The sequence below is a fragment of the Niveispirillum sp. CC-CTL257 genome (assembly GCF_059489915.1).
In genome coordinates this window covers 959,297-1,016,670 of record NZ_JCAJXE010000001.1, presented here as the reverse complement: position 1 = coordinate 1,016,670, position 57,374 = coordinate 959,297, and the positions used below count along the sequence as shown (strand labels likewise).

The window sequence follows — 57,374 nt, the reverse complement described above, 5'->3', positions numbered from 1 at the left end:
GCGATAGGATTGCCGATACCAGGTCAGCGATCGTCCGCCCAGCTGATATCCCCGCGTCCACATGAAGGGCCGGTCCTCGGGATAGGAGAAGGGATAGGTCCTCGTATCGGCAAAGAATTGCAGGTGCTGCATCTTATAGATCCAGTCACCCTTATCCTTCATATACTGCCAGCCCTTGTCGGGCCAATCCTCCGGCACCAGATTGCGGAACTCCACCTCCCACGGCGCTTCCATATCGGTATAGTCGGGGCCGCCATGTTCGATCTGCCGACCGCGCTCGATAACCAGGGTTTTCAACCCCTTCTCACACAGTTCCTTAGCCGCCCAGCCGCCGGTGATGCCGGAGCCGACGACGATGGCGTCCCATTCCATCAGCGCGCCCCCATCACCAGCTGTTTCATCTCCCCCCGCGTCAGGTCGCCCCGATATTGGCCGGGAACGGCGACGTAGTCGGGGTCGGCCCCTTCCGACGTGAAATAGGCGTACCAGATCAGTTGCTTCAGGCGGCGGTAGGCCTGATCGGCAGGACCCTGCCCCTGAAAGGCCGCGATATCGATGCCCGTCAGCAGGGCGGCGCGTTCGGCGGGCGGGCGGTCCATGAAGCCATGGGGGGCCGCCTTGGCATCAATATCGGCCAGGGCCTGACGGAACTGCATCCGCGTCGCCGGTACCGCCCAATCCAGCATCAGCCCATCGATCACCCCCGGCACATTGGCGGCAGTGGCACCCGGCGTGTCGGTGGCGGGGATCATGATCTCCGCCACATCGGTCAGCAGCGCCATTTCGCGGGCGTTGAAGAACCGGCCCGGCTGTCCCCTGGCCGCCCTTGTTCCCTCATAAGCCCAAACGGGCGGCGGGCCGTCCAGTACGATACCGCCCAAAAGCGTGATGGCGGCCAGCAGGGCCTGTCGCCGGTTCATGATCAGCAGTCCTTACAAGGGGCGGATGCGAAGTGAGCGGAATTCCAGTCGGCCCTGACCGGGGCGCAGCAGGATAGGGCCTGAGGACGGAAGACCCAGGGCCGCCCGGCTGCCCGCCAGCAGTTTCGATCCATTCAGCCAATGTTCGAGCCGGTCCCCCTGTGCCAGGATACGGACACGGTTCCAATGGCCGGCAGGCTTCATCGATGGCTTATCGGGGTTGGGGTCGGTCAGGTTGCGGGCCGGCACCTTGCCGGTCAGCGTGCCGCTGGCCGCGTCCCCCTGCCCTTGCGGTCCCTGCGCCAGACGATAATCGGCACTGCCCAGATAGGTGACGGCGCCTTCGGCGCCTTCGCCCGCGCGCACGTCCAGTTCCAGATCGAAATCGGTGAACCGGTCGGCGGCAATCAGGGGGGCCGTGGCACCGTCGCGGATAATCACCCCCCGTTCGATGCGCCAGCCGGCAGCCGACAGGCCGGACCATCCCGCCCCATCCTGTCCGTTCCACAGCAGACGCCAGCCCAGGGCGGCGCGTTCGGCGCTGATATGGTTGGCAATGAAATCCTGTTCATCCGTTACGTCCAGTGGCTTACGCCTGTAACGGCCGGGATCGTCGGTGATGATGCGCAGGTTGCGAAACCGCACCTCCAGCCCGGCATTGGCGGGGTCTGGCCCGACGTCATGCACCTGCAACCCGATAAAGCCGCGCGGCGTCATGTCATCGACCATGACAATGGCCGGCAGACCGTTCAGCCAGGTGCGAAAGCGCGTGCCCATCGCCTCCACCCGCAGATGGTTCCAATCACCGGATTTGAAGCTGGCCTGGGTTTCCGGGCGGTGGGCTGGTGTCGCCAGCCACAGTCGGCGCTGTTCGTCATACAGCCCACCCGTCCACCGGCGGGCCGCGTGGTCGATCTCCACCTGATAGCCATGAACGACGCCGTCGCGGTATTCAGGCTTGGATTCCGCGCGGATCATTACGCCGGTATTCAGGCGCGGATCGGTCTTCACCTCAAATTCCAGGATGAAATCGCCGAACAGTTCCTCGGTACACAGGAAGGTATTGGGCGATTTCTCCGCAGATGTCCCGATAATCTCCCCCGCCTCCAGCCGGTAGGTGGCGCGGCCACCCAGGGAACGCCAGCCGGGAATGGAACCGCCCAGCGCAGCGGCAGGCGGGATGAGGGAATGCCAGGGGGGCGGGCTGGACGCCCAGGAAGGGGCCAGGGGGGCGGATGCAGCCGCAGCCAGCATCCCCAATGCCGAACGACGCGTAGGGGTCATTGTCGATCCTCCCTGTTTCACCGCTGGGTCATTCTATCGTCCAGCTATGTGACAACCTTGTCATAGCGGATTGCCCGCTGTGGGAAAAGCCTCATATTGTTTGCAATATGCAAAAGCCACTATTCTGAATAATGCAATGCCAATGCCCTCGGATTTGCACATCCATTGCATAATGCATTATCGCGACGGCATTCCTGGGGTTACCTAACCTGGAATCAGACTTGCTTTAGGATAGGAACGACCAGCATCAGCCGGCATTGCAAGGCCTGAAGGCCAGGAACCGAGGTTATCACATGGTCCGCAAAGACCACGCATGCGCGGCATTGGCCGCCACCCTGCTTTTGGCCGCCAGCGCCCTTCCGGCACTGGCGCAGTCCAATGGCAGCATCGGCCTGCGTGGCACCATGGAAACCATCTGCTTCGTGCAGATCAATCAGACAAACACCAACAGCGTCGATCTGGTCAAAGGCACCAGCAACCTGACCATCGGCACCGTGGGTGAAAAGTGCAACCGTGGCAACGGCTTTACCGTCACCATCTCGTCCGCCAATGCCGGTGCCCTGGTGAACGCCACCGGTGCCCGCGCCGCTTACACGGTGCAGTATGATAATTCCGGCGTGAAATCGCTGGCCAACCCCGTCGTCCTGACCCGGACCAGTGCCAAGAAGACGGTCTCCACCAAAAGCTTCAAGGTCAATATCCCCGCCAGCCCGCAGGCCATCGCTGGCACTTATTCCGACACGATCACGGTGGCGATTGCGGCGCGGTGAGATGGAACTATCCGCCCCCGGCGCTGTTCACTCTCCATGACCCCAATGGTCAAAGGAGAAAGAACATGCGCGGCATCCTGCTATGGGCGCTCGGTATCCCCATCCCGATCATCATTATTCTTTATCTCATCGGCGTGTTCTAACCGCCGGGATTGAGTGGCCGCCCGGTCAGGCCGCCACCGTCGTCACGCTCTTGTTCTGCTCACGCGTCTTCAGGAAGCGCAGGGCCGGGAAATCCTCCTGCGCGCGGTTCAACTGCCAGCCATTGCGGGCCAGATAGACCAGCGCGCCATCATGATCTTCGGCAAGATCGGCGCGGCGGCTGTCGATGAAGTTCTTCAACGCAATGGGATCGTCGCTTTCCACCCAGCGGGCCGCGTCATAGCCGGCGGTTTCAAACCGCGCCTTCATGCCATATTCGGCCTCAATCCGGGCCGCCAGCACCTCGAACTGCAACTGACCAACCACGCCCACGACCCAGTCGGCACCCACGATGGGCTTGAACACCTGCGACGCCCCTTCTTCGGCGAAATGCTCCAGTGCTTTGCGCAGATGCTTCACCTTCATCGGGTCGTCCAGACGCACACGCTGCAACAGTTCAGGCGCGAAGCTGGGCACGCCGGTGTAGCGCAGTTCTTCCCCCTCGGTCAGCGTGTCGCCGATGCGCAGGGTGCCGTGATTGGGGATGCCGATAATATCGCCGGGGAACGCATCCTCCGCCAGCTCGCGGTCGCGCGCCAGGAACAGCACGGCATTATTGACGGCCAGGATCTTGCCGCTGCGCATATGTTTCAGCTTGGTTCCGCGCTTGAAATGGCCGGAACAGAGGCGGAAAAAGGCGATACGGTCGCGGTGGTTTGGGTCCATGTTGGCCTGGACCTTGAACACAAAGCCCGTCACCTTGCCCTCGTCCGGCTCCACCATGCGGCCATCGGCCTTCTGATGGCGCGGCGGGGGGGCATATTCGGCCAGACCCAGCAACAATTCGCGCACGCCGAAATTATTGATGGCAGAGCCGAAGAACACGGGCGTCTGGTGGCCTTCGCGATAGGTTTCCAGGTTGAAGGGCGGGCACAGTTCCCGCACCATGGCCACGTCCTCACGCAGCTTGGCGGCCTGGTCGGCGGGCAGCATCTGGTCGATCTTGGGATCGTCGATGCCATTGCATTCCACGCCATCGGTCGCCACATCGCCCGACCGACGATCCATCAGGATCAACCGGTCACGGATCAGGTCATAACAACCCCGGAAATCCGACCCCGACCCGATGGGCCAGGAGGCGGGCGTCACCTCAAGCTGCAGGTCACGCTCCACCTCGTCCATCAACTCAAACGGGTCACGCGCCTCGCGGTCCATCTTGTTCACAAACGTGATGATGGGCACGTCGCGCATGCGGCAAACTTCAAACAGTTTGCGCGTCTGGCTTTCAATACCCTTCGCCCCATCGATGACCATGACGGCGCTGTCGACGGCGGTCAGGGTGCGGTAAGTATCTTCGGAAAAGTCCTCGTGGCCTGGTGTGTCGACCAGGTTGAAGGTGCGGTCGGCATAATCAAAATTCATCACCGACGCGGTGACCGAAATCCCGCGCTCCCGCTCCACCTTCATCCAGTCCGACCGCGCACGCCGCTGCTCGCCCCGCGCCTTCACGGCCCCCGCCATCTGAATGGCCCCACCGAACAGCAGCAGCTTTTCCGTCAACGTCGTCTTACCCGCGTCCGGGTGCGCGATGATGGCAAAGGTACGACGCTTGGCGACTTCGGTTTCAAGGATATTGTCGGGCATGGGGCACTTCTGACGGCTGGACGCGGATCAAGCGGGTTCAATAGCCGATTTGAGACCCGCACAGGGGGGAAAGTTTTGCAGGGGGCCTGTGAAAGGGCGCGGATGCACCCCAAAACTTCCAATCCCGGCAACATCTTCCGGTCATGATGGGCCGCTACCTTACCCCCCACGTAGCTCCTGAATGGCCGCCAGCACATACCCAACCACGCTGGGTACATTGGACGCGCGGGCAAAACCCTCCGCCTCCACAAGTGCTGCATCCCGCCTTGCCTTTTCCTCAGTCCCTGACAGGCAGCGTGCCAGATCCGCCAATGAATAGGCGAGGCCCGTTGGATTCCGTTCGATCCGATATAGGGCAATGGCCTGACTATAATACCCCCTCGCCGCATCAACCTGCCCCAACTGACGTTCCAGATCACCAAGGCTCTGAAGCGTATTCGCCTCGCCAAGCCCGTCCTGCACCTGCCGATAAAGCACCAGGGCGGCGTCATAGCGTTGGCGCGCCGCATCAAACTGGTCCAACTGACCTTCCAGATCACCAAGGCTCCGAAGCGTATTCGCCTCGCCAAGCCCGTCCTTCTCCTGCCGATAAAGCACCAGGGCGGCGGCAAAGCGTTGGCGCGCCGCATCAACCTGCCCAAGCCGCCTTTCCAGATCACCAAGGCTCTGAAGCGTATTCGCCTCGCCAAGCCCGTCCTGCTCCTGCCGATAAAGCACCAGGGCGTCGTCATAGCACTGGCGCGCCGCATCAAACCGATCCAGTCGCCTTTCCAGATCACCAAGGCTCTTCAGCGTATTCGCCTCGCCAAGCCCGGCCTTCTCCTGCCGATAAAGCACCAGGGCGGCGTCATAGCGTTGGCGCGCCGCATCAACCTGCCCAAGCCGCCTTTCCAGATCACCAAGGCTCTTCAGCGTATTCGCCTCGCCAAGCCCGTCCTTCTCCTGCCGATAAAGCACCAGGGCGGCGTCATAGCGTTGGCGCGCCGCATCAACCTGCCCAAGCCGACTTTCCAGATCACCAAGGCTCTTCAGCGTAATCGCCCCACCCAGCCCGGCATCACGTAACTTACACAGAAGAGGGTGGCTCAGGGCAATGCGGAATTGGTATAAATTGTATAAACGCCGGTTTATCTGTCGTAGCCAATCATTGTCCCTTGTTGGTGCATTCATCTCTTGCGTCATCAGGTTGGCCAAAGTCGCAAAATGCGAAAGCAGCCACTCCCTTGCGCCCAAATTTTCTGCGTTCGATATTGTCGCGCTTGCCTGTTCTGCCATCGCCTTGAACAGGTCATGGGCTGGTTTGCGTGCCAGGGGCCAGGAAAAACCGTCCTGGTCTTTCTGTGCCGCGCGCAGAGCGTAACGGGCCAGTGGCGGCAGGACATGCCAACGCCCGTTACGTTGGAACAGCACATGATGATCCGCTAAACGCGTGCGAGCAGTACTGGTCCACCCCCCGCGCGTTTCCAACCTCTCCAGGTCAGATTCCAACACACCATCATCAAACAGAGCCACCAGGGTCCAGAGATGCAGGGCACCAGGGATGCTGGCCAGGGCGTTTGCGGTCAGGCGAAGGCTGACATTCAGGCTCCCCTGCCGATCATCGGCGTCCAAACCATCATCAACAATATCGGTGCCCAGCACTTCCCAATCCCGGACCAGGGCCACAAAAGATCGGCTATTTCCCAATCGGGCCATCAATGTAATGCTCAGGGCATGTGCCCCCAGTTTGCCGATCACGAAATCGGCCAACTCCTGATCATCGGGAAGCTGGGCGCCCTCTCCCCCCATAATTCCCGGAACAGGCGCAGGGCGCTGTCCGCTGGCAATTGATCAATTTTAATCGGCGTCCCGAAAATATTGTTCAACATGGTGCGGGAGGATGCCAGCAACCGCACCCCATCCTTATTACGCATGGCCCTCAACAGGTCACGCGCCGCCCCGTCATCGGCAATCCCTTCCAGATTGTCCAAATACCACAGGCCCGATGGCATTATGGTCAGAAGCTCTTGCGGCGTGGCGCAATCGGGTTTGCCGATGGCCAGGCCAATCTGTGCGATAAACACACCCAGCCCCGCCCCGTCGGGAACCCCCACATAAAAGGCCCTGGCACCCGACTGCTCGGCCAACCAGCTTTTCAGTGCGGCCTTACAAACCTCCGTCTTGCCAGCCCCACCAACCCCGCCGACAAGCGTGCTGACCATACGCGCTGATTCTGTCCCCCGCAGGAATGCCAGAACCTGTTTCACCTCCTCATCACGGCCATAAAACCGGCCGTCGCGTGGTTGCAGCAGGTTGTCGCCTGGACCGCTCAATTGACCGGGATACCGTTGTAATTCAACGACTTCTGTAGGCGGCACACGGGGCCGCTCGACGGGTGTCGCTGCGATTTCCTTCACAAACTTACAGACGGACGCATGTATCTGTGCTTTTCTATCTTTCGGCTTACAAATACTGAAATGATCTTCAGGCAGTTTGATCGGGTGACAATCCGAGACACCAGGATTGGCACTGCCGCGATCCACCACCAGAACCGACGGACCACGAAACCAGCGGAACCAGCGACGCTTTGACGTTACACCATGCGTTTCCGCAAAAATAAGGACCTTGACCCCCCATTCACCGACGCTATTTAAAAATCGCCTATTGAGGCCTTCCAGATGATGATCATGCTTCGAAAGATCACCGACTTGTGGATTAGCTCTTGATACAATTTTGATTGCTTCAAACAGACTGGCTAACTGCGCCCCACCATGGGGGGTGGCAATAAATACAATCCCCTGTATGCGCTTTGCCAGCCCCTTAAAGCGATTATCCTCGTATAATCCGTAGGTTAGCATCGTCTTGATGACGAGGCCACCCATACTATGGCCAACGAGAATTAATCTCTTATTGTGCAGTTCACGGACAGTGGAAAGCCTGTCCATGATGTGAGAACCCTGGTCGGGCAACGGCATTGCCTCTTCCGTCCATGCTGACGGCTTTGCGTCATATTTCAGTGTCCAGACATCGCATCCTGTATCGCGCCCCACCCAATGCAGCCAGAAATCATCCGACCGACATTTTTCATACCGCCAGCTATCTTTGGGGTGGCCACCCAAACCATGGACGAATATCAGGGCGGGTGCATCTTCCCTTCCCACATACAATCGTTCCAACTCTGCCACGTCGTACCCCATCATCGGCACCGATAGGACAGTAACACACGTTAATATCGAAGTGGATCAGGGAGTAGCTTGACTTTACAGGCACCCGCCCCCCTCTACCGCCGCAACATAGCGGTCAAGGATGATGGTGTGCTGAAAATGAAGAAGGGCTTGGAAATCATTCGCCCGTGACACGCCACCACCCATAGAAAAAGCCCCGGACAATTGTCCGGGGCTTTTCTCACTCACAAAGCAATGTCAGCCGAAAATTTACGCCTGACGGAACGGACGGCGCGTCGGTGCGGCACCGCCCTCGGCGCGGGCCTCAGTCTGGCGTTCACCACGGAATTCGCGGCGCTTTTCACCGCCCTGGCCGGCATCGCGGAAATCGGCGCGGCCTTCGCCGCCATGGCCGTGGGGACGGCCCTTGCCGGCGTGGGGCTTGTAGGGGTTGGCCTTATGCGGGTGGGGGCCACGGCCCTCACCGGCGACGGGGGTGGCGTCCGGGGACCAAGCGCGCTGGGGACGGTCGCCGCCCTGATGCTGGCCTTCGCCCTGGAAGTCGCGGCGTTCACGGCGCTCACCCTGGAAACCGCCCTCGCGACGTTCGCCCTGCCAGCCGCCCAGACGCTCGCTCTGCGAACGCTGCTCGCCGCCCTGGTAACCGCCGTCACGACGTTCGGCGCGGAAGCCGCCTTCACGGCGTTCGCCACCCTGGGCACCGCCGCCCTGGAAGCCCTCGCGGCGCTCGCCGCCCTGATAGCCACCCTCGCGGCGCTCACCGGCCCAGCCGCCTTCGCGGCGCTGGCCGCCGAAGCCGCCCTTGTTGCCATAGGGCTTGCCGGCCTGATTGCTGCGCGCACCGTAGGGCTTGGGGCCACCGGGACGGAACTTGCTACGCTCCGGCTCAGGCATCGGCTCCAGGCCCGGCAGGGTGCTTTGCACATGCGGCTGACCGGTATACTGCTCAATCGCGCGGACCAGATTGCGGTCATGGCGGGTAAACAGGCTGTAGGAGATGCCCGTGGCACCGGCGCGGCCGGTACGGCCGATACGGTGAACGTAATCTTCGGCCACGCGCGGCAGATCGAAATTGATGACGTGGGACAGGTCGGAAATGTCGATGCCGCGGGCGGCAACGTCGGTGGCGACCAGCACATTGATGCGGCCATCGCGCAGCCACTGCACCACGCGGTTACGCTCGCGCTGCTGCATGTCGCCATGCAGCGGCATGGCGCGGTGGCCCTGTTCGGACAGGCTGTCGGCCATCACGTCGCAATCGGCCTTGGTGGCCATGAAGATGATGCCCTTGCCGAAGGCTTCATCTTCCAGCAGGCGGCCCAGCAGCTTGTGCTTGTGGTCCAGCCCGTCGGCACGCAGCCAGCGCTGCTCGATGGAGGTATTGGTGACGGCCTTGCCGGCCACATCGACGCGGACCGGATCCTTGGTCAGGGCCGAGGCCAGCTTTTCGGCGGTACGGTCCAGCGTGGCGGTGAACAGCAGCGTCTGGCGGCCTTCGGGGCAGGCACCGGAAATCTGTTCCACGGCATCGCGGAAGCCCATGTCCAGCATGCGGTCGGCCTCGTCCAGGACCAGCATCTCAACGCAGGACAGATCGACCTTGCCATTTTCCAGATGGTCGATCAGGCGGCCCGGCGTGGCGACGATCAGGTCGGCGCGACGGCGCAGCATCTCGATCTGGGCGCGATAGGGCATGCCGCCCAGAACCGTACCGGTCTGGATGCGGCCAAACTTCGACAGCAGGCGGACCTGATCCAGCACCTGGCTGGCCAGTTCGCGCGTCGGGGTCAGAACCAGGACGCGGGGGCCCCAGGAACCGGCCTGACGCTCCGATGCAGCGATACGGGCCAGGGCGGGCAGCACGAAGGCCGCCGTCTTGCCGGTGCCGGTATTGGCAGACGCCACGACATCCTTGCCCTCCAGCGCGGCGGGAATGGCCTGCGCCTGGATCGGGGTCGGGTTGACATAGCCCAGTTCGGCAACAGCCTGCATCAGCGAGGCGGGAAGGGCGAGTTCTGAAAAGGTAATGGTCAAGGAACGAGCTTTCTTCGGACAAAGCCAAACGCTCCGCACCGCCGGCCCTACTTGGGGGTCGGACGCGGCTGGAGCGCAAGGGATGCCAAACGTCGGGATCATCCCGGCGCTGGCGGTTGCGCTTCGGAGCGGCTTCTGCTGGTTCGGAAAGCGAAGGGCGGCACCATCAAGGCGATGGGCAGCGACACGACCCGACTCTCATCATTCGGGGCATATCTTGATGGTGGCATGGTTGGCCACCGGGGGCCCCACAGCCACTCGGTTACGGGACGGACCATGCCGGAAACCATCCTGTTGCACCAGCGAAATCGCAGACACCCTCCGTCAAGGCTGGGCAGCGCGGGGCGCAGGGCGGATGCAAAGGGAGAAACATTGCACGAACCGAACTTTCCCCGCTTGAGCGGAGATGTAAAGCATCGTAAGTTACATTCAGCTTTTTACTTGACATTTCCAGGAGGTTGCATGTTTGCAACGAAATTGATCCCCGTCGCGGCATGCGCGCTATTGCTGGCCGGTCCAGTACAGGCGGCAACAAGCTGGCAGGAGGCCAACAAGGCTTCTGTGGCTTTGATGGTGGAGGGCAAGTTGCAGCCGGCCTTCGACTTGGCGTGGCAGGCCGCAGAACTGTATGAGAAGGCCCCCAACTACAAACCCAGCAATCATGAGCGGCTGCTGCTGAATGCCGCCGATATCTTCCTGCAGATCCAGAATCCGGCCAAGACACCCGACATGCTGCAAAAGGCGCTGACGGCCATTGGCCGGCACGTGCCCGACGGCGCGCCGGAAACCATCGCGCTCAATGAGCAGCTGGCAAAGTCCTACCTGGCCCTGGGCGACAAGGCCAAGGCCAAGATGATCTATGAGCGTGTGGCCACGCTTTATGAAAAGAACTATGGCGCCGACAGCGTGGGCAGCGTGAATGCGCAGCTGGAACTGGTCCGCACCGCCAAAGCCGCCCGCGACGCCGCCACGGCCCAGCGGTACCTGGACCGGATCGACGGTCTCACCAAGGGCCTGCCCGCCGATCACCCGATCCGTCTGCAGGTGGAGTTCGAGCAGGCCATGGGCGCCATTGATGCCGGCCGCGACAGCGCCGCCGGCGCGCAGCTGCGTTCCATCGTGAAGCAGGCCCGCGCATCAGAAAGTGTTGCCATGCGCAGCCTGGCCCGCGACGCCTACGGCATGTTGGCCTTCATCGCGCAGCGTCAGGGCGACCCGCAGACCGAGGACCGGATGGTTGAGGCCACGCGCGGCCTGCCCGCTCATGCCGGCGGTCCGCAGCCGCTGTTCCGTTCCATCCCGGAAAGCATTGAAACTGGCCTGACCGGTTCCGCCACCATGGAACTGCGCGTTTCCACGGCCGATGGCAAGGTGAAGGAAGTTCGCGTTCTGGAAAGCTCCGGCGATCCGAAATATGTGGCGGTGATGAGCAAGTCCATCCTGAACTGGCGGTTCCAGCCCACCGCCACGGAAGGGTCAGCGGGATCAATGGTCACAGTGCGGCAGAGCGTCAGCAACGCCGCCAGCTGACCCATCGGCACAGCATCATACGGTTGCATGTCGTTGCGATCGCGCAATCTCCCGCGTTGAATACAAGCCCCCGGAAAGATATCGTGCGATCCGCGATGTTTCTCCGGGGGTTTCCATGCGTGTTGCCGGTTTGGCTATCTGTGCCCTGCTGCTGTCATCCTTGCCGGCATCAGCCATGACATGGCAGGAGGCGAACAAGGCCTCCGTCGCCATGATGAATGAAGGCAAACTGACGGAGGCCTTCGATCTGGCTTGGCAGGCGGCAGAACTTTACGAACAATCCCCCACCTACAAACCAGCCAGCCATGAACGGTTGCTGTTGAACGCCATCGACATTTTCCTGCGCACGGGCAAGGATCGCGCCGCGCCCAGCACCATCCGCAAGGCCATCGTGGCGCTGAAACGCCATGTCGGGCCAGAGGATGGGACCCTGATCGCGGTTCATGAGCAGCTGTCGCTGGCCCTGATCAATGCCGGCGACTTCGAGGCGGCGCGTGACGCGCAGGATCAGGTTATTAATCTCTACGCTAAGAATTTCGGCGTGGAATCGGTTGGCCATGTCAACGCCCTGCTGACCCAGGCTCGGCAGTTGAAGGGCGCCATGGATATCGTCGACGTCCGCAAGTATCTGGACCGCGCCTCAACCGTGGCGCAGGCCGTGCCCGCCAACCATGTCGTCCGCCTGATGGTGGATTATGAACATGCCTTGCTGACCATGGAAAGCGGTCGCAAGGATGAGGCCGAGCCTATGTTCATCTCCATCGCCGACCGTGGCGAAGGCCAGGATGACGCGGCGGTGAAGGCGATCCTGCGCCCCACCTATGGCATGCTGGCCTACATCGCGTTTAAGCGCGGCGACCCTGCGGGCGAAGATAAATGGGTCGAAGCGACGCGCAGCCTTCCCGTGCCGCCGGGCGAGGTGAAGCCGCTGTTCCGGGAGGTGCCGGACACGCCGGACAACCGCATATCGGTGTCAGGTCAGGTTACCATAGAATTCATGGTGTCCACCGCCGACGGGCGGGTCAAGGAAACCAAGATTCTGCAAAAATCCGGCAATCCGCAATATGCCACATCGGTCGAAAAGGCTGTCCGGACATGGCGTTATCAGCCCACAGTGCCGGTGGGTGATCCGGGAGCCCTGATCCGGCAGGTGCAGACCTTCGGCTATCAGTACGAGAACGAAGAGGCGGAGATCGGTTCCCGGTTCAAGCGGCGGAACTGACGGGCAAGTCAGCGGCTCAGTCCGCCTCCCCGCCCACCGGCGACACGGGGGCCACGCCCCATATCTCGCGCGCATATTCCATGATGGTACGGTCGGAGGAGAACCAACCCATGCTGGCGGTATTCAGGATGGCCTTGGCCGTCCATTCCGCCTTGTCGCGATAGAGCGCGCGGGCGGCGGCGTGGGCGTTCCGGTAATCCTCGAAATCGGCGGTGACCAGGAAATGGTCACCATGCAGCAGCGCATCGACGATGGGGCGGAAGCGGCCCGGATCATCAGGGCTGAAGGCACCATTACCGATCATGTCGAGCGCGCGTTTCAGGTGCGGATTGGCTCCGACGACGGCGCGCGGATCGAAGCCCCCATTCTGCCGCAGGTCCTGCACCTCCTGCGCCGTCAGGCCGAAAATGAAGATATTGTCGGCCCCGACATGGTCGCGGATTTCAACGTTCGCCCCGTCCAGGGTGCCGATGGTCAGGGCACCGTTCAGCGCCAGCTTCATATTGCCGGTGCCCGACGCCTCCATCCCCGCCGTTGAAATCTGTTCCGAGAGGTCGGCGGCGGGCATGACGATTTCCGCTTGGCTGACATTGTAATTGGGCAGCATCACCAGTTTCAGCCGACCGCGCACCAGCGGGTCATTGTTCACCACCTTGGCAATGTCATTGGCCAGTTTGATGATCAGCTTGGCCTGATGATAGGCGGGTGCGGCCTTGCCGGCCAGAATCTTGGTGACAGGCGTGTGATCCCGTTTGGGATTGTCCCGGATCTCATTATAGAGCGCCACCGTCTGTAACAGGTTCAGCAGCTGACGCTTATATTCATGGATGCGCTTCACCTGCACGTCGAACAGGCTGTCGATATCGACATCGATGCGCAGGTGGCGGGCGATATAGGCGGCCAGACGTTTTTTGTTCTGACGTTTGGCGCGGCGGAACTCCTCCTGGAATACCTCGTCCCCTGCCCTGCCCTTCAGGACCGACAATTGTTCCAGATCGGTGATCCAGCCATCGCCAATACGACTGCTGATCAGACGGGACAAAGCCGGGTTGGCCTGATGCAGCCAGCGGCGGGGCGTGATGCCATTGGTCTTGTTGGTGATGCGGTCGGGGAACAGGCGGTGGTAATCGGCGAAGACCGTCTGCTTCATCAGGTCGGTATGCAGGGCCGAAACTCCGTTCACCTTGTGGCTGCCCAGGAAAGCCAGCCCTCCCATGCGCACCCGCCGTCCACCATTCTCGTCAATCAGTGACAACCGGCGGATCGTATCGATATCGCAACGAGACCAGACCCCCTCCAGGAACCTGGCATTGATGTCGTAGATGATCTGCATATGCCGGGGCAGCACATGTTCCATCATGCCCACCGGCCAGCTTTCCAGCGCTTCGGGCAACAGGGTATGGTTGGTATAACTGAAGGTGCGGCGGGTAATGTCCCAGGCCTTGTCCCACTCCAGCCCATGGATATCGATCAGGATACGCATCAGTTCGGCGATGCCGATGGCCGGATGCGTGTCATTCAGCTGAATGGCCGCCTTTTCCGGTAGTGCATCAAAATCCTTATGATGCTGCATATAGCGGCGCAGAATGTCCTGGATCGACGCACTGGTGAAGAAATATTCCTGCTTGAACCGCAGTTCGCGCCCCACCTCCGTCGCGTCATTGGGATAGAGCACGCGTGAAAGGTTTTCCGACAGGACCTTGCCTTCCACGGCCTTGAGATAATCGCCATCATTGAAATGGTGGAAGTTGAAATCGCTGGTAGCGCGGGCCGACCAAAGACGCAGAGTATTGATCGTTTCGCCACCGTAACCGACGATGGGCGTGTCGAAGGCCATGGCGTGGACGGTTTCGGTATCGACCCAGCGCCGCCGTTCCACCCCGGCCCCATCAATATAGGTTTCGACCCGGCCATGGAAATGGATGGGGTACAGCACCTCCGGCCGCGCAAATTCCCATGGGTTGCCGAACCGCAGCCAATTGTCAGGGAATTCGACCTGAAAGCCCTGATCAAAGCGCTGTTCGAACAGGCCATATTCATACCGGATACCATAGCCATAGGCCGGCAGATGCTGCGTTGCCATGCTGTCCAGGAAGCAGGCGGCCAGCCTGCCCAGCCCGCCATTGCCCAGGGCCGGATCGGGTTCCGCATCCAGCACCTCCTCCAGGCGCAGGCCCAGACGATCCACCGCCTCCCGGCAGACCTCCGTCAGGCCCAGATTGTCCAGGTTGTTGGACAGAAGCCGGCCGATCAGGAACTCCATGGAGAAATAATAGATGCGCTTGGCATCGGCGGCATAGACCCCGCGCGTCGTATCCATCCAGCGATCAACGACACGGTCGCGCACCGAAAGGGCGCCGGTGGTGAACCAGTCGCGGCGGGTCGCCGTCTTGGCGTCCTTACCCACCGAATAGACCAGCCATTCCAGGAATGAGCGCTTCAACGCATCGACATCTTCAGCCTTTCGGCCAATTTCACGCGAATGATAACGGGCATCCATGAGCAGGCGGACTTTCAACAGCGGCCAATGACAGAAAGATGTCACCATTCCGCCTTGCCGCCGACCGCTTGGCAATGGGAAAAAGCGGGGATGTCGACTTGGCCTGTGAGCCTTGTCAAACCGTTACAGGCTTGACCTTTCCCGCCCGCCACCGCATTTCGAGGATGATGAGTTCCCCGCCCCCTCCTTCACCCCGGCGTTCCCGACAGAAGATGGAACCGCCCGTCATTCTGATGGGGCCCCTGCTGCGCGCCCGCGGTGCCCAGGGGGCGACCGGGTCGGGGCAGCGCTGGCGCGTGTCGGCCTTGTTCCTGCTGGCCGGCGATGCGGAGCCGCCCGACCTGCGGGTAGAAGGCGTCACCCTGGCTGTACCCCCGCGCTTCCTGCATGAATGGAAGGACATGCCGCCCGTGGGTCCGGTGGGCGTGCCCTGCCCGCCCGGCACGCTACGCCTGTGGCGGTATGATTTCGCGGTGCCGCGCGGACTTCAGGATGGCCGCGCCTCCTATGGTTTCGCGGAGGAAGAGCGACGGTGGATGCTGTCCGTTCCTGGAACCGCCATTGCGCCGCGCATCAGCTTTGTCAGCTGTGGCGGCTGCGAGGATGAGGACAGTATCGAGGCGGCGGGGTTGCGACGCAACGCCCTGTGGGCACGCCTGCTGAGCCGGCATCGGGCCAGCCCCGTCCATCTGCTGCTGATGGGCGGCGATCAGGTCTATGCCGACGGATTGTGGGAACGGGTGCCGGCCCTGCGCAGCCTGTCGGTGGCCAAGCTGATGAAGCGGCTGGGCCTGTCCGCCGGCCCTGATCTGGCGGCACAGCTGGAAGCCTGGTATCTGGCGACATACCTGCATGCCTGGACTCAAGCCGAGCCGGCGGCCCTGCAAAGCGGCGTCGCGGCGCTGTGCATGTGGGACGACCATGACATTATTGACGGCTGGGGCTCTCACCCGCCGGAGCTGCTGGACAGCCCCGCCTATCAGGCAATCTATGGGGCGGCGCGCCGCGCCTTTCGCCTGTTTCAGATTGGCATGGGTGATGATGATCCCGCCGACACCCTGCTGGCCGATGGGCCGCCATCCTTCAGCCAGGCCGTGATGCTGAACGGTGTCGGCGTGCTGGCCCCCGACCTGCGCAGTGAGCGGACAGAGGACCGGGTGATGTCGCCCGGGACCTTGGCCGCCCTGCCGGAGTGGCTGGAACGGTTCGCGTCCTGCCGTCACCTGCTGCTGATGTCGTCGGTGCCGCTGATCTTCCCCAGTTTCGGGCTGGCGGAACGGTTCTTGAACCTGCTGCCGGGGCGGCAGGCCATGGAAGATGACCTGCGCGATCAATGGCGCAGCCCAGCGCACCGGGAGGAGTGGCTGCGTGTCCTGCGCATGATCGCCGATTTCGCGCGGCGCAGCGGCGTGCGCGTGACCATCCTGTCGGGGGAGGTGCATCTGGCGGCCCACGGCCTGCTGTCTGCACCCGGCCTGCGCATCCGGCAGCTGGTCAGTTCCGGCATCGTCCACCCACCGCCGGAGGGATTTGGCGTCAGCGTGATGGAACGGCTGGCCGGGCGGCGCGAAAGCCTGTTCGACCGGCTGACCCTGTCCATGGAACCAATGGACGCGGATGGCAACCGGCTGATGGCCAAGCGCAACTACCTGACCCTGACGGGCCTGGATAATGGCGACCTGCTGGCCGAATGGCATATTGAAGGGCGGGATGATCCCTGGACGGTCACCGTCGCCTGATCAGGCCTTGGTGACCAGCGCGATCCAGCCCGGAACCGGCTGTCCCCGGTCGATACGGGTGCTGTGATGGGTGAGGTGGGTCAAGGTCAGACCGGCAGCATCCACTGCATCCTTTATATGTGCCTGCCCATGCGCGAAGCGCCGACCCTCATGCAGCTGAAATCCCGGCCCGTCGCTGCGTTCACAGGTAAAGGCGAAACGACCGCCGGAAACCAGGGTCTTGGCAGCAGCCTCCATCACCGGCATCAGATCGCCCACATAGACCAGCACATCCGCCGCCAGGACCAGATCGAAAGCGTCGGGACGATCGGCCATGGACGCCACCAGTTCCCCCACCCACAGCGCATCATAGACATCCCGGCCACGCGCCTTGTCCACCATGCGCGGGGATAGGTCAAACCCGGCCAGATAGGCGGCCATGTCGCGAACCGCTACACCGGCCAGACCGGTGCCGCAGCCAGCGTCCAGCACGCGCAGGCCCGTCAGGTTGCCCTGGTCCAGCAGCAATTGCCGCAGGGCCTGCGGCGCGTCATAGCGCAGCTTGCCCACCAGTTCCCGGTCAAAGCGGTCGGCATAGGTATCGAACAGGGCGCGGACAAAGGCCGGCGGAAGGCTGGTCTGTGCCCCTGCCCCAGCCAAACCGGCCAGCAGGGGTGCAGCGCCAGCGGGGTCAGCCTCGTCCAGGTCCAGGGCTTCCTGCCAGGCCTTGGCCGCTTTCTCCGGTTCGCCCAGATGCAGCCAGGCCTTGCCCAGCGCCACCCAGCCCCAGGGCTGCGCCGGGTCAGCCGGATGCACCTGCCGCAGGGCGGCATCCAGCATCTCCACCGCACTCAACGCCTCATCCGCGTCGGTCAGAATGGCGGCTGTGGCCGTGGTGATCTCCAGATCGCCCTTGGCCAAGAACCGGGCCTCCCGCGCATGGTCAAGGGCGGCATCACGGTCACCCCGGTCCAGCAGCAGCCGCGCCATCCGCACCTGCCCCACCGCATCGTCAGGCCGGCGGGTCAGCAGGTCCCGGCATTGGGCCAGCGCCGCTTCGCCCTGCCCCGCAGCCATCAAAGCGGTTACAAGCGCGCGGCGCCACGGGATGTGGCCGGCATCGGCCGCCACGGCGCGGGACAGGGCGTCCGCTGCCGCCGTCGCCTGTCCTTCTTCCAACAGCAACTCACCCAACAGGCCCGCCGCCTCTGCCCCGTCATCGGCCCGCAGCACGGCGATGGCACCGGCGCGATCCTGGGCGTCCAGCAGGTCATAGGCACGGGCGATAGCGTCGGACATGGCGAATCCTGGGGCGGGCATGGAAATATGAAACCTGTTCAACCGCCCTATAGCATGTCCGTCGTTCCCTGACAGGCGGCTTGCAGGGGCGTTCCAGACCCTATTTTCTTTGATCTGTGACAAAGACGCATCAATCAGGACGATTCTTTGTTGACCCAATGCGCCAATTCTGGGATTGCTATGCGGCCGGTGCATGAAGCCGGTGACTTTGAGGGAGCGGCCGCCGCATTTGAGTAACGGTGGCCTGATTGCAGGGCCCGCAGGAAAGCGGGAAAAACCGACGGGGCAACCCGTCACGGATGACCGGAACCAGAGGGGACGATTGAGATGACGATGCGCCAATCCCGCGTTGCCACCCGCTCCCGCCCGGACTCCCGCCTGCTCCTCGCCTTTACCTTCCTGATCGGCCTGATGATACTGGCTATTCCGGCCCGCGCTGGTTGCCTGGACCACATTGTCGATGCGGAAAAGGAATTCAACATTCCCAAGGGTATCCTGATGGCCGTGTCGCTTGTGGAAAGCGGCGGCGGTGGCACACCCAGCCCGTTCATCATGAATGTGCGCGGTCGCGTCATGTTCCCGCGGACGGAGGCGGAGGCCGCCACCTATCTGCGCGACAATCAGGGCAACCTGCGCGGCAATGTCTATGCCGGCTGCATGCAGCTGTCGCTGGCCCATCACAAGCAGGCTTTCCGCCCGGTCGAGAAGATCGTGAACCCGGAAGCCAATGTCCGCTATGCCGCCAAGTATTTGGTCAGCCTGCGCCGCGAAACGGGCAGCTGGGCCGCCGCCGTTACCCGCTATAACGGGTCGACGGGCATCAAGGCGGCTGCGTATCAGTGCAAGGTCAAGAACCAGTTGGTCAGCCTGGGTGCGCAGGGCAGCGCCGATCTGATCAGCACCGCCGGCAAGTGCGATGTCAGCGATCCGCCCGCCGTTGGCCCGCGTACCCGTCGCGCCTTTGAAAAGCATGACGAGGCGACGCCCGTCGGCTGAACCCCTTCCTGCTGGGCGCATGGCGCCGACGGGATAATCTTTAAAATAAAATCAATGCCGTCGCCCATGTCAGCCATGTGAAGGCTCGGCTGGTTTCAGGTCATGGTTTGGCGCACCCATGATGTTCTGTCATCACGGTCGCTGAAACCGCCTGTCCATGCCGCGCCTTTCCACCTTGTCCCCTGTCGTCCGCGCCATCCTGGCGATGATTGCCGCTGTCGCCCTGTTCAGCGCCATGAATGCCAGTATCAAATGGCTGGGCGGACGCTATCCGGTCAGCCAGATCATTTTCTTCCGCGCCCTGTTCGCCATGGTGGTCCTGCTGCCGCTGATCTGGCGGGCGGGCGGGTTGACGTCGCTGCGCACAAAACGGCCCCTGGGACATCTGGCGCGCAGCATCATCGGCGTCATTTCCATGACCTGCGGCTTTACCGCCATCACCTATCTGCCGCTGGCCAATGCCTCGGCGCTGGCCTTCACCGCCCCTTTATGGACCACCACGCTGGGCGTGCTGGTTCTGGGCGAAAAGGTGCGGTGGCGGCGCACGCTGGCCCTGATCGTGGGCTTTTCCGGCGTGCTGATCATGGTGCGGCCCGACGCCACCCTGATCCATGGCATCATGACGGGCGGGACGCAGGCGGTCGGCAGTCTGTTTGGCCTCACCTCCTCCTTCCTGGCGGCCTGTGCCATGATTTCCGTGCGGCGGCTTTCCGCCACTGAACCCAGCACCAGCATCGTGTTCTATTTCATGGCCACGGGTATCATCGTGGCCGGCATCGCCATGTCGCGGGAATTCGTGGTGCCGACGCCTCAGGATGCCGCGATGCTGGCGCTGCTGGGCATTGTCGGCGGGTTGGCGCAGGTACTATTGACCACGGCCTATCGCGGGGCACCGGTGGCGGTGATCGCGCCGTTCGATTACACTGCCATGCTGTGGGCCACCGGCTATGGCTTCCTGATCTGGGGTGAGGTGCCGCACCCGGCGGTGGCGGTCGGGGCCTTGATCGTGATTGCCAGCGGCGTCTACATCACAGTCCGCGAAACCCGCCTGGGCGTGACCAATCCGGTCAAGGCGCAGACCATCACGAAGAACGCCTGAGATGAATTACCGCCATATCTTCCATGCCGGCAATGCCGCCGATGTCATGAAGCATGCCGTACTGGCCTGGCTGCTGGACCGCCTGCGGACCAAGGATACGCCTTTCTTCGTGCTGGACACCCATGCCGGCATCGGCCGCTATGACCTGGATGATCAGGCCGCCACCCGCACGGGGGAGGCGCTGCGCGGCATTCGCCGTGTATTGGCCGATGGCGGTGCCGATCAGTTGCCGGAAGCAGCAAAACCCTATCTCGATCTACTGACCCGGTTGAATGACGGTGTGGCCCCGATCCGCACCTATCCTGGTTCCCCCCTGATCACCCGCATGATGATGCGGGAACAGGACCGGCTGCTGCTGGCCGAACTCCATGCCGAGGATGTGCAGACACTGCGGACCTTGTTCCGGGGCGATACGCAGGTGGCGGTGCACCACATGGATGGCTGGCTGTCGCTGAAGGCGCACCTGCCGCCCAAGGAAAGACGCGGTCTGGTCGTTATCGACCCGCCATTCGAGGCACCGGACGAGTATGAGCGGATGGTGGCAGCCCTGGCGCTGGCCCATCGCCGCTGGGCCACGGGGCAATATCTGCTCTGGTACCCGGTGAAGGACCGGGCCGCTGTGTGGCGGTTCCACCAGATGCTGGAAGATACCGGCATCCCGAAGATGCTGGCGGCTGAACTTTGCTGGTCCGATGATGACCGGTCCGACCGGCTGAACGGGTCCGGCCTGATCCTGGTGAACCCGCCCTGGAAGACGGAAGAGAGCCTGTCCGACCTGCTGCCCGCCCTTGCAAAGGCGCTGGCGGCGGGCACCGGCCCGACCGGTTGCCGCTGGATCCGCGATGAAGGCGGAAAAACGGCGTGAGTGCCGGTTCACCATCTTCATCTTTTGGTCATTGATCCCGTCTTGCAGGCGCCCGCCGCATCGGTCACAGTGCAAAAGCAGTTACCGCACCCGATGGTATGAAGTCTTTTGGACAGGTCGGGTGACGGCGTTCTTGTGTGACGGGGGAGAAATGGGAATGGTGCAGACGCCGCGACGGCCCTTCATGGCGGAAATCCAGATGGCCAAGAAGGCACCAAACCGTGGCGGTGACGTGGCAGCCCTTGGCCCCACCCTTCCCCCGCCGCCGCCGGCCCCCGTCCATGTGGAAATGGACAATAGCGAGGTGATGGCGGCCATCGGCGCGCTGGGTGCCAAGCTGGACCGCTTCTTGACCGTCGATCATACCCAGATCGAAAAAATTCAGATCGAAATTTCCGATATCGCAGGCCGCATCAAGGCCACGAAGGTGGAGATGGCGGCCCTTCGCCATCCGTTGTCGAACCAGGACACGTTCATGGAGGCCAGCGAGCAGCTGTCCGCCGTGGTCCGCGCCACCGAAACCGCGACGAACAGTATCATCTCCGCCGCCGAGGAGATTGAGGATATTGTCAACGAAGTGCGGTCGCAGCTGCCCGAAGGCTACCAGAGCAGCCGCCTGAAGGACCTGAACGACGTCACGCTCCGCATCTTCGAAGCCTGTAACTTCCAGGATCTGACAGGCCAGCGCATCACCAAGGTGGTGCAGGCCCTGGCCTTCATCGAAGAACGTATCGACGGCATGATGTCGGTGTGGAACAGCAAGGAATTCGAGGCCCTGCCCCTGCCGCCCGATATTTCCAAGCATGACGATGGTCTGGCGCTGCACGGCCCGCAGGAAGGCAAGCCGGCCAGCATCTCCCAGGCGGATATCGACGCCCTGTTCGACTGACAGACGGGCGGCATCGCGCCGCCCGTCAGGCAACGGCGCGCCGGACCATTTCTTCCAGGCGCGTCGTGCGCATGTAAAGGCTGTGGCTACGCTCCAGCAGGGAACGCAGGGCCGATGGCAGCAGCAGATTGTCCGGCCCCGACGGGTCGGCACAGATGGCCCCGCCCGACAGCGCATAATCATCACCCACCGCCTGAGCCTGGGTCAGTTCCCCCGCATGCACGGCCTTCTGCGCCAACATCCAAGCCATGACCTGGGTCAGGCGGCTGGTCACCCGCATGCTTTCATAGGATACCTGAAGACGGACGGTGGGCGGCAGGCCGCGCTGATCCGCCGCCTCCTGGTAGGCGACATAATTCCGCGCCTCGACGAGAAGGGTCATGGTCTCGTCATAGGCGCGATTGAAGAAGGCTGTCGGTCCGTTCACCCGCTGCTCCTTCCCGGCCCACCGCCATTCGGCAGGCCCGTGTCGTTACATCAGTGTGGGGCCTTCCATCCCGGCTGACAATTGCGGCGAAAGTAGGTACCGGGCGTCCGCCTGTGCCTTTGCATCATGTGACCAATTTTTTTGGCTGACGCCCCTTGAAGGGGTGCTGGAGGTTTCTTAAGTCTTGCAGTGTGAGGACGGCGCCCTTGGAAGGGGCCGGAAACCTTCACAAAAACAAGGGGTTGGCCGATGTCGGGAACCCCGTATCTCAAACGTATCGCTCTTGGAGGATACCTATGCGTAGCTATGACCTGTCGCCGCTGTTCCGTTCCACCGTCGGCTTCGACCGTGTGACGCGCCTGCTGGAAAGCGCGCTGAATGGCGAGGATAACAGCCAGAACGCCTACCCCCCGTACAATATCGAAAAGCTGGGCGACGATAATTACCGCATCACCATGGCGGTCGCCGGTTTTGGCATGGGTGATCTGGAAATCACCGCACACCCCAACCTGCTGATCGTGCAGGGCAAGGCCAAGGAACAGCAGGGCGGCACCTTCCTGCATCGCGGTATCGCTGGCCGCGCTTTCGAACGACGCTTCCAGTTGGCCGACCATATCCGCGTCAACAATGCCGCCCTGGAAAACGGCCTGCTGCATATCGAGCTGGTGCGAGAGGTGCCGGAAGCCATGAAGCCCCGCACCATTCAGATCAACAATCTGACGCCGGTCGCCCTGCCAGCCACAGCGGCAGCAGCTGCGTAATGTCAGGTCTGTTGCCGGAAGATGCTGCAAAGGCACCTTCCCGGCGCTGACAGCAAGTGCCAAATAAAAAGAGGGCCGCTACGTTGGCGGCCCTCTATTTTTTACCCGTTTCCCTGAAGCCCCACCCGTTCAACTCTGCCGAACGAGCAAGAGGACCCTATGTGTGGGCGGCGGTCCGGTCAACGGGGCTTGTCGGCATGACAACGATAACCGTAAAGAAATCGTCATCATTGTTGCCGAATTAACGCACCCCTTGTCCTATCCTTTCGCATAGCCGGCGAATTTCAGCGCTTCGCCGATCTCCTCCAGAATGGCGGGGTCATCGATGGTGGCGGGCATCTTCCATGCCTCGCTGTCGGCGATCTTCTGCATGGTGCCGCGCAGGATCTTGCCCGACCGGGTCTTGGGCAGGCGCTCCACCACCAGGGCCTGTTTGAAGGCGGCGACGGGGCCGATCTCGTCCCGCACCTTCTTCACCACTTCCTTAATGATGTCGGCATGGGGCCGGTCCACACCGCGCTTCAATACGACAAACCCCAGCGGCAACTGGCCTTTCAGGTCGTCAGCCACGCCGATCACGGCGCATTCCGCCACGTCCGGGTGGCCCGACAGCACCTCTTCCATCGCCCCGGTCGACAGGCGGTGCCCCGCGACATTGATGATGTCGTCGGTGCGGGCCATGACATAGATGTATCCATCCTCGTCGATGAAACCGGCGTCGGACGTCTGGTAGTAACCGGGGAAGTCGGCCAGATAGCTTTTGAAGAAGCGGTCGCGGGCGTTCCAAAGCGTGGGCAGGGTGCCCGGCGGCAGGGGCAGTTTGGCCACGATGGCGCCGATGTCACCCCGCTTCACCTCTGTTCCGTCTGGGGCCAGCACACGGATATCCCATCCGGGCAGCGGGACAGCCGTGCTGCCATATTTCACCTTCATCAGGTCGATGCCCAGCGGATTGCCCGCGACTGGCCACCCGGTCTCCGTCTGCCACCAATGATCAATGACCGGCACCTTCAGGTGGGTTTCTGCCCAGTTCAACGTGTCGGGGTCTGAGCGTTCACCCGCCAGGAACAGGGCGCGCAGGCACGACATGTCGTACTGGCCCAGCAATTCGCCGTTCGGGTCCTCTCGCTTGATGGCGCGGAAGGCTGTAGGGGCTGTGAACTGCACCGACACCTTATGGTCGGAAATCACCCGCCAGAAGGCACCCGCATCCGGCGTGCCCACAGGTTTGCCCTCATAAACCAGGGTGGTGCAGCCATGCAGCAACGGGCCATAGACGATATAGCTGTGCCCCACGACCCAGCCGACATCGCTGGCAGCCCAGAATACTTCCCCTGGCTTGACGCCATAAAAATGCTCCATGGTCCATTTCAGGGCAACGGCATAGCCGCCGGTATCCCGCACCACCCCCTTGGGTTGTCCCGTCGTGCCGGAGGTGTAGAGCACATAGAGCGGGTCCGTTGCCTCCATGCTGACGCAGGCCGCCGGTTCCGCCACGGCGGCGGCCATGGCCCAATCGACATCGCGGCCGGGTACAAGGCCTGCTGCCGACTGCGGACGCTGGAAGATCACGCAATGGTCGGGCTTGTGGCTAGCCTGGTCGATGGCGGCATCCAGCATGGGTTTGTAGGGCAGGACCTTCGTCCCCTCGATCCCACAGGAGGCGGAAAGGATAGCCTTCGGCGTGACGTCATTGATGCGGGTCGCGAGTTCATGCGGGGCGAAGCCGCCGAATACTACGGAATGTACGGCCCCGATGCGGGCGCAGGCCAGCATGCCCATCACCGCCTCCGGGATCATGGGCATATAGATGATGACCCGGTCACCCTTCCCCACCCCCAGATCGCGCAGGACACCCGCAAAGCGCGCGACCTTGTCCAGCAACTGAGCGTAGGTCAGGGTCTGTTTCACGCCGGTGACGGGGCTGTCATAGATCAGGGCGGCTTGATCCGCCCGCCCGCCCGCCACATGCCGGTCCAGCGCGTTATGGCAGATATTCAGCCGTCCGCCGCGATACCAGCGATAGAAGGGCTTGTCGCTGTCATCCAGGATGGTGGTGGGAAAGGCATCCCAATCGATGGCCCGTGCGGCATCCGCCCAGAATCCCGCCGGGTCCGAAAGCGACTGCGCATGCATGGCCTGATAGCGACCGGTCATTTTGTAGCCTCCCCTTATTTTTCCGCTTGGGGTAGTAGCGCCAGGTAGTCTATTCCCATCCGCTTATGGATCGACCTGTACGATTGGGATAGAAAAGCCAGCGATCACCACGCCACATTCTGCGCCCAAAATCGCCGGAAGCCGTGTGTAAATTCATCCCCGACCTTGGTCTGCGACATTCGTGCCATTCATTGCCTGACCGGAAATATTCCCCCCGATGATCGTCGACAGCCGCCACATCATGTTTTCCCCGGAAGCCATCCGGGAGGCCGTGAAAACCTATCGCGAACTGTTTCCCACCAAGCAGCCGCCGGGTCTGCTGGGTCCCATCGTCATACGGGGTTCCGATCCGCTGGTGCTGGGCGTCAAGGTGCAGGCGATGGGGTCCACCACCTATCGCGAAGTGGAAATGGATGAGAATGAGATCGCCGCCATGCTGATCGTGTTCTGCCGCAAGATCAAAATCCCCCTGCCCCGCACCGCCAACAAATCGTTTGAGGTGGATGGGGAGAATATTGCCCTGGTCGTTTCCAAGGCGATGATGATGCAGCGGCCCGTGAGCGCTTGACGGATCAGCGGTCCGCCTGCCGGTTGACGATGGCTGTCACCGGGGCCAGGACAATACCCCTATCACGCAGACTGGCCGACCATGCCGATAGGCGTTCCATGCTGACCGGGTTGGTCACTTCAACAAAACCAACAGCAACGCCATTGGCCTGCGCCAACCGTTCCAGTTGCGCCAGCTGTGCGTCGATGCCGATACCGGACGGGATGCGGTCGATCTGCAAATCGCTAATGGCGCGGGGCAGAGACAGTTCCTTGGCGACCGATGCCGCCTTGCTGCCCGACACCTGCCACAGGTCGAGATAGACCAACCCCCGACGCTGCACCTGTAACAGCACGCCGCGCAGGCTTTCGCGCTGGGTCAGGAAATCGGTGCCGCTGTCGGTCTTCGACGTCACGCCGACATAGCCGGTGAAGGCGGCCAGACTGGCCTCCAGCCGCCGGGCATTCTCTTCATCCGACAGGTTGGACAGAAGCGTATTCGGGCCGGGATCGTTGGCGGGATATCCAAGGGGCTGCATCGGTACCGACAGCAGCACTTCGTGGCCTTTGCCGCGCGCTTCATCCACCTGCGCCTGCAAATTCTCACCCAGGGGGTTGAAGGCGAAGGTGACGGCGCCGGGCAGCCGGTCGATGGCCTCATGCGTGGCCGCCGCCACCTGACCCAGGCCCGTCACCACGATGGCGATGCGCGGGCGCTTGTCATCTTGTGGGAAGGGGCGCGCGTAATATTGCCAGGCGGTCGTACCATCCGCTGCCACCCGTGGCACCCGGCCCACCCGCAACCGTTCCAGCAACTGATCATTGCGCGACGGGGTCAGGGTCACTGGCACATCGACCGGGTCAAGCGGCGCATCTTCCGCCGGGGCCGCCACCGCCGCCATATCGGCAAAGCGCGGCGAGCCATCGGGCAGCAGCACGGGAACGGCCCGCCCCGGCCCCCGCGCGGCGCTCAACCGCTCCATCGTGTGCGGCGCTTCAATCGCCAGCCAGCCGGCGGTACCGGCCAGTACCAAGACCAGGGCCATGGCGGCAATTGCCGGCGGCGATGGTCTGGGCAGTCTTCGGGCGCTCTTGGGTGTGGCATCATCGCCATCGTCGGCAGGCCCGGCATCATCAGCCATGAAGGCCAGATCCAGGTCGTCACCCCCCTTGGCCTTCTTGCCCTTGCCGCCAAACGACCAGCGTTTACGGTCCTTCTTGGCGGCGCGGTCATGCGTCTTGGCCGGCTTGTCCCGTTTCGCCCCCAGACGGGAGGCCAATACGGCGGCACTTCCGCCATCCGCCGGGTCGGCTTCCTTCTTTTTCTTCCTGGCGAGCGGGAACAAGGCCACGGTTCAGATGCTTTGCGGGTTAATTGGTGTGCTTGGGCTGGTTGAACATTGACACCCCCCGCAGCAGATCGACGGCGCGCGCCAGCTGATAATCCACGGGCGCCGCGTCGGCGTTGTTATTGGCGGCAACGGGCGTGGCGGCGGGGTTCGGGGCGACAGCGGGTGCCGGCGGCTGCGCGGCTGCACCGGGGGCGGGAGCCGGGGCCGGGGCGGGCCTTGCCGCCCCCTGATCGGTGTTGCGTAAGGCGTTGGGCAGGTCGGCCTCACGCCGGCGTTGCCCAGCGGCGGCCAGTTCTTCAATCTTGGCGGGCTGAACCTCGATATCCGGGGTGATGCCCAGCTGCTGGATCGATTTGCCGGACGGTGTGTAATAGCGCGAGGTGGTCAGGCGCATGGCGCTCTGCTGCCCCTGCAACGGGATGATGGTCTGCACCGATCCCTTGCCGAAGCTCTGCGTGCCCATGACGATGGCCCGCTTGTGATCCTGCAGCGCGCCCGCGACAATTTCCGACGCCGATGCGGAACCGCCATTGATCAGCACCACGACGGGCAGGCCATCGGCTACATCACCGGGTTTGGCCGTATAACGGTCGCCCTCCTTGCCGCCGCGCCCGCGCGTGGAGACAATTTCCCGCCCCTTATCCAGGAACGTGTCGGAGACGGAAACGGCCTGATCCAGCAGACCGCCAGGATTGTTGCGCAGGTCCAGGACATAGCCGATCAGCTTCGTCCCCATCTGCTCCTTCAGCTTGGCCATGGCCTTGTCCAGGCCGGGCTGCGTCTGCTCATTGAAGCTGGAGATGCGGATATAGCCGACATTCTGTTCGGCGCGGAATCGCACCGATTGCACCTTGATGCTGGCGCGTGTCAGGTTCAGCTGGATCGGTTCCGCCATATTGACGCGGCGGATGGTGACCTTGATGTCACTGCCCACAGGGCCGCGCATCTTCTCAACCGCCTCGTTCAGGGACAGGCCGACAATCGGCTCCTCATTCAGGTGGGTAATGAAGTCACCGGGCTGCACACCGGCGCGGGCGGCGGGCGTGTCATCCATGGGGGAGATGACCTTGACGAAGCCATTCTCCGTTGTCACCTCAATCCCCAGGCCACCGAACTCGCCCCGGGTCTGCACCCGCATGTCGGCGAAATTCTTCTTGTTCAGGTAGGATGAGTGCGGGTCGAGTGAGGTCAGCATGCCGTCAATGGCCGCCTCGATCAGCTGCTCGTCTGTCACCTCTTCTACATATTCGGACCGGACGCGTTCGAACACGTCGGCGAAAAGGTCCAGCTGCTTGTAGGTTTCCGATTTCAGCGGCTCACGCGCCAGGGCATCCGCCCTCACGCTGACGGGGCCAAGGGGTAGTGTGAAGGCCAGCAGGGCCGCGATGGCGGCAGTGGAGAGGAGCTTGCTCATGTTCAACCTTGTCCTTTGCCGTCGGAGGCTGCAAGGCCGCGCGCGGGGTTGACCGGCTGACCACCGCGCCGCAGCTCATAATACAATGTCGGGTCCCCATCCCCCGACAGAAGTCCCACCGGCTCCCCGCCCAGCACGCGCTGTCCCACCTGGGCATCGATACGACCCAGACCAGACAGAAGTGAATGATATCCGTTGGAATGTTCAAGGATCAAGAGAAGCCCGTAACCCTTGAACGGTCCCGCGAACATCACCGCTCCGTCAGCCGGCGCCACCACAGGGCCACCGGCCCGGCCGCTATAGGTCAGGCCCCGGCTGGTGGCCCCCACATCGTCGGTCTGTCCGTATCGCCGGACCACCTTGCCGCTGACAGGTGCCACCATACCGCCCAGGATGCCGGCCGATTGTGGCTCCTGCGGGGCGCGTTTCAGGCCGGCCACCTTGTCGCGGGCGCGCTGCTCCCGGTCGGCCTCCAGCTTGGCCTGACGCTGGCGCTCGGCCTCGGCCTTGCGCGCGGCGGCGACCTTGCGCTCCGCCTCGATCTTCTCGATCAGCTCCTTCAGATCGCCGGCCTTGTCAGCCAGGGACGCCATTTCGGTCGCGAGCCGTGCCCGCTCGCTGTCGGTCGTCTTCGACAGTTCCTCACGCTTTGCCACCAGGGTCGCCAAATCCTTCTGACGCAGGGTCAGGCTTTCGGCGGCACGAGCGGCCTTGTCCTTCTGTTCGGCCAGTTGCCGGCGCAGATCGACCAGCCCCTGAAGTTCCTGGGCCAAGGCATCGGCACGGGTTTTCAGTTCCGGCACGGCAGAGCGCAGCAACAGCGCGCTCTTGACGGTGTCGCTGGGTGATTGCGGGGCGGCGATCATGGTGTCCGGCGGCAGGCGCGACAAGCGCTGCAACGCGCCCAGCAGATCGGCCAGGGCCGCGCGGTCGGCCTCGATTTTCTCCAGCCGGGCCTTCTCCTCCGACCCCAGATCGCCCAGCGCATTCTCCAGGCGGGCCAGTTCGTCCGCTTGGGTGCGCTGCTGGTCCGCCGCCTCAATGGCACGGGCACGCAGGTCGGCCAGGTCCTTTTCCAGCTGTTCTGCCCTGGCGTCCAGCTCTGCCTTGGCCTTGTCGGCCTCCTTCAGGTCGCGTTCCACCTGCTGCAACTGCTTAGTCGGATCGGGCTTCTTTTCCTGCGCGAGGACGGGTGCCACCAGCAGCGCCGGCAGCAGCAAAAGCAGGGGGACAGGGGCAGAACGCAGGGACAAGAAAGGTGATTCCCGAATCGGCACGAGATTTGAGATGAGGAAATTACAGCAACTGCTTGAATTTCATAGGTTGCATCATTCCCATCACCATCCGCAGGGCAGTGTAAGGGGAACTGACGGCGGCGTCGACGGGCGTTGATGGCTGTATCAATTTCCCCCCAGCAACCAGTCCCGCAACGGCGCCCAGACCTTAGCCTTGGCACCGCCGCTGACCACCATACCGATATGACCCAGGGAGGGCTGCCAGACGGTGGCACCGGGCAAGGCACCGCCTAAAGCTGCGGCGGAGGCGGGTGGCACGATACGGTCACGCGCCGGGACAATGACCAAAGAACGGCAGGTCAACGCCTGGGGACGGACCGGTGCATCGGCCACGCGCCAGTCGCCCCGCCCGGTCGTGTTCTCCCCGTACCAGCCCGTCAGGCATTCCCGCGCAATGGCCGCCGGCAGGGTGACCCCATCATTCAGCCAGTCCTCCAACGCCACGAAATCATCCGCTTCGTCGCTGGCCATGTCCAAGGTCGCGAACCGGCTGAACTTTTTATAGGCCAACAGCGGGTCCAGCGTGGCGAACAGGGTCTGTACCGCGTCCACCGGCAGTTCGCCCAACAGGCGCATGACGGGATCGAACGGATTGATCAGGGCTGCCGTGCGCTGTGCTGCCGCGGTATCATCGGCATGAAAATCCCAGGGCGTGGCCAATGCCACGTAACCCGATACCAGATCGGGCCGGCGCAGGGCCGCCCCCAGCGCCAACAGCCCCCCCATACAATATCCGACCAGCGTCACCGGGCCGCCGGCACGGGCGCAGGTGGCCTCCAGTGCGCGGATCAGACGGCCCGCCACCACGTCGGACAGGCTGTATCCCCGCTCCACGGCCCCCGGATACCCCCATTCCAACAGGAAAGGCCGGATGCCGCCCCCGCCCGCCGCACCGCCCCCCTGCCCGGCCAGCCAGCGCAGCAGGCTTTTGCGCCAGGACAGGTCCAGGATATAGCCGCGATTGACCAACGACGGCACGAACAGAACCGGCCTGCCCGTTCCCCCCACCTCCAGCAGGCGTGTGGCACCCTCGCGCCAGATGGTGGGGGCATCCTCAATATCGCGCTGATACGGGTGGTGGCGGTAACGCTCCAGTCCGGTCAGGAACCGGTCGAGTCGCCGCCGCATCTCCCTGTCCACCGCCATTGCAAAGGGCGCGAAAGCCTCCGTCGGCAGGGGTGCGTCAGGCGGATTTGCCGGCTGGCTTGCGCCGGGCGCGAGGTTTTGGCGCAGTTCCCACCGCAGGTTTTCCGCCGTCTGGCGAACCGTCGGGTGCCAATGCGGCCAGTTCGCGTTCAAGAGCGGCAATGCGGCCGGCGAGCTCAGCAACAGTGTCGTCCCCATCCCCAGATGCAGGCCCAGCGGCCTCGGCCCCTGGCGCATCGGCTTGGGCCCCGGTGGTTCTTCCGGCCTTTTCCTGGCGTTCGTCATGGGTTTCCGCCCCCTTCGCGGCGGCCGCCATGGGCCACAGCGATTTCATCATGTCCGCCCAGGGGTTCACGGCATTGGCCGATCCCAGGGTCTGTTCCAACATGCCATTGATCGTCAACGCCGTTTGTCCGAAAGCCGTCATGGTCCGCGCCATACTGTCGGCCACCGTCGGATCGGCACAGACGGCAGCCCACTGATCCTGCCACAGGTCCAGATAGCGCCGGGCCAGGTCCTCCATCGCGGGCGGTTCGTCGCGTTCGCTCACCATCGCATTCCCGTCTAAGGGTACGGGGCCGGACTGGTCCCCGCCTGCCGTTCAGCATAGATCATACCGGCATGGCCGCAGAACAATAGTTACGCTTTCAACGTTCGGCATTGCGGAAGGCTTGCGCTGCGACCGCGTAATGACGTACTCCTTGATATAACGGTTCGCAGCATTGTCCGGGGGAAGCGACGCCAAATGGCTGAAAAAGAAGACACCAAGCCCGCACCGGTCACCATCAAGAAGTACGCCAACCGCCGGCTGTACAACACGGCGACCAGCAGCTATGTGACCTTGGACCACCTTTGCCAGATGGTGAAGGACGGGACCGATTTCGTGGTCTATGACGCCAAGACCGGTGACGATATCACCCGCTCTGTCCTGACGCAGATCATCGTGGAAGAGGAGTCGAAGGGTCAGAATCTGCTGCCCATCCCGTTCCTGCGCCAGCTGATCAGCTTTTACGGCGACAATATGCAGTGGCTGGTGCCGCGCTACCTGGAACACTCAATGAAGTCGTTCACGGGTAACCAGGACAAGATGAAGGATTATTTCCAGAACACGTTCGGGGGCATGTTCCCCTTCGGCGGGTTCGAGGAGATGAGCAAGCAGAACATCGCCCTGTTCGAACGCGCCATGCGCATGTTCAGCCCGTTCAATCCCGAAGGTGCCGCTGGCGTTACGACGGACCCGGCCCCGTCCGCCACGCCGGAGGCCAAGCCGAAGGCCGAGGACAAGTTCTCCGAGCTGCAAAAGCGGCTGGACGAGCTGCAGACCCAGATGGAAAGCCTGACCAAGCGCAAGGATTGAGGTCGGCCTTTCTCAGATGAAGATAAAAAGGGGCGTCCAGTGGGCGCCCCTTTTTGATTTTATACCGTCACGGCCTTGTCCCGTCCGGCGAAACGCCGGATGACGACATAGAAGACGGGCGTGAACAGCAGGCCGAAGAAGGTAACGCCCAGCATGCCGAAGAACACGGCGGTGCCCAGGCTTTGCCGCATCTCCGCCCCCGCCCCCGTCGCGATCATCAGGGGCACGACGCCCAGGATGAAGGCGAACGAGGTCATCAGGATGGGACGCAGACGCAGACGGCAGGCCTCGATCACCGCGTCATAGCGGTCACGGCCTTCAGCCTCCAGTTGCCGCGCGAACTCCACGATCAGAATGGCATTCTTCGACGCCAGACCGACCAGCACGACGAATCCGATCTGGGCCAGGATATTGTTATCCATACCCCGCATCATCAGCCCCGCCACCGCCGACAACAGGCACATGGGCACGATCAGCAGGATGGCAAACGGCAAGGACCAGCTTTCATACTGCGCCGCCAGCACCAGGAAGACGAAAAAGACGCAGAGCGGGAAGATATAGAGGGCGGAATTGCCCGTATTCTTCTCCTGATATGACAGGTCGGTCCATTCCGCCTTGAACCCCGGCGGCAAGGCTGTCGCCGCCGCCTGTTCCATGGCCTTGATGGCGGTGCCGGAACTGACGCCCGGCAGGTTGTTGCCCTGCAATTCCGCCGCCGGATACAGGTTATAGCGCAGCACGCGGTCCGGCCCCGTGACGAAGCGGAAATCGACGAATGAACCCAGTTGCACCATCTGGCCCTTGTCGTTGCGCGTCTCCAGCCGGCCAATATTCTCCGGATCCAACCGGAACGGCCCGTCGGCCTGAGCCGTCACCTGAAAGGTACGCCCGAACAGGTTGGTGTCATTGACGTAGGCAGAGCCGAGATAGATGCCCAAGGTCTGGAATACGGACGTTACCGGCACACCCAGCATCTGCGCCTTCACCCGGTCGACATCCAGATAGACCTGCGGTGCCCGCGCGCTGAACGGCGTGAAGACATTGATCAGGCCCGGCACCTGATTACCCGCCATGGCCAGGGCCCAGGTCGCCTGTTCCAGGGCTGCCGGCCCGGCGCTGGCGAGGTCCTGAACGCGCAGGGTGAAGCCACCGGACGTGCCCAGCCCCCGGATGGGCGGCGGCGGCACCACGAAGATCAGCGCCTCGGGGATAGCCATAGCCACCCGCTTCTGCAGGTTCTGCAGCACGGCCACCGCCGTCTGACCCTTGGGCAAGCGTTCCTCAAACCGGTCTAGCGGTGTGAAGATAGCACCGGCATTGGGCGCAATGGTGCGGGTGGCGCCGGAGAAACCCGCGAACTGTACCGAATGCGCGATGCCCGGCGTCTCGCGCGCAATCTGCGCCGCCTTCTGGATGACCTTGGTCGTGTTCGCCAGCGAAGTGCCTTCCGGCGTCTGGATGGCCATGATCAGATAACCCTGATCCAGCGCCGGAATGAAGCCGCCGGGAATGCGGGTGAACAGGAAGCCCGTAGTGGCGATCAGCAGCACATAGACACCCACAACCAGGGGCGTCAGATGCGTGATGCGCCCCACCAGCCGGCCATAGAAATCGGCCATCCGGTCGAACAGCCGGTTGAAGCCCGCGAAGAACCGGTCGATCAGCGCCGACACTGCCGCCAGCCGCGCGGTCGCGGCCCGGTGCCCTTCCGTGTGCGGTCGCAGCAGCCGGGCGCACAGGGCTGGCGACAGGGTCAGGGAGTTGAAGGCGGAAATGATGGTGGCCGCCGCGATGGTCACCGCGAACTGCCGATAGAAGGCACCCTGGATGCCCTCGATAAAGGCGGTGGGGATGAACACCGCCGACAGGACCAGGGCGATGGAAACCAACGCCCCGCCCACCTCATCCATGGTGATGCGCGCACTTTCGATGGGGGAATGACCCAGCGCCAGATTGCGCTCAACATTCTCCACCACCACGATGGCGTCATCGACCACGATGCCGACGGCCAGCACCAGCCCGAACAGGGTCAGGTTGTTGACCGAATAGCCCAGCGCCGACATGACCGCGAAAGTACCGATCAGCGATACCGGGATGGCCAGCACAGGAATGATGGCGGCACGCCAGCGCTGCAGAAACAGCATCACCACCAGAACCACCAGAACCATGGCCTCGCCGATGGCCTTGATCAGTTCATGGATGCTTTCGGCGATAAAGCCGGTCGTGTCATAGACGATGCGGTATTCCAGGCCGGGCGGGAAATCCTTGGCCAGGGTCGCGACCGCTTCACGCACCCGCGCCGCCGTTTCCAGGGCGTTGGAGCCGGGAAGCTGCGAAATGGCCAGCACCACCGCCGGCTTTCCATCCAGGAAGGAATTGGTGACATAGTCGCGGGCACCCAGCTCCACGCGCGCCACATCCTTCAGCCGCACGATACGCCCATCCTCGCCATGCTTGACGATGATGCCCTCAAACTCCTGCGGTTCGGTCAGGCGGCCCTGAAGGGTGATGTTCAGCTGATAGTCGCGGGGATTATCCAGCGGCGGCTGACCCAGGCCACCACCTGCCACCTGCACATTCTGCTGCTGGATGGCGGCCACCACCTCCCCCGCCGTCAGGTTCAGAGAGGCGATCTTCTGCGGGTCCAGCCAGACGCGCATGGAGTAATCGCGCGCACCGAACAGGTTGATATTGCCGATCCCTTCCAACCGGTTCAGCACATCGCGCACCCGCAGCAGGGCGTAGTTGGAGATGTAGAGCTGGTCATAGGTGTTATCAGGAGACAGCAGATGCACGACCATCATCAGGTCGGGACTGTCCTTGCGCGTCACCACGCCGTTGCGGCGCACCTCCTCCGGCAGGCGCGGTTCCGCCACGGCCACCCGGTTCTGGACCAGCACCTGCGCCTTATCCAGATCGGTGCCCAGCTTGAAGGTGATGGTCAGGTTCATCTGACCGTCGCTGGTGGAGTTGGACGACATGTACAACATGCCCTCCACCCCGTTCACCTCCTGCTCAATAGGGGCGGCGACCGTATTGGCCACGGTCTGGGCATTGGCACCGGGATAGCGGGCATTGACCGTGACTGTGGGCGGCACCACCTCCGGATACTGGGTAACCGGCAGGGTGAAATAGGCGATGGCACCAACGGCGATCAGCAGGACCGACAGGACGACGGCGAAGACCGGCCGGTCGATGAAGAAACGACCGATCCTCATGGCGTGCCTCCCGCCGGGGCGGTGATGGGCTGTTCAACCGGGGTGACGGTGGCACCGGGCTTCACCCGTTGCAGGCCGCCCACCACCACCTTGTCGGTTTCGATCAACCCGTCACGAATGACACGCAGCCCATCAATCAAGGGGCCCGTGGTCACGCCGCGATAGGTTGCCTTGTTGTCCTTGTCCAGGACATAGACGAAGCGGCGGTTCTGATCGGTGCCGATGGCGGCGTCGGGCAGCAGCAGCCCGTCATAGCGGGGTCGGCCCACCAGCCGCAGGCGCGCGAACATGCCGGGCGTCAGCACCATGTCGGGATTGTCGAACACGGCCCGCGCCCGGATGGTGCCGGTGCCATCATCGATCTGATTATCCACGAAATCGATATGGCCCTTATGGACGAAATCCTTCTCGTCCGGCAGGGCCAGGATGACGGGGTTGGGGTTGTCGCGGCTGCTGGCCCGTTCGCCGGACCGCGATTGCCGCGTGTAGCGCAGGTAAGAGGCCTGATCGGCATCGAAATAAAAATGGATCGGGTCCAGTGAGACAATGGTGGTCAGCAGGGTCGATTGCGCCGAACCGCCGCTGACCAGATTGCCGACCGAGACGCGGTGGTTGGAGACACGGCCCGTGACGGGCGCCTTCACGGCAGTGAATTCCAGATCAAGCTCCGCGGCACGCACCTGTGCCTGTGCCGCCAGCAATTGTGCCTGTGCGTTCTGAAGCTGCTGGGAGCGGGTATCCAGCACGGCCTGCGACACGGCCTGCGTCTGCCGCAGGTCGCGGGCGCGGTCCAACTCCCGCTGCGCTAGCTGCACTGACGATTGCGCCTGTGCCACCCCGGCCCGCGCAATATCCGCCGCCGCCTGATAGGGGCGCGGGTCGATCACGAACAGCGGGTCGCCCTTGAAGACAATCTGCCCGTCCTGGAAATTCACTGCCGTCAGGTAACCGCTGACGCGTGCCCGGATCTCCACCTCCTCCACGGCGGCGAAGCGGCCCGTATACTCATCCCATTCCTGGACATTCTTCTTCACAGGCTGGGAGACGACGACCTGCGGTGCTGCCGAGGGCGCCCCGCCCGCCTGCTGTCCACCCTGTCCGCATCCGGCCAGCGCGATCAATCCCGACAGTCCGGCCGCCAGCAAAACCGCCCGGCCGACATGGCGCGCACCCATGGAACCCTCCACCCCAACAAACCCGGTCAGTTTTCAGCATGACAAGGGTTTGCGGGGATGAATTCCATATTCTTGCTGTGACATTGCTGCGGACGCGAAGATAACCGCAACGGTGACATCCTGCATACCTGTGCGCCCCATCACAGACAAGGGGCCGCAGGCCATTATGCCGGGCGCGTCACATGCCCCATCTTGCGGCCGGGCCGCGCCTCGCCCTTGCCATAGAGATGCAGGCGGGCACCCGGTTCGGCCAGCATCGCCGCCCACCCGTCAATATCATCGCCAATCAGGTTGGTCATGACACACGGTGCCGTAACCCCGACTGGGCCCAGCGGCAGGCCGCAGATGGCGCGGACCAACTGTTCGAACTGGCTGGTTTCGGCGAAATCGATGGTCCAATGGCCGGAATTATGGGGGCGCGGGGCCATTTCATTGACCAGGATACGGCCATCCCGCGCCACAAACATTTCCACCGCCAGCAGGCCGACCACATGCAACTCCGCCGCCAGCAACTCCGCCACGCGCACTGCCTCTGCGGCGATGTCGGGGGTAATGCCGGCGGGAACAATGGTGGTGTCCAGGATGCCCGATTTGTGCCGGTTCTCCACGGGCGGATATGAGAGCATGGTGCCATCGGCGCGGCGCGCCGTGATCACCGAAATCTCCCGCTCGAAATCCACGAACCCTTCCAGGATCGCCTCATCACTGCCAATGGCATCGAAGGCACCAGACAGATCGTCGCCAGGATTGAGGCGCAGTTGCCCCTTGCCGTCATAACCCATGCGGGTGGATTTCAGGATGGCAGGAAGACCGATCTGCGCCACCGCTTGCTTCAGTTCATCCAGGGTTCGGACAGCGCGGAAGGGTGCCGTGCCGATGCCCAGCTTGTTGGCGAAGCTCTTCTCCGCCACCCTGTCCTGCGCCACGGACAACACATTAGAGCCGGGATGTACACCGACATGCCGGGCCAGGAAATCCACGGCATAGGTGGGCACATTCTCCCATTCCAGCGTGATGACATCGACGTCATCCGCGAACCGGGCCAGGGCGCGCAGGTCATGCCAGCCAGCCTGGGTGTGATAGGCCACGACCTGACCGCAGGAGCTGTCCATACTTTCGGGCGCGAAGACATGCACACGGTAGCCCAGGCGGGCGGCGGCCAGCGCCGTCATGCGGCCCAACTGGCCGGCACCCAAGATGCCGATGATGGAGCCGGGGGGGATCACGGTCATGGTCTTTGTTCCTTCAGGCATGGCCAGTTGGATCAGACAGGTTCGTCCACGGGCACCAGGGCGACGCCATCCGTCGCCTTGGCGCGCCACGCGGTCAGGGCGGCATCCAGGCGCGCATCCGACAGGGACAGGATGGAGGCAGCCAGCAGGCCGGCATTGATGGCCCCGGCCTTGCCGATGGCCAGCGTGCCGACGGGTACGCCGCCCGGCATCTGCACGATGGACAGAAGACTGTCCTGACCCTTCAGCGCGTGGCTTTCCACCGGCACACCCAGTACGGGCAGCGTGGTCATGGCCGCCGCCATCCCCGGCAGGTGGGCGGCACCGCCGGCACCGGCGATGATCACCTTGATCCCCCGCTCCTTAGCGGAGGTCGCATAATCATAAAGCCGCTGTGGCGTTCGGTGCGCCGACACAATTCGGGTTTCGAATGGCACGCCCAGGTCCGTCAGGACAGTGGCAGCGTGCTTCATCGTGACCCAGTCGGACTGGCTGCCCATGATGATACCGACGGGCACGGGCGTGCCCTGGCTGTCGCGGGTGATATCGAAGGTCACGGCTGCCGGCTCCCCTGTCGTTCCATGCGACGTTTCCGGAAAGCGCCGGATTATAGGCACCCGTCCCCATGACACAACAGCCGGGCACGCAGGGCGGCCCGGCATAAAATCGGGTATTGGTGCGGAAACATGGCAGGGCGGAACCGTGCTTCCCCTTGACCCGGCCGCCATCAACCCATAACCCCAGAGCGGCAATCAACAGGGATCACGGGGTGGGTCATGGCGGTACAGCAGGCGGGCAAGGCGATGGTAATGACGGGCGGACAGCCGGCGGTGCCGGGGCGCGATTGTGGCCTGTGCCCCCGTCTGGCGGAATTCCGCGCCCGCAACCGCGCCGCCTTTCCCACCTATCACAATGCGCCTGTCCCGGCCTTCGGCACGCTGGACGGCCGGCTGCTGATCGTGGGCCTGGCGCCCGGTCTGCATGGGGCCAACCAGACGGGCCGCCCCTTCACGGGCGATTATGCCGGCGACCTTCTGTATGACACGCTGATCCGGTTCGGCTTTGCCACCGGCACCTATGACAAGCGGCCCGATGACGGGGTGCAGTTGATCGACACGCGCCTGACCAACGCTGCGCGCTGCGTCCCGCCGGAGAACAAGCCGACACCGGCGGAGGTTGCCACCTGCCGTGATTTCCTGTCAGAGGAGATCGCGGCCATGACCAACCTGCGCGCCATCGTGGCGCTGGGCACCGTCTCTCACGCCAGCACGCTGACCGCACTAGGCCGCCGTCCGGCGCACTTCGCCTTCGGCCATGGCGCGCGCCATGACGTGCGGGAGAACGTTGTGCTTTTCGACAGCTATCACTGCTCCCGCTACAACACGAACACAGGCCGTCTGACGACGGAGATGTTCCAGGCGGTGTTTTCCGCCGTGCGGGAGCATATCAACCGGAACGGCTGACGCGCCATTCGGGAAACAAAACCGGAAACACTGGCCCCGCCGCATAGGATGTTGCGGGCCGGAACGGATCGTCATGCCCCCAGGGCAGCGCCGACCACGAACCACGCATACATGGTGCCAAAGAACCCGGTGATGGCCAGGAAATCACGAACGTAAGCAACGCGGTTCATGTGAGCCTCCTTCGTTTTCGTGAAGCCACAATGTCAGAACAAAATGTGAACGACAAGAGGTTTGTTCTCACTTCGTTCGCATTTCTGAACCCGTTCCTTATGTTCGCAACGCATGCCTATCCTCCCGCATAGTTCACCGGGCAAAGGGCCATTCCTGACCCTACGGTTAGTTGCCCGGAGGGTGGAACAGGATCATGGTTCCTTCACACGGGAATGGAAACGATCATGTTCAAGTTATTGCAGCGTTCACCCCCTGAGCCACCGCCAGAACCAGCAACAGGCCGGCTGCGGGACTTTCATGATTACTGGGCCGGATTTGGCACAGACGGGGTAATACCAGGACGTCAACATATCGAACCGACGGCAATACCCGGTCTTCTCCCCTATATCCTGATCCTGGACTATACGAATGGTCAGTATCGTTGCCGACTGGCGGGAACGGCCGTCGTCGAGGGGCTTGGGCAGGAACTGACCGGCAGGATTCTTGACGAAGAGTTACTGGGTTCCGCCTTTGCCGGCTGGTTCCGCCGGTTGGAAACGGTGCGACGCCGGGGCCGGCCCCTGAGCGGGGAAGAGAACCTGTGGTGGCTGAGCCGAAGTCATCGGCATTTCCACTGGCTATGTCTGCCGCTGGCCAGCGACGGGCAGCGGGTCGATAAACTGATGATGTGCATCGACTGGGTCTGATAGTCGAGCACCGTCAGGATGGGGGACGCCGATCCTGGCCCCATCCGCCCCAGGAGCCGGGCGTGCTGTAACGCCGTTCCACGACACCGGCCCTGCCATCGGCGATGATCGTATCCAGTGCCTTCTGCAGGCGGGTGATGGTGGCGGCGGGGACCTTCTTATTACAGGCCATGGCCCCGATTGACCGGGTCAGCCGCATGACCATCCGCACCGGCATATCCACCTGCCGCGCCTGATAGGGGGCGGCCCAGGCTCCACCGGCGTAAAGATCAGCCTTGCCATTGAAAATGCTGCCGATCTCTGCCGCCCCCTCCTGCGCCACCAGGGTGACATTGGGCACGTCGCGGATCAGTTCGATCAGATGTTTCTCCACGGCCCCACCGCCCTGCACGGCGATGCGCAGGCCGGAAAGATCGGCCGGGCTATTGATCCGACGCTGGAACCCCAACGGCGCGAACAAGGCCCACCCACCCTCCATCAATGGCACCACCCATTGATAATTGGGACGCCGTTCATCGGTCAGGTTCATGAGAAAGATGCAAGCGTTGGGCGTGCTATCGACCATGGCCTGCGCCTCCGGCCAGGGCAGGATGCGCATCTCATGCGGCAATCCAGATTCCTGCATGATCAACCGGACTTTATCGGCGGCAAGGCCGATGATTTGGCCCGTCAGCGGGTCAAGAAAATTGACCGGTGGATTGGGTTCGGTCAGCAGCAGCAGCGGGGGCTCCGGCTTGCGCGTCTGTTGCGCGCCGACAGCACCCGAACACAGCAAGCCCATTAGAACGGAAAGCCCGACAGCAACCCGTCCCATGCCCCGCGCGTTGATGCCAAATCTGCGCAAATCCACTTTCCGTCCACTCGGGAAACGATTGCCACCGCAACCTGAATGGAATGAGTACGCACCAACCGACGGCGTCACGCAACGGGTAAACGCGACCTATGCCCAGTTTCATAGGCCAAGAGTTTTACAGACGATTGTGTGTTTTGCGGGTCTATCCCGTCACATCTCGTCATATAGGGTGGAGGTGCCGGGCATATCCGGCTCCGGCGCATCACGAACGCCCGCATTGCGCTGCCACTCCCCGCACCAGTCGGTGAAGTTTGTTGTCGGCATGGCGCCCGACGGGTAACGATCCGTCACGACCGGCGGATACCGGCGGCAGGTTCCCTTCGGTCCGCGCTCACGCACACCGTGCCCCACCCAGAACCGGCAGCTGTAACAATTATCGCCGCGACGCAAGATCGCCCTCTCCCCCTTGATGACGGACGCCGCATCCTAAGCGCTGATGGGGGGATTGCAAAGGGCCGGCACGGCGGATCAGTCCTTGGCGCGGGTGCGCCGCTGGCCCGTCGGATCAGCCGGCGTATAGGGCGGGTCGGGGATATCGTTGTCGAGCAGCGACTGTTCGCGCGGCTTGGCCGGACGCAGATCCTGATGGTTCTGGTGATAGTAGGTCTGGATATCCGCGTTCAGACAATCCCGGCGTGCCGCGCTGTCGGACCCTTCGGGGGCGTTGCGCAGCCGCTGATATTCCTGCACGGCGTTTTCCAGTTCGTGATCGGTCCGGATGGCCATGTACCGCTCCTTCCTTCTTCGTCCCCTCAGATAACAGTGAAGAAGGAAGGGGGTTCCCGGCGACCGTCAGGCCAGAAGGCTGTCGATGCTGGCCCGGCTGCGCAGGGTGCGATGGACCGGGCAATTGCCGGCGATTTCCAACAGGCGCTGACGCTGCGCCTCATCCAGGTTGCCTTCCAGCGTGATGGTGCGGGTGAAATGATCGACCTTGCCGCCCGCATTCTCCGTCACCTCCCCCTCCTGCGGGTCGCGCTTTTCATGCGTGACGGTCACGGAGACGCGAGTCAGGGGCAGGTTTTTGCGGTTGGCGTACATGCGGATGGTCATGGAGGTGCAGGCGCCCAGTGCGGCCTGCAACAGCTCATACGGATTGGGGCCAAGGCCCGTGCCGCCAACATGCGTCGGCTCATCCGCCGTGAAGCGGATGCCGGCCGCCTTCACCAGATTGTGGAAGGTGCCCTCCCCCGTCTCCGCGACGGTAACCGGGCCTTCATGCGCCACCCCAACCGGCTTGGGCGCATTGGCGGCGTCCAGGCGCAGGGCGCGGCGGGCCCAGCCGTCGATCAGCCCAGCCACGAAAGCCGTATTGCGCTGGTCCGCCACCAGATGCCCAGCCCCATCCAGCGCCACAAAGCTTTTCGGATGTTGGGCAAACGCGATGATGCGATCCGCCTCCGCCAGCGGCACCACGGGGTCCTTGGGATCATGCAGGACCAGCAAGGGACGGCCCAGCCCCCCGATGACAGATGCCATATCATGGCGGGCGACATCGGCCACGAAATCCGCCGTGATTGGCATTTCGCGGTCGCCGACATTCAAGTGCACCCGCCCGTCGCGCTGCATCTCCGCATCGCGGCCCGCGATCTTGGCCAGCAGCGTGTGGGGACCGGAGGGGGAATTGACGGTGACGACCGCCCCCACCGATGGCAGGTCCCGCGCCGCGCGCATCACCGCCGTGCCCCCCAGACTGTGTCCGATCAGCAGGCGCGGGGCCGATATCTCCACCGTCAGCGCGGCGGCGGCCGACAGAAGGTCGGCGACATTGGTAGAGAAATTCGTCTCGTCAAAGGCGCCGCCACTGGCCCCCAACCCTGTGAAATCAAAGCGCAGAACGGCCCAGCCGCGTTCGGCCAGACCCCGGCTGATTCGCGCCGATGCGTGGTAATCCTTGTTGCAGGTAAAGCAGTGGGCGAAGATCGCGGTGGCGATCGGATGTCCGTCCGGCAGGTCGATCCGTCCGAAAAGCGTGGCACCGGTCGAGCCGGCAAAGTTGAAATCCTGCGTCACGCGCGCCATCGTGGCCCCCGTCTGCTTTTGCCCAAGTTTACCTGTCCGGCCCCTAAGCTGGACCGGGGCCGGGGGCGGGCGCAAGTGATTTGCCAACCGACGGATATACGATGACCCGCCTGCCCCTTCACCCGCCCCTGCCCGGCCAGGACAGCCCCACGAGTGTGGAAATGGCGGAAAACGACTTCCGGCACCGGGGGTTCATGGATTTTTCCGTCATGAAGCTGCGCCATGAACGGTTCGCGGGCGGCATGACACCGGTGATCGAACGCGATGTCTGCTACCGCAACCACGCCGTCGCCATCGTGCTGTACGATCCCAAGGCGGATGTCCTGGTCATGGTGGAACAGTTCCGGGTGGGCGCGTTCGCCGCCGGGGTCAATCCCTGGATGCTGGAATTCGTGGCCGGCATGGTGAAGGAAGGCGAAGACCCAGCCAATGTCGCTATCCGCGAAGCGCAGGAGGAGGCGGGCTGTGTGCCCCACAATGTGCGCCTCATCTATTCCATGCTGCCCAGCCCCGGCGGCTGTACCGAGATCGTGGAGATTTTCGCAGGTCTGGTGGACAGCGCCGGTATCGGCGGCATCCACGGCGTGGAAGAGGAGGTAGAGGATATCCGCGTCCATCTGGTCCCTGCCGAGAAGGCCATTGCGCTGATGGATGAGAACAGAGTGCCCAGCGGTTTCACCCTTCTGGGTCTCTCCTGGTTCGCGCGCCACCGCGATGCCCTGCGTCGCGAAGCTGGTGTGGTTTAAGGAATTCTACACTCCGCATTGCAGCAACCGATAATCTGCGGTGCGGAACCACCCCTGGTAATTCCGCAATCACACCGCCATATTTGATCCCAAGTTTCACACATGAACCAAGGTTATTTACCGTGGATGTACGCAACGGTTTCCTGGACAGCATCGGTCGCACCCCCCTGATCCGCCTGAAGGGCCCGTCGGACCTGACGGGTTGCGATATCTATGGCAAGGCCGAATTCCTGAACCCCGGCGGGTCGGTGAAGGACCGTGCCGCCCTGGCCATCGTCCAGGACGCGATTGAGCGCGCGCAGCTGCGCCCCGGCGGTACGATTGTTGAGGGGACCGCCGGCAATACCGGCATCGGCCTGGCCCTGGTTGGCAATGCCCTGGGTTTCCGCACCGTCATCGTGATGCCGGAAACGCAAAGCCAGGAAAAGAAGGACATGCTGCGCCTGTGCGGAGCCGACCTGCGGCTGGTGCCCGCCGTGCCGTTCAAGGATCCGGGCAATTATGTGCATGTCTCCCGCCGCATTGCCGAGGAACTGGCCGCGACGGAACCGAACGGTGCCATCTGGGCCAACCAGTTCGACAATCTGGCCAACCGTGAAGGCCATCGCCGCACCACGGGGCCGGAGATTTATGAACAGTTGGGCGGTAAGGTCGATGCTTTCACCTGCGCCACCGGCACCGGCGGCACCCTGGCCGGCATCGCGCTGGCCCTGAAGGAACGCAAGCCGGACGTGAAGATCGTGCTGGCCGACCCGATGGGGTCGGCCCTGTTCAGCTGGAAAAAGACCGGCGAGCTGAAGTCCGAAGGCACCTCCATCACAGAAGGTATTGGGCAGGGCCGAGTCACGGCCAATCTGGTCGATGCCCCCATCGACGACGCCGTTCAGGTGACGGACGAAGAGGCGCTGCCCATCGTTTTTGACCTGCTGAAAAATGAAGGGCTGGTGCTGGGCGGGTCCAGCGGCATCAATGTTGGTGCCGCCATCAGGGTCGCAAAGGCCCTGGGGCCAGGCCACACGGTCGTGACCATCCTGTGCGATGGCGGCTCACGCTATCAATCGAAGCTGTTCAATCCCGCTTTCCTGCGCGAAAAAGGGTTGCCGGTGCCAACTTGGCTGGAATGAATTGAAGGTGGATGCCCATGACCCTGCTGTTCCGTGACGATCCGTACAAGGTGGAAGCTGAGGCGGTAGTAGTGGCGGCGGGGCCGGAAGGAATCCTTCTGGACCGCACCCTGTTTTACCCCAATGGCGGGGGACAGCCGGGTGATACCGGCACCCTGACCTGGAATGGCGGCAGCACCACCATCATTGATGCGCGCAAGGCCGAGGCACTGGTGGAACGCGGCGATCAGGTCCTGCACATCCCGGCCCCGGATACGGCCCTGCCACCGGTCGGTGCGCGGGTGACGCAGAAGATCGACTGGGACCGCCGCCACCGGCATATGCGCATGCACACCACCCTGCACCTGCTGTGCGCCGTGGTGCCGGGTGCCGTAACGGGCGGACAGGTGGGGGCCGACCGGTCTCGCCTGGATTTCGACGTACCGTCCGCCAGCTTGGACAAGGAACAGATCGAGGCGGCGGTGAACGAGTTAATCGCCGCCGACCATCCTGTGCGCGAACGCACCATCACGGATGCGGAACTGGAAGCCACGCCCGACCTTGTCCGTACCATGTCGGTGAAGCCGCCCACCGGGTCGGGCTCCGTCCGCCTGCTTCAGATCGGCACCGATGATGCCACCATCGACCTGCAGCCCTGTGGCGGCACCCATGTCGCGCGGACGGGGGAGATCGGCGGCGTCACCATCGTGAAGATCGAAAACAAGGGTAAGCAGAACCGGCGCGTACAACTGGCGCTGCGGGATTAAGGGGGCTGCCGCCATGACCGAAGCACCCACCGCCGCCCAGCAGATCGATGCGCGTATCGCCGAATTGGGCGATTGGCGCGGCGAGACGCTGGGGCGGGTGCGCGCTCTGATCCATGAAGCGCTGCCCGATGTCGTGGAAACGGTGAAATGGGGTGGCGTCCCGGTCTGGGAACGCCATGGCATCATTTGCACCGGTGAGACCTACAAGGACAAGGTCAAGCTGACCTTCGCGAAGGGCGCATCGGTGGAGGACCCGACCAAGCTGTTTAATTCCAGCCTGGATGGCAATGCCCGCCGCGCCCTGGACCTGTTCCAGGACAGCGTCATCGACGCAGAGGCCTTCAAAGCGTTGATCCTTGCGGCAGCAGCATTGAACAAGCCGAAGACGCGCGCTACCAAGGGCTGAACAGATACCTGTTTGAAATCATTCCAGGATCGGAGAGCGTTTGATGACGGACCCATTGGTTTCCCCGCTATGGCTGGAAACGGAACTGCACAACCCGAAGCTCCGTCTCCTGGATGCGTCCTGGCATATGCCGACGGCCCAGCGCGACCCCAAGGTGGAATGCGTGGCCAAGCGCATCTCCGGCGCGCAGTTCTTTGACATTGACGCCATTTCCGATCCGCACAGCCCCCTGCCCCACATGCTGCCGACCGCCGAGAGCTTCAAGGCGTCGGTGGAGGCGCTGGGCGTCGGGTCCGACAATATCGTCGTTGTCTATGACGTGATGGGCCTATCCAGTGCGGCGCGCGCCTGGTGGATGTTCCGCGTCTTTGGGCACGATAACGTCTTTGTGCTGGATGGCGGCCTGCCCGGCTGGATCAATATTGGCGGCCCGGTGGAAACCGGCCCCCTGACACCACTCGCCAAAGGTGATTTCACCCCGCATTACCGCGCCCATCTGGTGCGGTCGGTGGAGGATATGCGGGCCAATCTGGAAAGCGGTGCCGAACAGGTGCTGGACGCCCGCACCGCCGGCCGGTTTGAAGGCACGGCCCCCGAACCGCGCCCTGGTCTGCGCGGCGGCCATATTCCCGGTGCCCGCAACCTGCCTTTCGGCGATATCCTGGACCCGGAAACCAAACTGATGCTGACCGGCGATGCCCTGGGTGAACGGTTCGCCCAGGCGGGGATCGACATGTCCAAACCCATCACTACCTCCTGCGGCAGCGGTGTCACGGCCGCCGTCCTGACGCTGGGCCTGCACCGGCTGGGTGTGGACAATGTGGCGCTCTATGACGGTTCCTGGACCGAATGGGGTGGGCGCGAGGATCTGCCGGTCGCGACAGGGGCAACGGCATGACCTGTCAACCCCTTGAAGCGTAAGGGGAGGATTGACGGACACGGGGTCGATCAGCGCACCACAGGCGTTATTGTGGGCTGATTACAGGAGAAGCAGGCATGACCGACAGCCTCCCCGCCCCGCCGCCGGGCCATATCAAGGTTACGGTGACCTATCTGGAGATGACGGCCAAGCCGCCGCGCCGGCAGAGGCCGCATCCGCACGGGCTGTCGCTGCTGCGGGCGGAGAACTGCACCTTCTCCTTCTACCGCTATCTCTATGACACTGTGGGGGAGGAATGGCTGTGGTGGTTCCGCCGGGCCATGCCGGCAGACGAGCTGCGCGCGATCCTGGCCGATGAGCGGGTGGAGATCTATGTCGCCTATATCAGCGGCGTTCCCGCCGGCTATGTTGAACTGAGCCGCACCAATCCCGGAACCTGCGACATCCAGTATCTGGGCCTGATCCCTGAATTCATCGGCAGGGGCATCGGTCCCTGGCTGCTGGATTGGGCGATCGAGGCGGCATGGAACGGGGCTGGTGTGGAGAAAGTTACCGTCAATACCTGCGACCTGGACCATCCACGCGCCCTGATGACCTATCAGAAGGCGGGATTCCGCCCTGTGGAGCAGGAAGTGCGCTTTGATCCCGATCCGCGTCTGGCCGGTCTGATCCCGCTGACCGCCGGCTCCCACATCCCCCTGCCCGACCGGCAGTTGCCCCCGTCAGAGGCCACGCAAGCATGAGCAAGCATGACCGCGACCAGCCATTTGCCGAGAATACCCGCCTGATCCACGCGGGCCGCGCGCCGGAAAAGTTCGGGGGGGCGGTGAACATCCCCCCTTTCCGGGCCTCCACGGTGCTGTTCCCGACCCTGGCAGAGCTGGACGCCTATGACCCTGGCCTGCGCACCGTGCGTTATGGCCGCACGGGCAACCCGTCCAGCCATGCCTTCGAAGCGGCGATGACGGAATTGGAAGAAGGGCACGCCGCCGTCTCCTATGCGTCGGGCCTGCAGGCCATCACCAGCAGCCTTCTGGCCTTCACCCGCCATGGCGACCATGTGCTGATCGCCGACACCGCCTACGCCCCCACGCGCAACTTCGCCAACGGCATCCTGTCGCGTTCCGGCGTGACGGTGGAATATTTCGATCCCGGCATCGGCGCAGGCATCACCGGCCTTCTGCGCCCGACCACCAAGATCGTGTTCCTGGAATCCCCGGGATCGCTGACCTTTGAGGTGCAGGACGTGCCCGCCATCAGCGCCGCCGTCACCACCGCCAATGCCGACATTGTCGTGATGATCGACAATACCTGGGCGGCGGGCCTGCTGTTCAAACCGCTGAAACATGGCGCCCATATCTCCATCCAGTCGGCGACCAAGTATGTGGGCGGCCATTCCGATGCCAGCCTGGGTGTCGCGGTCTGTGCGCGGCAGGACCATTGGCTGCGCCTGAAGAAGACCGCGGTGGAACTGGGTGCCTGCGCCTCGGCGGACGAACTGTTCCTGGGCCTGCGCGGGTTGCGCAGCCTGCCGGTGCGCATGCGCCGCCACCATGAATCCGGCCTGAAGGTGGCCCGTTGGCTGGAGACACGCAAGGAAGTGACGCGGGTACGTCACCCGGCATTGCCCGCCTGTCCCGGCCATGATTTATGGAAGCGCGACTTCACGGGTGCTTGCGGCCTGTTCGCCTTCGAAATGGCCCCTACCCCCCGCAAGGCATTGGCCGCCATGGTGGATGGCCTCGCGCATTTCGGCATGGGATACAGCTGGGGCGGCTTTGAAAGCCTGATCCTGCCTTCAAACCCCGCACCCATCCGTACCGCCGTCTCCTGGACCGGCGGGGAACTGATCCGCCTGCATATCGGGCTGGAGGATGTGGATGATCTGATCGCCGATCTGGACGCGGGCTTTGCCCGGATGAATGCGGCGCTGGAGGCATGATGAGCAATTTCCCCCTGCCTGATGCCGCCATCGAGGCCGCGATTGCCGCCGTGAAATTCGACGCCGACGGCCTGATCCCCGCCATCGCCCAGCAGCATGATAGCGGCGAAGTGCTGATGATGGCCTGGATGAACCGCGACAGCATCGCTGAGACGCTGCGCACGGGCCGCGTCTGCTACTGGTCCCGCTCGCGCCAGAATTTCTGGCGCAAGGGGGAGAGCTCCGGCCAGGTACAAATGCTGGTGGAATGGCGGATCGATTGCGACGGCGATACCATCCTGCTGCGCGTCGATCAGCAGGGACCCGCCTGTCACACGGGCCGGCGTTCCTGCTTCTATCGCCGTGCCGATGCCGACGGCCTGACCACCACCGATCGGGTCCTGCTGTCGCCGGACGCCCTCTACGGCAACAAGGGCCAGACACCCGGTTTCTGAATGGCCTGTCGGGGCAGCCATCCATAAGTTCATAGGTTCAGGGCTGGGCCATGCGATTGGATCAGCGTAAGGTGACACCATAACCTTGCTACCGGACGTTGCCCAATGAAGGAACTACGCTGCATCCTGTTCACCGACCGCGAGGTGCTCGCGGCCGTGCTGGACCGCAAGCGCCGCCTGAAGGAGGAACTGCCGCTGGGCCAGATCAGTGGTCTGAGGATGGATAGCGGGGATGAGGGTGTCACCTGTACCCTGAGTTATGACCACGGGCGCGAAACCCTCACCGTTCCCGAGAATGAGCTGCAGGCCGCCCTGATCGCGCTGTGCATGGCCCGCAAGGTGCCGCTGCCGGTGGATGCGGAAAAGAATGTCCACCTGATCCGCGGACGCGCCACATTGATGATCACCATCAATTTCAACAAGGCGGCCCGGTTGGTTCATGTCGCTGCGGCAGAGAAGCGCGGTCTGCCTAACTGACACCCCCTGCCGGCGGGAACTGTCAATCGACGCTGCGGCCATCCAGTGACCGGCGGCGACGGCGACGCATTTCCAGCAACAGGCCGATCAGGGCCAGCGGCACCACAATGACCGCCCCCTGCCTGATATAGGGCCAGGCCCAGTCGGCAATGCCGAGCACCCAGGCCGGCAGGTGGCCCAGCAGACCCCAGAGACGGCCAATAAGCTCAGCTGGCGTCCAGCCAAGCCAAGCCAACACCAATCCCACCAGCAACGACCAGATCAGGATGCGGATCACGAAGCGCATATGATCGGCTGTACCTTAATGCCCATCGTTGGGCAATGAGAGAATTTCATTTGCATTTATCAAGCTAATTTATCTTTAATTTGTTTGTATTTTTCAATGAAATTTGCCTCTCAAAAAGAAAGGGCAGCGACCTCGCGGTCGCCGCCCTCTTCTTCACTCCACCCCGCCTCTTAGAAGAGACGCAGGATCGCCTGCTGGGCCTGGTTGGCCAGCGAGAGGGAGATGGTGCCCAGCTGCTGACGGGTCTGCAACAGCAGCAGGTTCGCACCTTCCTCGTTCTGATCGGCCTGGATCAGCTTGTTCGAACCTTCCGTCAGGACGTTGGAGAACTCGCTGGTGAAGTTCTCACGCGTCTGGATGATGTTCAGGTTCGTCGACAATGCCTGTGAGGTTGACCGGAGTTTCGCGGTGGCGAAGTCCAGGCTGGACACGGCCTTGTCGATGTCAGCACGATCCAGGAAGTTGTTCTGGGCATAGTCGAGGCGCAGGCCCTGACCGTCCGTCTGGATGTTCTGTGAGACGACCGAGATGGTGGAGGTGTTGGCCTCGTTGAACTGCACCGTCAGGTCATTCTCGGTGTTGGCATCGGTACGCTGGACCGTGATCAGGTTATTCGACCGCTGGGCCGAAGCAGCCTGCTTCAAGGTGGCGCTATCGACCTCGAAGCGGACGGTACCGCTGTCGAAGGCAAGAGAGTTCTCGCCATCCGACAGCTTGCCCGAACCGCGGGCGTTGGCCGCCGAACGTTCGATGGTGACACCGTTCAGGTTCGTAGCGGACACTGTCAGGTCGACATTCTTTTCGACCGTGGAGGTACCGTTGCCGCTGGTGCCCAGGTTATCCAGGGCCGTACGGTCAACCGTGAAGGTCACCACAGTACCCGAGGAGAAGGTGATCGAGACCGCCTTTTCCAAGGTGTTGGTGGAGGTGGCACCGATATTGAAGCTGGCACCCGTGCCCGTCGACAAGTCCGAACCGATCTCAAAATAATCGTTGGCGGCGTCATAGGCGATGTTGAAGCGGGCCCCCGTGCCATCGGCAGCGGCGAGGGTCGTGGGAGCCGTCACCGCCGTGGAGCCATCACCACCGAAATCAGTGCTCTTGGCGATTTCGTTGGCCAGCTGGCTGGCCACCTGGCGGCGCAGTTCGTCGGGGTTGCGGGCAACGCCCGCATTGGTGGTGAGATCGTCTTCGGTGACTTTGTAGCTGTAGGCCTTACCGTTGACGGTTGCCGTGAAGGTGTCGCCTTCCTCAATTGAGCCGCTGATCGTGACACGGGACGTCTGCGGCGTGCCGGAGGTGCCAGCCGTCGTGGTGCTTGCCACGGCGGCCTGGGTGTTGTCGAAGAACTTCACCGTCCGGCTTTCGCTACCCTCGGAGATAACCAGGGTACGCTCACGACCAACATTGCCGCGCATTTCAATGCTGACATCGGCAAAGTTGCCGGCGGTTGCCGAGATGGTGCCGGAGACCTTCAGCGATGCGATACCGCGTGCGGTTTCGGCCTTTGCAATATCCTCCAGATCGGCGCTGATGGCACCAGTGCCGCTGACGCGGATGGAGTAGGTGTCGGCGCTGACCACGTTGGTGACGCGGCTGTTCGACATGCCTTCGATGGAGTTCACATTGGCGCGGCTGCCAGCCGTGCTATCCAGCGTCAGGCCGTTGCCGACCAGCAGGTTCTTGCCCTGATAGCCGCTGTCACGGGCGATCTTGTCGATCTGGTCCTTCAGGCGGTTGAACTGGTCAGCCAGCGACTTACGGGTGGCGACGCTGGCAGCGTCGGTACCCAGATTGCCGTAAGCCGTAGTGGTCAAGCCCTTCGCCTGCTCGATCAGGCTCTCGATGGCCGTGATACCCTTGTCGCCAGCCTGGATCGTGCTGATCGACTGGCCCATGCTTTCCTTCAGCTTGGACAGGTCGGTGGCACGAACGCTGAGGCCCTTGGCCGCGAAGAAGTTGGTGGGACCGTCAAGGGCAGAATTGATCTTGTTGCCCGTGGACAGACGGTTCTGGATGCTTTCAACCTGCTTGTTGGTCTTCTGGAGCAGCAGCAGGTTGTTACGCATTCCTGCGGTCAACTGAACGTCACTGGTCGACATGGTATATCTCCTTTTGAGCCGTGAGAGGGGCCGTTTCGGCCCAAATCGATCTCGTGGACTTGTCAGGAAGGACGTCGCCGTAACCCGTGGAAGACGCCGGGTGCAGTGCATGACCGGCAGTTTCTTATCGGATCGGGCAATCCGTTTTGCTGATCGCGGTATCAGGCTTGCTTGGCTTACGCCTTAAAGGCTGGTCTGCACCGCTACTCGCTCAACGCCTTGTCCAGAGCTTCGGTCTCTTCCTCCTGAGGGTGAACACGATTGGGTTCGACAGGGGATAAGCAGGAAGCGTGCCAAGTTTGATGAAGCCCGGAGACCTATACTTAAGAGGTATATTGAGGGGTCTGCGGGGGCAGAAACGGCGCATTCTTGCCGCCTTGGGGTGGGTCAAGCCGGGGGGAATGGGCGATTTTTGCCTAGACAGGCATTTCCTGCCGGGTTCTGGAAACAGGCTGGCACGGCATGCCGGCTGTGGCTTTGGCCGTATGGCACGGGGTAGCGTGAGCCGATCGGGAAACGAAAAAGGGCCGCCCGTCACGTCGGACGGGCGGCCCTTTCGGCCATATGGATGGCGACCCCAGCAGGATTTGAACCTGCGACCGCTCGCTTAGAAGGCGAGTGCTCTATCCAGCTGAGCTATGGGGCCGGATAGGGTAAGGGATCAGAACCGGCCGATGCGCGGACGGTCGGTACGGAAATTATCCGCGTAATTCTTGGGGATCACCCGACGTTCCTGCCATTCGGCGACATCGGCGTCCCAACCCTTCTTGGCAACGAAGGCCAATGCTGCCTCCTTGGTCGGGAACTTGACGCGCACCTGATTGAGCGTGTCGCCGGAGCTGGTCCAGCCCATCATGGGTTCGGGACGGCGCGGGGTGACCGGCTCATATTCCAACACCCAGTCACCGACCTTGCCGCGGCCGGACTGCATGGTGGTCTTGGACGGCTGATAAATCCGGACCTTCATGGCGAACCTTGTGACTGATGGTTGAACCGAAAGGGAATGGTCGGAGCGAGAGGATTCGAACCTCCGGCCTGCTGGACCCAAACCAGCCGCGCTACCAGGCTGCGCTACGCTCCGCCAATTCAGCGGTGGGAATACACCACCGAAAGCATGGGGGCAAGCATCCGAACACGCGCGAAGTGCGCATGGCCCCAATCTTTATGTCGCTCAGGCCGGCTGACGCCGCAGCAGGGCACCCAATGAGGCCGGCGCCATGACCAGCAGATTGCCCAGAATGGCCATGATCAGGCCGGCAATGCCGGCCGGCGTCCAATGGTAATCCTCAAACAGCGTGGAAATGACCAGGGCAACCACCGGCGTCATAATGGCGACATAGCCAGACCGCCCCGGCCCGATGCGCCCCAACAGCGTGAAATAGCAGAGAAAAGCCGCGATGGAACCAAACAGCGCCAGATAGGCCAGGGACAGGAAATAAGGGGCCGACGGCACGATGGTGAAGCTGGCCCCTTGAACCAAAGCCACCACCACCATGGCCCCGGCACCGACCAGCATGGCCCAGGCCGTGGTGCCGATCAGCGGCATTTGCGCCTTGCGCGTCTTAGAGATGACCATATTACCCAGCGATGCCGAGTAGTTCGACACCATCATCAGGCCGAATCCGATCAAGGCCCCGCCGGTCAGCGCCCCGCCATCCAGTTCCGGCGTGAACAGCAGCAAGACGCCCGTCACCCCCATGATACCACCGGCCAGGACGGCGGGCCGCATAGGCTGCCCCAGGAACAGCCGGGCATTGACGACATTCATCAAGGACAGAACCGACCCGGCCACGGCCACCAGACCGGAGGGCAGCAGAGCGGTTGCCTTATAGACCATGAAATAGTTCAGGGAGAAGTTCAGCAGCCCCGCCGCCAGGATCAAACCCCAGCCGCCCCGCTTTGGCAGGATCGACTGCCGGCGCAACGCCAGCCAGCCCAGCAGCACACCGCCCGCCAGCAGGAACCGGTAAGCCACCGACACCGCCGGATGTACCGCCCCCAGCTGGAACGTGATGGCGTACCAGGTCGAGCCCCAGATGAGGACGGAGCAGAAGAACAGCGCGAGATTGACGGGCATGAAGACACCGGTGGCGGATATCAGGATCCAAGCCTATAGACCCGCTCCCCGGTGCGTCCAATCCGATTGTTGTGGGGGTGACAAGTCCAATGGACATTGCCAAGCCCCCAATATCTCAGCGGAGCGTCACCTTGTTGTTATCGGCTCGTGCCTCCGCCACGCCGCCATCCAGCACGACATCCACCGACACAGCCCCTGCCGGCGCCTTCAAAGTGACCTTCGCCAGCTTCGGCTTCAGGTCCAGCGGTGCCGCAACGGCCGGCAGCGGTGCCTCCGCCAGGACGGAGCCATCAGCGGCCAATATCCTGACACGGCCCGTGGGGGCCGGCACCGAACCGATATTATGGACGGTCACATCCACCCTGCCCTTCACCCGCACCACGTCACGGGCTGCGATGGCAATGTCTGGACGCTGGGTCAAGTCCTGTTCAGGTCCTGACAGAGCAAAGTCCAACACACTGGTCCGGCCCGGCGCCAGGGTGACCGAAACCGCCTGCCCTTCGCCGAAGGCGATCTTGCGGCAGCTGCTGCTATCCGCCTTGTCATCAAAGTCGGCATCAATGCCTTCAGCCACAGCCCAGTCGCCCGTGGCCACGTCCGCACCGATGATGCGGGCCGTGATGGGCTTGTCCGACAAGTTATGAGCCAGCACACGGAAGCCGGTTCGGGTCGGCTCCTTCACCAGCATGGCCGCCTTCTCCGCCCCATCCTTGTCGTCGAAATCCCATTCGATACGGTTGCCGCGCACGATGGCGTTACGATAGAGCGCGACACCGCCCAGACGCTGACGCTGCAATTCCTGGGTCGGCAGTTCGACACGGTCAGTCCACCAGTGATCGGCGGTCATCATGTCCATGCGCAACGCCGCGAACTGCCGCTGGCTGTCATACTGCTTTTCCAGCCATCCCTTGTCGCCGGTCGCGACCCAGGCCGTGTGGTATATATAGGGACCGGCATAGCGGTCGGCCTTCGCCTGCTCCAGAACGGCGGCGCGCAGGTCGGGCCGGTTCAGGTCGATGGCAAGGTCACTGCTGACGATGCCGGCCAACGCCGACAGCCCGCCCTTGCGCAGCACCTGTTCGATGGGCCGCAGATATTTGGCGTCACCCGTCCAGCGATACGCCGCCCACATCAGCAGGTTGGTCTGTTCCGGCCCGGCATTGCCGCGCGTGGCACCATCGGGCCAGTTGATCTCCGACGGGAAGGTCCAGGTGCCATCCGCCGCCTGTTTGCCATGGACCAGATAGCCATCGGCCATTTCCAGCAGCAGTTTCTTCGTGGCCGGATCGCCATTGATTTCCACCAACCGGATACCGGGATGGAAGATCAGATAGGAATAGGGCTTCGACCATTGCCAGGGCGCTTCCTTGACAATGTGCCCCGCCCCGAAATAGTTGGAGACCAGCAGGCGGTTGCCCTTGGGGTTGACCGCCGTCAGGTCGGGGAAGTTGGCCGCCGTCTCCATCAGCCGTTCCACGACCTGCGGATCACCTGGCGTCAGCAGGGACAGCTGCGACTGCGCATTGATCCCTTCCTCATAAACATGCAGTTCATCGGTGACGATGGTGCCCAGGCCATTGGTCAGCATGCCATTGGCATGGATGGCCTCGATCATCTCGGACAGCGACCGGGTCAGCTTCTCCCGATCCACGCCCATCAGGGCCAGACCCGGCCACTGGTTGGTCAGGTCGGTATCGTCCGACAAACCACCACCGAATTCGCCCTGTACCTGCCGATGGTCGATCCACCAGTTCACGAAGGACCGGACCTGCGCCAGATAACGGGTCTGGCCCCAGGCCCAGGCCGGCACACCCGCCGGGGCCGGGTCCAGAGCAACCGGCGGCAAGGGCTGCTGCGGGTTCCATTCCGACCAATAGGCATTGCCAACCTTATTATCAGGATCAATGCGCAGCAGGTCGCTCATATCCTCATAGAAGCGCTGGAATAGGCCCAGGTTCCGGCTGCTCTGCCGTTCCTCCACCAGGAACCCGTAATTATCCTGAATCTGGCGTTCACGGTCGAACGCATGTTCGGCCTTGGCCTCCCCCTTGGTCTTGAACACCAGACGCAGCGCCGCCCCGTCCAGCTTCGCCACCGAAAAGTCTGGCGCTGACGAGGCAATGGTCAGGTAGAGAGGCTTGTCAGACGGCAGGATGCGGTCGCGCGTGTCCAGCCATAGGGTCCGTGCTTCCCCTGGCTTGACCGACACATTCACATCCATCAGATCACGCTCAGGCGTCAGCGGGTCCTTGACCCGGATGTTCAGAGCGATCAGCCCGCCCTTATGCGTCGGCTTCACGTCCAGCGCCGGGATCACCAGTTCGATCCCGTCCAGGCCGCCGACATTCTCAAACCCCTGAACAGCGCCGCGATACAGGGCCATCCCCGGTTCCTGCCGCCGATGATCCATCGGAATGGCGATATGCGCCACGGGACGGCCACTGAACGGCGGCGTGGTACGCTTGCGCACCGGCACGCCCGCATCGGGGATCGCCACAATCAGACCACGTTCACCCTCCGGGTAACGACCGTCGATGAAGCGGCGCAGGGGCAGGATGCCGGTAAAGTCCGGCTCAACACCCAAACGAAGGGTGAAGCGGAAATCACCCATGCCGTCCGGCGCGGTACCGGGGCCGACATGATAGGCGCCAATCTCCTGGATCGGGGTTTCCTGCACCGCGTTTACGAAGCGCAGGGCACCCCCGGTCGCCTCCTGCTTCAGCCGAGTGGTGCTGCGCTCCGTGCCTATGCGGCGCTTGGCCAGAAGGTCGCCATAGGCGGTGATCTGGCCGCTGCCGTCAGGA

51 protein-coding genes and 2 tRNA genes (2 of these 53 running past the window's edge) are annotated in these 57,374 nt (G+C 62.9%); 22 read left to right on the top strand and 31 right to left on the bottom strand.

The genetic code is table 11. The features are described from left to right. The 3 genes in view from ABC729_RS04920 to ABC729_RS04910 are tightly spaced (at most 12 nt apart) and all read right to left on the bottom strand, a layout consistent with a single transcriptional unit that may run on beyond the window. Positions 1-372, bottom strand: the beginning of a protein-coding gene (locus tag ABC729_RS04920) for a GMC oxidoreductase (protein WP_495606528.1). It extends 1,335 nt beyond the left edge of the window; the window shows 372 of its 1,707 coding nt (coding positions 1-372); its start codon is at positions 370-372; its stop codon lies off the left edge, out of view. Next, on the bottom strand, positions 372-920 hold the full coding sequence (locus ABC729_RS04915) for a gluconate 2-dehydrogenase subunit 3 family protein (RefSeq protein ID WP_495606527.1): 549 nt from the start codon (positions 918-920) through the stop codon (positions 372-374). The genes ABC729_RS04920 and ABC729_RS04915 overlap by 1 nt, the downstream gene beginning before the upstream one ends. Positions 921-932: 12 nt before the next feature. Beyond that, the gene (locus ABC729_RS04910; protein ID WP_495606526.1) at positions 933-2,204 is read right to left on the bottom strand and encodes a 3-keto-disaccharide hydrolase; all 1,272 of its coding nucleotides are present in this window, start codon (positions 2,202-2,204) and stop codon (positions 933-935) included. Positions 2,205-2,497: 293 nt separating this feature from the next. Here ABC729_RS04910 and ABC729_RS04905 point away from each other — a divergent pair, with 293 nt between their 5' ends. Next, complete coding sequence (locus ABC729_RS04905; RefSeq protein ID WP_495606525.1) at positions 2,498-2,974, top strand: hypothetical protein; 477 nt, start codon at positions 2,498-2,500, stop codon at positions 2,972-2,974. 168 nt (positions 2,975-3,142) lie between these two features. Here the strand turns inward: ABC729_RS04905 and ABC729_RS04900 are convergent, their stop codons facing one another. From ABC729_RS04900 to ABC729_RS04885, 4 genes are all read right to left on the bottom strand, one after another. Continuing rightward, positions 3,143-4,759, bottom strand: coding sequence for a peptide chain release factor 3 (locus ABC729_RS04900; RefSeq protein WP_495606524.1), 1,617 nt, complete (start codon positions 4,757-4,759; stop codon positions 3,143-3,145). 159 nt (positions 4,760-4,918) lie between these two features. Beyond that, on the bottom strand, positions 4,919-6,508 hold the full coding sequence (locus tag ABC729_RS04895; protein WP_495606523.1) for a tetratricopeptide repeat protein: 1,590 nt from the start codon (positions 6,506-6,508) through the stop codon (positions 4,919-4,921). Continuing rightward, complete coding sequence (locus ABC729_RS04890; protein WP_495606522.1) at positions 6,493-7,938, bottom strand: alpha/beta fold hydrolase; 1,446 nt, start codon at positions 7,936-7,938, stop codon at positions 6,493-6,495. The genes ABC729_RS04895 and ABC729_RS04890 overlap by 16 nt, the downstream gene beginning before the upstream one ends. Positions 7,939-8,172: 234 nt before the next feature. Continuing rightward, positions 8,173-9,957, bottom strand: a complete 1,785-nt coding sequence (locus tag ABC729_RS04885; protein ID WP_495606521.1) for a DEAD/DEAH box helicase — start codon at positions 9,955-9,957, stop codon at positions 8,173-8,175. Between the two features lie 462 nt (positions 9,958-10,419). Here ABC729_RS04885 and ABC729_RS04880 point away from each other — a divergent pair, with 462 nt between their 5' ends. Beyond that, positions 10,420-11,487, top strand: coding sequence for a hypothetical protein (locus ABC729_RS04880; protein ID WP_495606520.1), 1,068 nt, complete (start codon positions 10,420-10,422; stop codon positions 11,485-11,487). Positions 11,488-11,602: 115 nt separating this feature from the next. Continuing rightward, positions 11,603-12,709, top strand: a complete 1,107-nt coding sequence (locus tag ABC729_RS04875) for an energy transducer TonB (protein WP_495606519.1) — start codon at positions 11,603-11,605, stop codon at positions 12,707-12,709. 16 nt (positions 12,710-12,725) lie between these two features. On the opposite strand, the gene ABC729_RS04870 is transcribed toward ABC729_RS04875, so the two are convergent. Next, a complete protein-coding gene (locus tag ABC729_RS04870) occupies positions 12,726-15,209 on the bottom strand; it encodes a glycogen/starch/alpha-glucan phosphorylase (protein WP_495606518.1) in 2,484 nt (827 codons plus the stop codon). Between the two features lie 212 nt (positions 15,210-15,421). On the opposite strand from ABC729_RS04870, the gene ABC729_RS04865 reads away from it, so the two are divergent. After that, positions 15,422-16,948: an alkaline phosphatase D family protein gene (locus ABC729_RS04865; protein WP_495606517.1), complete on the top strand. Its 1,527-nt coding sequence runs from the start codon at positions 15,422-15,424 to the stop codon at positions 16,946-16,948. Here the strand turns inward: ABC729_RS04865 and ABC729_RS04860 are convergent, their stop codons facing one another. Continuing rightward, complete coding sequence (locus tag ABC729_RS04860; RefSeq protein WP_495606516.1) at positions 16,949-18,226, bottom strand: methyltransferase domain-containing protein; 1,278 nt, start codon at positions 18,224-18,226, stop codon at positions 16,949-16,951. A gap of 327 nt (positions 18,227-18,553) precedes the next feature. Between ABC729_RS04860 and ABC729_RS04855 the strand changes: the two genes are divergently transcribed. The 4 genes from ABC729_RS04855 (at position 18,554) to ABC729_RS04840 (ending at position 22,075) form a co-directional block, all read left to right on the top strand. Then, on the top strand, positions 18,554-19,222 hold the full coding sequence (locus ABC729_RS04855) for a transglycosylase SLT domain-containing protein (protein WP_495606515.1): 669 nt from the start codon (positions 18,554-18,556) through the stop codon (positions 19,220-19,222). A 157-nt stretch (positions 19,223-19,379) separates the two neighbouring features. Beyond that, positions 19,380-20,321, top strand: a complete 942-nt coding sequence (locus tag ABC729_RS04850; RefSeq protein WP_495606514.1) for a DMT family transporter — start codon at positions 19,380-19,382, stop codon at positions 20,319-20,321. Position 20,322: 1 nt separating this feature from the next. After that, entirely contained in the window at positions 20,323-21,186 is an 864-nt protein-coding gene (locus tag ABC729_RS04845) for a 23S rRNA (adenine(2030)-N(6))-methyltransferase RlmJ (protein ID WP_495606513.1), read from the top strand. 157 nt (positions 21,187-21,343) lie between these two features. After that, positions 21,344-22,075, top strand: coding sequence for a protein phosphatase CheZ (locus ABC729_RS04840; RefSeq protein WP_495606512.1), 732 nt, complete (start codon positions 21,344-21,346; stop codon positions 22,073-22,075). Positions 22,076-22,100: 25 nt separating this feature from the next. Here ABC729_RS04840 and ABC729_RS04835 read toward each other — a convergent pair whose 3' ends face one another. Continuing rightward, the gene (locus ABC729_RS04835; protein WP_495606511.1) at positions 22,101-22,502 is read right to left on the bottom strand and encodes a DUF1465 family protein; all 402 of its coding nucleotides are present in this window, start codon (positions 22,500-22,502) and stop codon (positions 22,101-22,103) included. 296 nt (positions 22,503-22,798) lie between these two features. Here ABC729_RS04835 and ABC729_RS04830 point away from each other — a divergent pair, with 296 nt between their 5' ends. Further along, complete coding sequence (locus tag ABC729_RS04830; protein WP_495606510.1) at positions 22,799-23,263, top strand: Hsp20 family protein; 465 nt, start codon at positions 22,799-22,801, stop codon at positions 23,261-23,263. 258 nt (positions 23,264-23,521) lie between these two features. On the opposite strand, the gene ABC729_RS04825 is transcribed toward ABC729_RS04830, so the two are convergent. Continuing rightward, positions 23,522-25,420: a propionyl-CoA synthetase gene (locus tag ABC729_RS04825; RefSeq protein ID WP_495606509.1), complete on the bottom strand. Its 1,899-nt coding sequence runs from the start codon at positions 25,418-25,420 to the stop codon at positions 23,522-23,524. Between the two features lie 217 nt (positions 25,421-25,637). On the opposite strand from ABC729_RS04825, the gene ABC729_RS04820 reads away from it, so the two are divergent. Further along, positions 25,638-25,988, top strand: coding sequence for a hypothetical protein (locus ABC729_RS04820; RefSeq protein WP_495606508.1), 351 nt, complete (start codon positions 25,638-25,640; stop codon positions 25,986-25,988). A 4-nt stretch (positions 25,989-25,992) separates the two neighbouring features. Here ABC729_RS04820 and ABC729_RS04815 read toward each other — a convergent pair whose 3' ends face one another. The 5 genes from ABC729_RS04815 to ABC729_RS04795 form a co-directional block, all read right to left on the bottom strand. Continuing rightward, positions 25,993-27,318: a divergent polysaccharide deacetylase family protein gene (locus tag ABC729_RS04815; protein WP_495606507.1), complete on the bottom strand. Its 1,326-nt coding sequence runs from the start codon at positions 27,316-27,318 to the stop codon at positions 25,993-25,995. Positions 27,319-27,337: 19 nt separating this feature from the next. Further along, a complete protein-coding gene (locus ABC729_RS04810) occupies positions 27,338-28,732 on the bottom strand; it encodes a S41 family peptidase (protein ID WP_495606506.1) in 1,395 nt (464 codons plus the stop codon). A 2-nt stretch (positions 28,733-28,734) separates the two neighbouring features. Beyond that, entirely contained in the window at positions 28,735-29,985 is a 1,251-nt protein-coding gene (locus ABC729_RS04805) for a murein hydrolase activator EnvC family protein (RefSeq protein WP_495606505.1), read from the bottom strand. 147 nt (positions 29,986-30,132) lie between these two features. After that, positions 30,133-31,155: an alpha/beta fold hydrolase gene (locus ABC729_RS04800; protein WP_495606504.1), complete on the bottom strand. Its 1,023-nt coding sequence runs from the start codon at positions 31,153-31,155 to the stop codon at positions 30,133-30,135. A gap of 55 nt (positions 31,156-31,210) precedes the next feature. Then, on the bottom strand, positions 31,211-31,726 hold the full coding sequence (locus tag ABC729_RS04795) for a hypothetical protein (RefSeq protein WP_495606503.1): 516 nt from the start codon (positions 31,724-31,726) through the stop codon (positions 31,211-31,213). Positions 31,727-31,918: 192 nt separating this feature from the next. On the opposite strand from ABC729_RS04795, the gene phaR reads away from it, so the two are divergent. Beyond that, the gene (gene phaR / locus ABC729_RS04790) at positions 31,919-32,530 is read left to right on the top strand and encodes a polyhydroxyalkanoate synthesis repressor PhaR (RefSeq protein WP_495606502.1); all 612 of its coding nucleotides are present in this window, start codon (positions 31,919-31,921) and stop codon (positions 32,528-32,530) included. Positions 32,531-32,589: 59 nt separating this feature from the next. Here phaR and ABC729_RS04785 read toward each other — a convergent pair whose 3' ends face one another. The 4 genes from ABC729_RS04785 to purE all read right to left on the bottom strand — a co-directional run bounded on the left by ABC729_RS04785 (position 32,590) and on the right by purE (position 38,655). After that, positions 32,590-35,748 (bottom strand): efflux RND transporter permease subunit, encoded by a 3,159-nt coding sequence (locus ABC729_RS04785; RefSeq protein WP_495606501.1) that lies wholly within the window; start codon positions 35,746-35,748, stop codon positions 32,590-32,592. Then, positions 35,745-36,923: an efflux RND transporter periplasmic adaptor subunit gene (locus ABC729_RS04780; protein ID WP_495606500.1), complete on the bottom strand. Its 1,179-nt coding sequence runs from the start codon at positions 36,921-36,923 to the stop codon at positions 35,745-35,747. The genes ABC729_RS04785 and ABC729_RS04780 overlap by 4 nt, the downstream gene beginning before the upstream one ends. Before the next feature lie 164 nt (positions 36,924-37,087). Next, complete coding sequence (locus tag ABC729_RS04775) at positions 37,088-38,155, bottom strand: 5-(carboxyamino)imidazole ribonucleotide synthase (protein WP_495606499.1); 1,068 nt, start codon at positions 38,153-38,155, stop codon at positions 37,088-37,090. Positions 38,156-38,187: 32 nt separating this feature from the next. After that, positions 38,188-38,655 (bottom strand): 5-(carboxyamino)imidazole ribonucleotide mutase, encoded by a 468-nt coding sequence (gene purE, locus ABC729_RS04770; RefSeq protein ID WP_495608642.1) that lies wholly within the window; start codon positions 38,653-38,655, stop codon positions 38,188-38,190. Between the two features lie 276 nt (positions 38,656-38,931). On the opposite strand from purE, the gene ABC729_RS04765 reads away from it, so the two are divergent. Next, positions 38,932-39,618: a uracil-DNA glycosylase gene (locus tag ABC729_RS04765; RefSeq protein WP_495606498.1), complete on the top strand. Its 687-nt coding sequence runs from the start codon at positions 38,932-38,934 to the stop codon at positions 39,616-39,618. A gap of 383 nt (positions 39,619-40,001) precedes the next feature. After that, a complete protein-coding gene (locus tag ABC729_RS04760; RefSeq protein WP_495606497.1) occupies positions 40,002-40,475 on the top strand; it encodes a PAS domain-containing protein in 474 nt (157 codons plus the stop codon). Between the two features lie 13 nt (positions 40,476-40,488). On the opposite strand, the gene ABC729_RS04755 is transcribed toward ABC729_RS04760, so the two are convergent. The 4 genes from ABC729_RS04755 to ABC729_RS04740 form a co-directional block, all read right to left on the bottom strand. Continuing rightward, complete coding sequence (locus ABC729_RS04755; RefSeq protein WP_495606496.1) at positions 40,489-41,319, bottom strand: substrate-binding periplasmic protein; 831 nt, start codon at positions 41,317-41,319, stop codon at positions 40,489-40,491. Between the two features lie 159 nt (positions 41,320-41,478). After that, positions 41,479-41,718 carry a hypothetical protein gene (locus ABC729_RS04750; RefSeq protein ID WP_495606495.1) on the bottom strand — a complete coding sequence of 80 codons (240 nt, stop codon included), beginning with the start codon at positions 41,716-41,718 and terminating at the stop codon, positions 41,479-41,481. Positions 41,719-41,796: 78 nt separating this feature from the next. Beyond that, positions 41,797-42,054, bottom strand: a complete 258-nt coding sequence (locus ABC729_RS04745) for a hypothetical protein (RefSeq protein ID WP_495606494.1) — start codon at positions 42,052-42,054, stop codon at positions 41,797-41,799. 66 nt (positions 42,055-42,120) lie between these two features. Then, positions 42,121-43,350, bottom strand: coding sequence for a bifunctional alpha/beta hydrolase/OsmC family protein (locus ABC729_RS04740; RefSeq protein WP_495606493.1), 1,230 nt, complete (start codon positions 43,348-43,350; stop codon positions 42,121-42,123). Between the two features lie 101 nt (positions 43,351-43,451). Here ABC729_RS04740 and ABC729_RS04735 point away from each other — a divergent pair, with 101 nt between their 5' ends. From ABC729_RS04735 to ABC729_RS04695, 9 genes are all read left to right on the top strand, one after another. Further along, entirely contained in the window at positions 43,452-44,096 is a 645-nt protein-coding gene (locus tag ABC729_RS04735; protein WP_495606492.1) for an NUDIX domain-containing protein, read from the top strand. A gap of 122 nt (positions 44,097-44,218) precedes the next feature. Next, the gene (locus ABC729_RS04730; RefSeq protein WP_495606491.1) at positions 44,219-45,220 is read left to right on the top strand and encodes a cysteine synthase A; all 1,002 of its coding nucleotides are present in this window, start codon (positions 44,219-44,221) and stop codon (positions 45,218-45,220) included. 17 nt (positions 45,221-45,237) lie between these two features. Beyond that, positions 45,238-45,966, top strand: a complete 729-nt coding sequence (locus tag ABC729_RS04725; RefSeq protein WP_495606490.1) for an alanyl-tRNA editing protein — start codon at positions 45,238-45,240, stop codon at positions 45,964-45,966. A gap of 13 nt (positions 45,967-45,979) precedes the next feature. Then, entirely contained in the window at positions 45,980-46,372 is a 393-nt protein-coding gene (locus ABC729_RS04720; protein ID WP_495606489.1) for a DUF1801 domain-containing protein, read from the top strand. Between the two features lie 43 nt (positions 46,373-46,415). Beyond that, entirely contained in the window at positions 46,416-47,270 is an 855-nt protein-coding gene (gene sseA, locus ABC729_RS04715) for a 3-mercaptopyruvate sulfurtransferase (RefSeq protein WP_495606488.1), read from the top strand. 98 nt (positions 47,271-47,368) lie between these two features. Continuing rightward, complete coding sequence (locus tag ABC729_RS04710; RefSeq protein WP_495606487.1) at positions 47,369-47,995, top strand: GNAT family N-acetyltransferase; 627 nt, start codon at positions 47,369-47,371, stop codon at positions 47,993-47,995. Next, complete coding sequence (metC, locus tag ABC729_RS04705; RefSeq protein ID WP_495606486.1) at positions 47,992-49,194, top strand: cystathionine beta-lyase; 1,203 nt, start codon at positions 47,992-47,994, stop codon at positions 49,192-49,194. The genes ABC729_RS04710 and metC overlap by 4 nt, the downstream gene beginning before the upstream one ends. After that, positions 49,194-49,628 (top strand): phosphoribosyl-AMP cyclohydrolase, encoded by a 435-nt coding sequence (hisI, locus tag ABC729_RS04700; RefSeq protein WP_495608641.1) that lies wholly within the window; start codon positions 49,194-49,196, stop codon positions 49,626-49,628. The genes metC and hisI overlap by 1 nt, the downstream gene beginning before the upstream one ends. Before the next feature lie 105 nt (positions 49,629-49,733). Then, a complete protein-coding gene (locus ABC729_RS04695) occupies positions 49,734-50,105 on the top strand; it encodes a hypothetical protein (RefSeq protein ID WP_495606485.1) in 372 nt (123 codons plus the stop codon). 22 nt (positions 50,106-50,127) lie between these two features. On the opposite strand, the gene ABC729_RS04690 is transcribed toward ABC729_RS04695, so the two are convergent. The 7 genes from ABC729_RS04690 to ABC729_RS04660 form a co-directional block, all read right to left on the bottom strand. Next, a complete protein-coding gene (locus tag ABC729_RS04690; RefSeq protein WP_495606484.1) occupies positions 50,128-50,391 on the bottom strand; it encodes a hypothetical protein in 264 nt (87 codons plus the stop codon). A gap of 170 nt (positions 50,392-50,561) precedes the next feature. After that, complete coding sequence (locus ABC729_RS04685) at positions 50,562-52,493, bottom strand: flagellin N-terminal helical domain-containing protein (protein WP_495606483.1); 1,932 nt, start codon at positions 52,491-52,493, stop codon at positions 50,562-50,564. A gap of 569 nt (positions 52,494-53,062) precedes the next feature. Continuing rightward, a tRNA-Arg gene (locus ABC729_RS04680) sits at positions 53,063-53,139 on the bottom strand. A 15-nt stretch (positions 53,140-53,154) separates the two neighbouring features. Further along, positions 53,155-53,460, bottom strand: a complete 306-nt coding sequence (locus ABC729_RS04675) for an ETC complex I subunit (protein WP_495606482.1) — start codon at positions 53,458-53,460, stop codon at positions 53,155-53,157. Positions 53,461-53,497: 37 nt separating this feature from the next. Then, a tRNA-Pro gene (locus ABC729_RS04670) sits at positions 53,498-53,574 on the bottom strand. Positions 53,575-53,664: 90 nt separating this feature from the next. Then, entirely contained in the window at positions 53,665-54,570 is a 906-nt protein-coding gene (locus tag ABC729_RS04665; RefSeq protein ID WP_495606481.1) for a DMT family transporter, read from the bottom strand. 115 nt (positions 54,571-54,685) lie between these two features. Further along, on the bottom strand, positions 54,686-57,374 hold the 3' portion of the coding sequence (locus tag ABC729_RS04660; protein WP_495606480.1) for a LamG-like jellyroll fold domain-containing protein. 1,121 nt of this gene lie beyond the right edge of the window; 2,689 of the gene's 3,810 nt are visible here — the last part of the coding sequence; its start codon lies off the right edge, out of view; it ends in the stop codon at positions 54,686-54,688.

What these genes read in the sequence shown, in the direction of transcription:
- ABC729_RS04765 (WP_495606498.1), top strand. Translation starts at nt 38,932, where the DNA reads ATGGCGGTACAGCAGGCGGGCAAGGCGATGGTAATGACGGGCGGACAG.
- ABC729_RS04845 (WP_495606513.1), top strand. Translation starts at nt 20,323, where the DNA reads ATGAATTACCGCCATATCTTCCATGCCGGCAATGCCGCCGATGTCATG.
- phaR (WP_495606502.1), top strand. Translation starts at nt 31,919, where the DNA reads ATGGCTGAAAAAGAAGACACCAAGCCCGCACCGGTCACCATCAAGAAG.
- ABC729_RS04825 (WP_495606509.1), bottom strand. Translation starts at nt 25,420, where the DNA reads ATGACCGGTCGCTATCAGGCCATGCATGCGCAGTCGCTTTCGGACCCG.
- ABC729_RS04915 (WP_495606527.1), bottom strand. Translation starts at nt 920, where the DNA reads ATGAACCGGCGACAGGCCCTGCTGGCCGCCATCACGCTTTTGGGCGGT.
- ABC729_RS04675 (WP_495606482.1), bottom strand. Translation starts at nt 53,460, where the DNA reads ATGAAGGTCCGGATTTATCAGCCGTCCAAGACCACCATGCAGTCCGGC.
- ABC729_RS04710 (WP_495606487.1), top strand. Translation starts at nt 47,369, where the DNA reads ATGACCGACAGCCTCCCCGCCCCGCCGCCGGGCCATATCAAGGTTACG.
- ABC729_RS04820 (WP_495606508.1), top strand. Translation starts at nt 25,638, where the DNA reads ATGATCGTCGACAGCCGCCACATCATGTTTTCCCCGGAAGCCATCCGG.
- ABC729_RS04875 (WP_495606519.1), top strand. Translation starts at nt 11,603, where the DNA reads ATGCGTGTTGCCGGTTTGGCTATCTGTGCCCTGCTGCTGTCATCCTTG.
- ABC729_RS04865 (WP_495606517.1), top strand. Translation starts at nt 15,422, where the DNA reads ATGGAACCGCCCGTCATTCTGATGGGGCCCCTGCTGCGCGCCCGCGGT.
- purE (WP_495608642.1), bottom strand. Translation starts at nt 38,655, where the DNA reads ATGGGCAGCCAGTCCGACTGGGTCACGATGAAGCACGCTGCCACTGTC.
- metC (WP_495606486.1), top strand. Translation starts at nt 47,992, where the DNA reads ATGAGCAAGCATGACCGCGACCAGCCATTTGCCGAGAATACCCGCCTG.
- ABC729_RS04890 (WP_495606522.1), bottom strand. Translation starts at nt 7,938, where the DNA reads ATGATGGGGTACGACGTGGCAGAGTTGGAACGATTGTATGTGGGAAGG.
- hisI (WP_495608641.1), top strand. Translation starts at nt 49,194, where the DNA reads ATGAGCAATTTCCCCCTGCCTGATGCCGCCATCGAGGCCGCGATTGCC.
- ABC729_RS04830 (WP_495606510.1), top strand. Translation starts at nt 22,799, where the DNA reads ATGCGTAGCTATGACCTGTCGCCGCTGTTCCGTTCCACCGTCGGCTTC.
- ABC729_RS04780 (WP_495606500.1), bottom strand. Translation starts at nt 36,923, where the DNA reads ATGGGTGCGCGCCATGTCGGCCGGGCGGTTTTGCTGGCGGCCGGACTG.
- ABC729_RS04685 (WP_495606483.1), bottom strand. Translation starts at nt 52,493, where the DNA reads ATGTCGACCAGTGACGTTCAGTTGACCGCAGGAATGCGTAACAACCTG.
- ABC729_RS04760 (WP_495606497.1), top strand. Translation starts at nt 40,002, where the DNA reads ATGGAAACGATCATGTTCAAGTTATTGCAGCGTTCACCCCCTGAGCCA.
- ABC729_RS04905 (WP_495606525.1), top strand. Translation starts at nt 2,498, where the DNA reads ATGGTCCGCAAAGACCACGCATGCGCGGCATTGGCCGCCACCCTGCTT.
- ABC729_RS04795 (WP_495606503.1), bottom strand. Translation starts at nt 31,726, where the DNA reads ATGGTGAGCGAACGCGACGAACCGCCCGCGATGGAGGACCTGGCCCGG.
- ABC729_RS04725 (WP_495606490.1), top strand. Translation starts at nt 45,238, where the DNA reads ATGACCCTGCTGTTCCGTGACGATCCGTACAAGGTGGAAGCTGAGGCG.
- ABC729_RS04690 (WP_495606484.1), bottom strand. Translation starts at nt 50,391, where the DNA reads ATGCGCTTCGTGATCCGCATCCTGATCTGGTCGTTGCTGGTGGGATTG.
- ABC729_RS04775 (WP_495606499.1), bottom strand. Translation starts at nt 38,155, where the DNA reads ATGACCGTGATCCCCCCCGGCTCCATCATCGGCATCTTGGGTGCCGGC.
- ABC729_RS04850 (WP_495606514.1), top strand. Translation starts at nt 19,380, where the DNA reads ATGCCGCGCCTTTCCACCTTGTCCCCTGTCGTCCGCGCCATCCTGGCG.
- ABC729_RS04860 (WP_495606516.1), bottom strand. Translation starts at nt 18,226, where the DNA reads ATGTCCGACGCTATCGCCCGTGCCTATGACCTGCTGGACGCCCAGGAT.
- ABC729_RS04870 (WP_495606518.1), bottom strand. Translation starts at nt 15,209, where the DNA reads ATGGATGCCCGTTATCATTCGCGTGAAATTGGCCGAAAGGCTGAAGAT.
- ABC729_RS04745 (WP_495606494.1), bottom strand. Translation starts at nt 42,054, where the DNA reads ATGGCCATCCGGACCGATCACGAACTGGAAAACGCCGTGCAGGAATAT.
- ABC729_RS04695 (WP_495606485.1), top strand. Translation starts at nt 49,734, where the DNA reads ATGAAGGAACTACGCTGCATCCTGTTCACCGACCGCGAGGTGCTCGCG.
- ABC729_RS04855 (WP_495606515.1), top strand. Translation starts at nt 18,554, where the DNA reads ATGACGATGCGCCAATCCCGCGTTGCCACCCGCTCCCGCCCGGACTCC.
- ABC729_RS04840 (WP_495606512.1), top strand. Translation starts at nt 21,344, where the DNA reads ATGGTGCAGACGCCGCGACGGCCCTTCATGGCGGAAATCCAGATGGCC.
- ABC729_RS04900 (WP_495606524.1), bottom strand. Translation starts at nt 4,759, where the DNA reads ATGCCCGACAATATCCTTGAAACCGAAGTCGCCAAGCGTCGTACCTTT.
- sseA (WP_495606488.1), top strand. Translation starts at nt 46,416, where the DNA reads ATGACGGACCCATTGGTTTCCCCGCTATGGCTGGAAACGGAACTGCAC.
- ABC729_RS04800 (WP_495606504.1), bottom strand. Translation starts at nt 31,155, where the DNA reads ATGCGGCGGCGACTCGACCGGTTCCTGACCGGACTGGAGCGTTACCGC.
- ABC729_RS04880 (WP_495606520.1), top strand. Translation starts at nt 10,420, where the DNA reads ATGTTTGCAACGAAATTGATCCCCGTCGCGGCATGCGCGCTATTGCTG.
- ABC729_RS04735 (WP_495606492.1), top strand. Translation starts at nt 43,452, where the DNA reads ATGACCCGCCTGCCCCTTCACCCGCCCCTGCCCGGCCAGGACAGCCCC.
- ABC729_RS04785 (WP_495606501.1), bottom strand. Translation starts at nt 35,748, where the DNA reads ATGAGGATCGGTCGTTTCTTCATCGACCGGCCGGTCTTCGCCGTCGTC.
- ABC729_RS04720 (WP_495606489.1), top strand. Translation starts at nt 45,980, where the DNA reads ATGACCGAAGCACCCACCGCCGCCCAGCAGATCGATGCGCGTATCGCC.
- ABC729_RS04665 (WP_495606481.1), bottom strand. Translation starts at nt 54,570, where the DNA reads ATGCCCGTCAATCTCGCGCTGTTCTTCTGCTCCGTCCTCATCTGGGGC.
- ABC729_RS04810 (WP_495606506.1), bottom strand. Translation starts at nt 28,732, where the DNA reads ATGAGCAAGCTCCTCTCCACTGCCGCCATCGCGGCCCTGCTGGCCTTC.
- ABC729_RS04910 (WP_495606526.1), bottom strand. Translation starts at nt 2,204, where the DNA reads ATGACCCCTACGCGTCGTTCGGCATTGGGGATGCTGGCTGCGGCTGCA.
- ABC729_RS04740 (WP_495606493.1), bottom strand. Translation starts at nt 43,350, where the DNA reads ATGGCGCGCGTGACGCAGGATTTCAACTTTGCCGGCTCGACCGGTGCC.